Raw genomic sequence first — 56,155 nt, 5'->3', positions numbered from 1 at the left:
CCGTGCGCTTTCGCATCCACGGGGCGCTCGGCCGCCCGTCCATTTGTCATTGCCGCATGTGCCAGAAACAGTTCGGGTCGTTTTTCGGCGCGCTGGTGACAGTGCCGAGCGACGGGGTCGAATGGGTGCGCGAGGAGCCGAGTTACTTTCAGTCGTCGGTCAACATCGATCGCGGCTTCTGCGCCCGCTGCGGCACACCGCTGACCTACCGCCAGCCCGGCGCGCTGGAGATCGCCATCGGCGCCTTCGACGACCGTTCCGATCTGGCGCCGCAGATCCAGGTTAACTACGCCGCCAGGCTGCCTTGGGTCGAGACGATCTTCGACGCGCCGATCCATGACGACCCGGATTTCTACGCGCGACAGGAATCCATCATCTCCTTCCAGCATCCCGATCACGAGACGGCCAACTGGCCGCAGCAGGGCCTGAAATTATGAGCAGCGAATTCCGTACCCTCTATCCCGAGATCGAGGCTTTCGAGTCCGGCATGCTCGACGTTGGCGATGGCCATCAGGTCTATTGGGAGCGCTCCGGCACCAGAGGGGCCAAGCCGGCTGTCTTCCTGCACGGCGGGCCGGGCGGCACCATTTCGCCAAAGCACCGGCGGCTGTTCGATCCGAAGCTGTACGATGTCATCCTGTTCGACCAGCGCGGCTGCGGAAAATCGACGCCCAATGCCTCGCTTGAAGCCAACACCACCTGGCACCTGGTCGCCGACATCGAGCGCCTGCGAAAAATGTGCGGCTTCGACAAATGGCTGGTGTTCGGCGGTTCGTGGGGTTCGACGCTGGCGCTGGCCTATGCCGAGACCCACCCCGAGCGGGTCAGCGAACTGGTCGTGCGCGGCATCTACACGCTGACCCGCGCCGAACTCGAATGGTACTACCAGTTTGGCGTGTCGGAGATGTTCCCCGACAATTGGGAGCGGTTTCTGGCGCCGATCCCGGAGGCCGAGCGCGGCGACATGATGGCCGCCTACCGCAAACGGCTGGTCGGCAGCGATCCTGTGGCGCAGGTCGAGGCCGCCCGCGCCTGGAGCCTGTGGGAGGGCGAGACGATCACGCTGCTGCCGGAACCGGAAACCAGCGGTCCCTTCGGCCAGGATGATTATGCCCTGGCTTTCGCCCGCATCGAGAACCACTATTTCGTCCATGCCGGCTGGCTGGAAGAGGGACAGCTGCTGCGCGATGCATGGAAGCTTAAGGATATCCCAGGTACCATCGTTCACGGCCGCTACGACATGCCGTGCCCGGCGCGTTACGCCTGGGCGCTGCACAAGGCGTGGCCGAAAGCGGATTTCCGTCTGATCGAAGGCGCCGGCCACGCCTATTCGGAGCCGGGCATCCTCGACAGGCTGATCCGCGCAACGGACATGTTTGCGGGGAAATGACCATGGCTCGCGAGCGCCTTTATCTGTTCGACACCACGCTGCGCGATGGTCAGCAGACGCCGGGTATCGACTTCTCCCTCGAGGACAAGATCGCCATCGCCAAGCTGCTCGACGAGTTCGGCATCGACTACGTCGAGGGCGGCTACCCCGGCGCCAATCCAACCGACACCGCCTTCTTTGCCGAGCGCCGCACGGCCGATGCCAAGTTCGTTGCCTTTGGCATGACCAAACGGGCAGGAGTGTCGATCTCCAACGATCCTGGGCTTGCCGCGCTGGTCCAGTCGAAGTCGGACGCCATCTGCTTCGTCGCCAAGAGTTGGGACTACCATGTCCGCGTCGCGCTCGGCTGCACCAATGAGGAGAACCTCGAGGCGATCAAGGCCTCGGTCGAGGCGGCGCTCACTGCCGGCAAGGAGGCGATGGTCGACTGCGAGCATTTCTTCGACGGCTTCAAGGCCAATCCAGATTATGCGCTGGCCTGCGCCAGGACGGCCTACGATGCCGGCGCGCGCTGGGTGGTGCTGTGCGACACCAATGGCGGCACGCAACCCTCCGAGGTGCGCGCCATCGTCGAAAAGGTGATCGCCGCCGGCATACCGGGCGACCATCTCGGCATCCACGCCCATGACGACACCGGCCAGGCGGTGGCGAATTCGCTTGCCGCCGTGGAGGCCGGCGTGCGCCAGATCCAGGGCACGCTGAACGGAATCGGCGAGCGCTGCGGCAACGCCAACCTGATCTCGATCGTGCCGACATTGGCGTTGAAGCCCGCCTTTTCGGGCCGTTTTGCTACAGGCATTTCGGCAGAGGCGTTGACCGGTATATCGCGCCTGTCCCGCGCCTTCGACGAGTTGCTGAACCGCGCGCCCGAAGCGCAGGCGCCCTATGTCGGCGCCTCCGCTTTCGCCACCAAGGCCGGCATCCATGCCTCGGCGCTGGCCAAGGAGCCGGCGACCTACGAGCATGTGCCGCCAGAGACTGTCGGTAACCGCCGCCGCGTCATGGTTTCGGACCAGGGCGGCAAGGCCAATTTCCTGGCCGAGCTGAAACGGCGTGGCATCGACATGCCCCGGGACGACCATCGCCTCGACGCGCTGATCGCCGTGGTCAAGGAGCGCGAGGCCGAGGGCTATGCCTACGAAGGTGCCGACGCCAGCTTTGAGCTTTTGGCGCGCAAGATGCTGCACGGCCTGCCGGAATTCTTCCGCGTCACTTCGTTCCGCTGCATGGTCGAGCGCCGGTTTGACGCCAACGGCCAGCTGAAGACGGTCTCGGAGGCGATCGTGAAAGTGCTGGTGGAGGGCGAGGAGAAGATGTCGGTGGCCGAAGGCCACGGCCCGGTCAACGCGCTCGACATTGCGCTGCGCAAGGATCTCGGCAAATTCCAGAGCGAGATCGCCGATCTCGAGCTGGCCGACTTCAAGGTGCGTATCCTCAACGGCGGCACCGAGGCGATCACCCGCGTGCTGATTGAATCGCATGACGGCACCGGTGCGCGCTGGTGGACGGTCGGCGTCTCCGAAAACATCATCGATGCTTCCTTCCAGGCGCTGATGGATTCGATCGTCTATAAGCTGATGAAGAACCGCGACATGGCGGGCCTGGCGGCGGCGGAGTAAGAAATGGGCTTTTCGATAAGCTGGCTGGGCTTTCGCGGTTACGGGATAAAGGAAGCTGCGGCGTTGTTCGGGCGCCAGATTGGCGATCCATCGGAGATTTTCGAAGCGCCTGTGAACGCCTATGCCAGCGAAAAGAACTGGGCGATCATCATCCTCGATCCCTGCAGCTTTCCGAACCCGCCTCAGCAATATCTGGCCGCGATTTCGCAAGAGCGGGAAATCGTGATCGCGCACATAGAAGAGCATGTAATGTTCGCGCGCGCCGAGCTCTGGCGCGACGGAAGGAACATCTGGAAAGTCTGGCACAGCGGCGACAAAGACCGTGCGGGACTTGCATGTCACGGGTGATCTCCCCGCGTCTTTCGAAGCGCTGAAGCAACAGTGTTTTTCAAAGCAGGATGAAGAAGATAGCAAAGGTACAGACGTCGATCTTGTTTTTGATCTTCCCCTCGATCTTGCGGCGGAACTGACGGGCTTTAGGCACGATGAAGGTTCGCCCGACAACGTCTTTTTCGAACTCAAGGAGAAGCCTGCTCCGCCTTGAGACTGTGTCGTGCCGGGCCTGCAATCACTCTCGCAGACAGCGGCAATTGTTCGACGTTTAGCGGTCGTGTTGAACCATCAGCAAGACTCCATTGATCCATCAGCAATTTGCGATGGTTTTGGGCAAGCCGCTGGCGCATAGCCTTGGGCCATGGCTACCCAAGCACTTCACATCGAGGCCGACACCAAAGCTCGTCGCGGCTTCCTGCTGGCGCTCGGCGCCTACCTGCTTTGGGGGCTGCTGCCCTTCTACATGAAGGCTGTCGCGCATCTGCCGCTGGCCGAAGTTATCGCCCACCGCATCGTCTGGTCGGTGCCGATCGCGGCCGCTGTCCTGGTCTGGGCCGGTCGCACTGCCGATTTCAAAGCGGCAGTTCGTTCGCCGCGCATCATTTCGATGGCGGTGCTGACGGCGGCGCTGATCTCGGTCAACTGGGGCATCTATGTCTGGGCGATCGCGGTCGACCGCACCATCGAGACCGCGCTCGGCTATTACATCAACCCGCTGGTCAGCGTCGTTGTCGGCGCGCTGCTCCTCGGCGAGCGGCTCGACCGCCTGCAGATCGCGGCGGTGGTGCTGGCGGCAATCGCGGTCGCGGTGCTGACCATCGACGCCGGCAAACTGCCCTGGGTGTCGCTGGTGCTGGCCTTTTCCTTTGCCGCCTATGGCTTCTTCCGCAAGACGCTGCCAATCGGCCCGAGCCAGGGCTTCCTGCTTGAAGTGCTGCTGCTGTCGGTGCCGGCACTCGGCTACATCATCTTCCTGATCGCCACAGGACAGGATCATTTCGTCTCCAGCTCGCTGAACGACACCGCCTTGCTGATCGGCTGCGGTCCGGTCACCGCCGTGCCGCTGCTGTTGTTTGCGTTCGGCGCCAGGCTGCTGCGCCTCTCCACCATCGGCATCATGCAATATATCGCGCCGACGATCGTCTTTTTGATCGCGGTGCTGATTTTCGGCGAACCCTTCGGCAGTGTTCAGGCCATAGCCTTCGGGCTGATCTGGGCGGCACTGGCGATGTACTCCTGGTCGATGTTTTCTTCGGCGCGCAAGACCGTTTCCGCATCAGCTCGAGCCGCGTAACGAAGAAAGGCGGCTGGCCGGTCTTAATGCCGGCAGCCGCGTCTTTCACGAGCGCTCAGCGCTTCGGCCCGAAGCCGGGATATGGCTGCAGCGGCACGACGGCGGCAATATCCATCATGCCGGCCTTGACCAGCGGTAAAGTTGCAAGATGGTGGCGCACATCGGCATCGCTGCCGGCTTCGAACATCATGCCGCTGCCGGGAATGTCGCCTCGATTCCACACCTGACGCACGGCGCCTTCGGCATAGAGCGTGCGGCGCTGCTCGGCCTCGCCAGGCAGCAGCGGCGCGAAATCGGCGTCGGTGAACTTTTCGGTGTTGCGCGCAAGAAGGGCAAAGAACTGCATCGGAATCTCCTGATGTTGGCCGTTGGAATGGCGGAAATATTCGCTTCTGCTGGCCAGACAGTCCAAGACTGATTAGGCTAAATTTGAGACCTCACGGGACTTGAGCATCGAAGCAACAATGTTCGACCTGCGCCAGCTCCGCTATTTCATCACGGTGGCCGAAACCGGCAACGTCGGGCGTGCCGCCGAATTGCTGCACATCTCGCAGTCGCCGCTCAGCCGTCAGATCATTCAGCTGGAGGAGCAGCTGGGCGTCGCACTGTTCGAGAGGGCGAGGCAGCGTGTTCATCTCAATGCCGAGGGCCGCGCTTTTCTTGCCGAGGCGCGTGCGCTGCTGGCCCATGCAAGACGGCTGGAGGAGCTCGGCCGCAATCTCGCCAGCGGTACGGTCGGCCGTCTCGCCATCGGTTATGTGGAAGGTGCGGTCCATGCCGGGCTTGTCGCTCGGATGCTGCGCCAGTTTCACCGCGACCGGCCCGAATTTCATCTTCAACTGAAGGGTCAGCGTTCCGCCGCCCAGATCGAAGCGCTGCGCGAACGATCGCTCGATCTGGGCCTTGTCTACACGCCTCCTTCTGCCGATGATCCCGACATCGTCGCCATGCTCATCATGCGCGAGCCGCTGGTTCTGGCGATGCCGGAAGGCGATCCATTGGCAGAAATCGCGGAGATACTGCCGCAGCAACTGGACGGCCGTACCTGGATCACGGTGGTGCGCCAGCCTGACGACACCAACCGCAGCCAATTTCTCGCCGCCTGTGCGAAGGCCGGTTTCCTGCCCGACATAGCCTATGAGACGACCGATCCGTTGACGTCGTTGGGCTTGGTCAGCGCCGGGCTTGGGCTGGCGACGGTGCAGGCCAGCCTGCGGAGTGCCGCGCCGCCTCAGATCGTGTTTCGCGATCTGCCGTGGTTCGAACGCACCGTCTCGATCCATCTCGCCTGGCGGCGTCAGGACAAGCGTGCGGTCATCGGAGACTTGAGGAAGGCAGTAGGGAAGGAGTGAATAGTGAATAGACAGGCGCCGGTTTGGAAAGTCTTCTACTTCACCATTCACCATTCACCATTCACCATTCACCATTCACCATTCACCATTCACCATTCACCATTCACCATTCACCATTCACTCTACATCTTATCAATCACCGACTGCACGCCCTCCGTCGGTGCATCGACGGAGGATCCCGCCACCATGATAGCGGCGACGATTGCTTCCGGATCCTCGACCACCAGCGGCTTGACACGTTGCGCTGTGTGGATGAAGCCCTCCGTTGCCATGTGGTCGAGCAACGCCAGCATCGGATCCCAGAACCCGCCGACGTTGCCGAAGACGATCGGCTTGCGGTGATGGCCGAGCTGTGCCCAAGTCATGATCTCGACGATCTCCTCGACGGTGCCGATGCCGCCGGGCAACGCCACAAAGGCGTCGGATTTCTCAAACATCCTGTGCTTGCGCTGGTGCATGTTGTCGGTGATGACGAGCTCGTCGAGCCGGTTAAGCGCGGTTTCGGTCGCCTCCCGGTTGATCAGAAAACGTGGAATTATGCCGGTTACCTTGCCACCGGCCTTTAATGCCCCTTCAGCGACGGCACCCATGATCCCTTTAGTGCCGCCGCCATAAATCAGACGCAGGCCGGACTTGGCGATCGAGCGGCCAAGCAGGTGTCCGGCCTTGATATAGGTCTCATCTCGGCCGGGGGACGAGCCGCAATAGACGCAGACAGATCGAATCGTGTTCATGTTATGATTGGTGATAGGGACTATTGGCATGGTCAAGCCCTGGGGCGGGCTTTTTCTTGTCGGCTTTGGTAAAACAGGCTAGACCGAAATTAGGTGGCTAAGGGGCAGGGAAACATGGCAATTAATCCATTGAAGGCGTTTTTGTTCGCGGCTGGCGGCTCTGTCGCCGCGGCGGGAACCGCCTATGTATCGGGCGCGCTCGACCCGTATCTCAATTCTACCCGGCCTGCGGAGGTCGCGGCGCTGACGCCGCCGGCTTCGAAACCGGCTGCTCCGGCGACCGAGGGCCGGCTGCCGCCTGCGCCCGCCGCGTCCACCGATGCGGCAGCGCCCGCCGCGCCGGCCGCAGCAGGTGCAATCGTGCCGACCTTCGACATCGTGCGCGTCGAAAGCAACGGCTCGATCGTCATCGCCGGCAATGCGGCGCCCAACGCCAAGGTCGAGATTCTCAACGGTTCGGCTGTGCTCGGCTCGACGGTCGCCGGTCCCGACGGCGCCTTTGCCATTATTCTCGACGATCCGCTGAAGCCCGGCGACTATACGATCACGCTGCGCTCTACAGCTGGCAATGTCGTGACCGCCTCGGCGCAGACCGCCGTCGTTTCGATCCCCCAGAATTCCACCGGCCAGGTGCTGGCAATGGTCGAGGAGCCGGGCAAGCCGTCCGAACTGCTCACTGTTCCGGCCCCTCAGGCGAAATCTGACGCGTCGCCGCCTGTCGGCGAACAGGCGGCCGTTCAGCCACCCGCCACGGGCACCGAATTGCCGGCTGCCGCAGCGCCGGCGCCAGCCGCCCCGGCGGCTGATGTTCCAGCAGCGTCTGCTCCTGCCGCGCCGGCCGCTGTTGAAGCCGCGCCGGCTCCGGCAGCGCCCGCCACACCGGCAGCGCCCGCTACTTCCGCGGCGGAGCCGAAGATCGTCGTCGAAGCTGTCGAAATCGACGGCAACAAGATTTTCGTTGCCGGCGTCGCCGATCCCGGCCGCAAGGTGCGTGCGTATGCCAACGATATCCTGCTCGGTGACGCGAAGACCTCGCCCGACCGCCACTTCCTGGTCGAAGCGACACGCGACATCCCGGTCGGCACCTACACCATCCACGTTGATGCGCTCGATGCCGACGGCGTGACGGTGGTTGCCCGTGCGGCTGTGCCGTTCGAGCGCGAGCCTGGTGAGGCGGTTGCGGCCGTGGCGCCGGCCGAGCAGAAGCCTGCCGGGATAAAACCAGCCGAGCCGAATGCTCCGGCGACCGAAGGCGCACCGGCAACGGCCACCGAAACGCCCGCAACTGCCCCCACTCCTGCAACCGAGGCCCCAGCCGAAATGGCTGTCGCAACGCCTCCGGGCGAAACGCCCGAGACCGTGGCGCCAAAGCTCGAACATGCCGATGGCGCAGTCATCATCCGCCGCCATGACACGCTGTGGCGGATTTCGCGGCGGGTCTATGGCCAAGGCATGCGCTACTCGACCATCTATCTCGCCAACCAGGACCAGATCAGCAATCCGAACCGAATCTGGCCGGGGCAGGTGTTCAAGGTGCCGGAGAAATCGAAGGAAGGCGAGCCCGCCGATCTCAAGGCAATGGGCGACCAGATGACGACGGCGCCAGTCAAGTCCGAGTAGCCGTTCTGCCCATCAGGATAGCTTGCGGCAGGGCCAGTCATCGTTTATCGCCGATGGACGATGACCGAATCCCCCCTCGTAACGGACCGAAGCCGCGCGGCAGATGAACGCGCGCCGGCCAACTGCACGCCGGCCAACTGCACGCCGGATAGCCGCGCTGTCGCTGTCCGGCTCGCGGCCCTTTCGCATCCAGCGCGGATCGAAATTCTCAAACACCTTTCCGCAAGCCGTTCCTGCTGCTGTCGCGAGGTCGTCGAGCATCTCGACCTGGCGCAGTCCACCGTTTCCCAGCATTTGAAGATCCTGGTCGAGGCCGGGCTGATCCGCTTCGAGCCTGACCGCCAGCGCTCGCGCTATGAACTCGACCGCGCCGCGCTCGCCGATGTTTCGGCATCGCTGGCCGCGCTGGTCGATTCCTGCTGCTCCGGCCGCTAAAATCATAAAGGTAAACAAGAATGGCCGAGAAAACCGTTTCCGCAGATTCCGGCTCGACCTTCAGAACGTTGCGCAATCTCTGGCCCTATATGTGGCCGGCCGACCGCGCCGACCTGAGGGCGCGCGTGGTGTGGGCAACCGTACTGCTGGTTGTCGCCAAGCTGACCCTGGTGGCCGGACCCTATTTCTTCAAATGGGCGACCGACGCACTGGCCGGCGATAGCAAATCGCCGCCGCCGCTGCCGGCCCTGCTGCTGGCGCCGGTCATGCTGGTCGTCGCCTACAATGCCGTGCGGCTGGTGCAGCTCGGCTTCAACCAGTTACGCGACGCCCTGTTTGCACGGGTCGGCCAGCATGCGGTGCGCCGGCTCGCCTTCCGCACCTTCGTGCACATGCACGAACTGTCGCTGCGCTTCCACCTCGAACGGCGCACCGGCGGACTGTCGCGCGTCATCGAGCGCGGCACCAAGGGCATCGAGACGATCGTCCGCTTCACCATGCTGGCGACGGCGCCGACAATCGTCGAATTCGCGCTCACCGCCGGCATCTTCGCCGTCACCTATGGCTGGCTATACGTCTTGGTGATCGCGGTCACGGTCTGGCTCTATGTCTGGTTCACCGTCAGGGCGAGCGATTGGCGTATTTCGATCCGCCGTGAGATGAACGAAAGCGACAATGAAGCCAGCACGAAGGCGATCGACTCGCTGCTCAACTACGAAACAGTCAAATATTTCAATAACGAAGCCATGGAGGCCGAGCGGTTCGACCGGTCCACGGCGCGCTACGAGTTGGCGGCGACCAGGACCTGGACCTCGCTTGGCTGGCTGAACTTCGGCCAGGGTGTGATCTTCGGTATCGGCATGACCGTCGTCATGGTGATGTCGGCGCTCGAGGTGAAGGCGGGCACACAAAGCGTCGGCGATTTCGTCTTCGTCAACGCCATGCTCATGCAGCTTTCGGTGCCGCTGAATTTCATCGGCATGATCTACCGCGAAATTCGCCAGGGCCTGACCGACATCGAAAACATGTTCGATCTGCTCGACGTCAAGCGTGAGATCGTTGATCGGCCGGGCGCCAAGCCGCTGGTCGTCGATGCCGGCAGGGTCGAGTTCCGCGACGTACATTTTTCCTACGACCCGAACCGCAAGATCCTGAAGGGCATCAGCTTCGAGGTGCCAGCCGGCAAGACGGTGGCCATCGTCGGCCCCTCCGGAGCCGGCAAGTCGACCATTTCGCGGCTTTTGTTTCGCTTCTACGACATCCAGCGCGGCAAGATTCTGATCGACGGCCAGGACATTCGCGACGTGACGCAGGAGAGCTTGCGCGCCGCCATCGGCATGGTGCCGCAGGACACGGTGCTGTTCAACGACACCATCGCCTACAACATCCGCTACGGCCGCGTCGGCGCCAGCGAGGAGGATGTGCGCAAGGCGGCAGAACTGGCCCAGATCGGACCGTTCATCGAGCGGCTGCCCGACGGCTATCGCTCAATGGTCGGCGAGCGCGGATTAAAACTGTCCGGCGGCGAGAAGCAGCGGGTGGCGATTGCCCGCACCATTTTGAAGGCACCGCCGATCCTGATGCTCGACGAGGCGACCTCGGCACTGGACAGCCACACCGAGCAGGAGATCCAGGCGGCACTCGACCTGGTCAGCCAGGGCCGCACCACCCTCGTCATCGCCCATCGGCTGTCCACAGTGATTTCGGCCGACGAGATCATCGTCCTGCAGGATGGCCAGATCGCCGAGCGCGGCACCCATGTCGCCTTGATAGCCAAGCGCGGCCTTTATGCATCGATGTGGGACCGCCAGCGCGAGGCAAGCGAGGCCGAGGAGCGGCTGCGCATTGCCCGCGAAAGCGACGAGTTCGGCGTCGTCGTCCGCCGCCGCACCTCGGAGGTGAGCTGAAAATTCGTGCTTGACCTCAACTTAAGTTGAGATCGTAGGCCGTTTTGGATCGCAGCAAGATGCGTCGTTCAAAAACGGAGACAATCGATATGAATGGGATAAATCAGGCAGTTAGTGGCGGCAGTGTATTCCGGGTGGACAAGTTTGTCGTTCCGGCCAACGCCCGCGAGGAGATTCTTGCCAAGGTCCGGATGACGCATGATTTGCTGCGCCAGCAGCAAGGGTTCGTCCAGGATTTCCTGCTCGAGCAATTCTCGGGGCCGGGCGAGTTCAACCTCGTGACTATTGTCGAATGGGAAGGGCAGGCCGCCGTCGACAAGGTCGTGCCGATCATCAAGGCTGCGCATGAGCGCATCGGCTTCAATCCTCAGGAGACCATTTCGCGACTTGGCGTCAAGGCCGATATTGCCAACTATCAGCGGATTCCCGGGATGTAAGCTCTCTACGGCCAGCCGGCGCCCGGCGCAGTAGCGTCGACGCTGAGCACTTGGCCGGTACGGGCATCGCTGATCATATGTTCGAAGCCGCGCCATTCGGCTGCGACGATGAACAGCGTTTTTCCCTCGCTGCCGCCGAGCATGCAGGCAAAGCAGCCGCGGTCGACATCGACACTTTCGAGCATCGCGCCGCCCTCGCGCACCCGCACGCAATGCCGGTTCGGAACGTCGGCATACCAGGCCGCACCTTCGGCATCGAGGCAGATGCCATCGGGAAAACCGTTGCCGAGATCGGCCCAGACCCTGCGGTTGGAAAGGCCACCATCGGCAGCGATGTCGAAGGCGGTCAGCCGGTTGGCGTGGGACTCGGCAACGATCAGCGTCTTGTTGTCAGGCGTCACCGCCATGCCATTGGCGAAGGCGAGGTTCTCAGCCACCTGCTGAACCGAGCCGTCAGGCGCGACCAGCACGATGGCGCCGGGGCCGAAATGCTGGCCGGGACCCGGAGCAGGCCCACCACCATTGACATAGATGTTGCCGCGTCCATCGACGACGATCTCGTTCCACGGGCTCTTCGACAGGTGTCTCAGATCGGCATGGGTGACCAGCCTCCCGTCTGCCTCCTGCCTGAGGATCAGCCCTTCGCAGCCGGAGACGACAAGCAGGCGCCCGTCCGGCAGCCAGTCAATGGAATAGGGCAGGATGGCCGGCACGGTGAGCGCGATCTCGCTGTTGCCTAGGGCGTCAACGGCGATGATCTGGCCTGTGCCCCAGTTGCAGAACCACAGCCGGCCATCGTGCCAGCGCGGTGACTCGCCGAAGGCCAAGCCGTTCATCACCACTTGCACTTGCCTAGCTGCTGATTTCTGCATGGGCCGAGAACCTCCGGGTTTGCGCAAATCGTCATGGCCGAAAGGCCGATGAGAGGCGCTGTCTTGCCAAGGACGGGCGAGAGTGCTGCGTTCCGACAATCGCAATGAACATTTCCGGTTGATCGCTTCGGCAGTCCGGATGCTGCTAACGGCATCCTGAAACGGCGGCGACCGCCACCCCACGAGCGCTCTCATTGTCGCGTTGCGACCGCGGGGTGTTTCCGCTATTGAGGCCGGACTTGGAACCAAGGTTGCCCTCATCCCATGAGCCTCGTTGACACGATCAAGAATGCGTTCGTTCCGATCCATCGCGAGGGTTATCCCTTTATCGCTGCATTCGGCGCGGCGACGCTCTTTCTTGGCTACTTCTCCTCGACCCTGTTCTGGATCGGTCTCATCCTGACGGCCTGGTGCGCCTATTTCTTCCGCGATCCCGAGCGTGTCACGCCGATCGACGACCGGTTGGTTGTCAGCCCGGCCGACGGCATCGTTTCGGCGGTTGGCCCGGCCGTGCCGCCGCGCGAGCTTGGCCTCGGCGGCGGCGAAATGACCCGCATCTCGGTATTCATGAACGTCTTTTCCTGCCACGTTAACCGCTCTCCGGTGCGTGGCCGCATTTCCAGGATCGAGCATCGGCCAGGAAAATTCCTCAATGCCGAACTCGACAAGGCAAGCACCGAGAACGAGCGCAACGGGCTGGTCATCGAAAGCCCCAATGGAACGGTCGCCGCGGTGCAGATCGCCGGCCTGGTGGCGCGGCGCATCGTCTGCTGGGCCGAGCCCGGCGGCGCCATCGGCACCGGCGAGCGTTTCGGGCTGATCCGCTTCGGCTCGCGCGTCGATGTATTCCTGCCCTCGACCGCGACGCCGCGTGTCGCCGTCGGCCAGACCGCGGTTGGCGGTGAGACGGTGCTGGCGGAATTCGGCGGCGTTGCCGCAACGCCGCTCGTGCGGATCTCCTGACCGGTGGCGCCGCCGTTCAAGAAATTCGAGGCGCATGGCGGCGGTGGCCCGCGCATTCGCGAAATCCCGATGCGCATGGTGCTGCCCAATCTGGTCACGGTGCTCGCCATCTGCGCCGGACTGTCCGGTATTCGCTTCGGCTTCGAGGGCCGCTTCGAGCCAGCGGTGGTGATGGTGCTGCTCGCGGCCTTCCTCGATGGTATCGACGGCCGTCTGGCGCGAATGCTGAAGGCGACTTCCAAATTCGGCGCCCAGATGGATTCGCTGGCCGATATCGTCAATTTCGGCGTGGCACCGGCGCTCGTGCTCTATGCCTTTCTGCTCGACAGGGCAGGTTCGCCGGGCTGGATCGCCGCGCTGCTGTTCACAATCGCCTGTGGGATGAGGCTTGCCCGTTTCAACGTGCTCGACGAAGAGCTCGACCGTCCGCAGTGGCAGACCGAATATTTCGTCGGCGTGCCGGCGCCGGCGGGTGCGGTGCTTGTGATGCTGCCGCTCTATCTGTTCTTCCTCAGGCTTGGGCTTGAACCCAGCCGCCTGGCAGCCTTCATTGCCACCGGCTTTACAATATTGGTGGCGTTCCTGCTGGTCAGCAGACTGCCCGTCTATTCCGGCAAGAGCGTCAGGATACCGGGCGACAGGGTGCTGCCGATCATCCTCGCAGTCGTCCTCTACGTCCTGCTTTTGATGACCTATCCCTGGTATACACTGACGGCCTCGGTTGCCGGCTATCTGGTCTTCTTGCCGTTCAGCGTGCGGGCCTATTCGAGACGCGCCAAGCGCGAAGGCGAGAAGGTGCCGTCCTCGGATATTGGCTGACGGATTTGGTGCCAGTTCGCGTTGCGCCTGGCAGTGCACGATTCCGAAAAGCGTCGTCCGTTTAGAATCAGGACCGGCTCACACAGCGCGCGGCGCTGTGGAACGCACCTCAAAAACCCCGTTTTCGGAACTTGCTGGGCGGCTAGACCGTTTGTGTTGGTAGGTCCGCTTGAGCGGCTGCTTGTGATACGTCGTCAACGTAGCGCAAGCTGCCGCATCGGGCGCAGAACCATCGGAAAACGAGGAGAAATGGCTGTCATCCTCATCGGCGCGTTACTGACTGTCACCGGCCTCGTCTATATGGCGGTTGCGGCCATCATGCGCGGGCGGCTTAGTGAGCCGGCCGCTGTCTCCACCGCGCCGGATAGTCCGACGCCTAATCTCGCAACACCAGGTCCGACCCTGGAGCCGCGGCGGCGCGGGCTCCGTTTTCTCGGCCTGTCGCAGAACTGGCCGGGCCTGCTGATGATGGGCGTCGGCGCCATTCTGCTGTTGTCGGTGGTGGTCTTCTAATGCATTCGCGCAAAAGTGTGCAGCGGTTTTGCGATAACGGCATGCATAAAAGCAAGAATCTAAAGCGCGTCGCACAAGGCCGGTCGAACGCGACGCGCTTTAGAGTTCTCGACAGCAAACCTCAGGCGGCTGCGCTCAGTCCCAGCCTCTCGAGCGCCAGCTTTTTAGTCGAGACATAGTCGGTCTTGCCGGAGCCCAGTACAGGGATCTCCTCGACCTTGACGATGTCGTTCGGCACCATCAGTTCGGCCGCGCCGGCTTTTTTGCCGAATTCGCGCAATTCGTCGGGGTCGGCATTGTCGGCGGTGGTGACCAGAACGAGGCGCTCGCCGCGCCGCTTGTCCGGCACTGCCACCACGGCGTGATGCTCTTCCGGCCACAGCGACTGCACCAGCATCTCGACCGCACCAAGCGATACCATCTCGCCGGCTATCTTGGCGAAGCGCTTGGCGCGGCCGCGAATGGTGATGAAGCCTTCGCGATCGACCGAAACGATATCGCCGGTGTCGTGCCAGCCTTCGAGCGGCTGCAACTCGCCAGGCCGGTCGCCGGTCATGTAGCCCATCATCAGGTTCGGCCCGTCGAGCCACAGCCGGCCGGCGTCGCTGATGCCTTCGACCGGTTCGAGTTTCATGCGCATGGCCGGCAGCAGCCGCCCGACCGTTCCGTCGCGGCCGTGGATGGCGGTGTTGACGGCAACCACTGGTGCGGCCTCGGTCAAGCCAAAACCTTCGATGATCTCAGCCTGGAAGCGCTCGCGGTAAACCCGGCGCGTCTCCGGCTTCACCGCCTCGGCACCGGCCACGACGAAGCGCAGGCTGGAAAAATCGCCGTCCTTGGCGGTGCGGGCATAGTTGGCGAGGAACGTGTCGGTGCCGAACATCACCGTCGGCCGGACCTTGCGCGCCACCTCCGGAATAAGTTTGTAGTGGAGCGGTGACGGGTAGAGGAACAGCTTTACTCCGGTGACCAGCGGCAGGATGGTGCCGCCGGTCAGCCCGAACGAGTGGAACACCGGCAGCACGTTGAGCAGGATATCGGCCGGCGAGATGGTGATGCGAGCTTCCGCCTGCATCGCATTGGCAAGAAGGTTCCGGTGCGACAGCACCACGGCCTTGGGCGTGCCTTCCGAGCCGGAGGTGAACAGGATCACCGCCGGCTTGGCTGCGTCCTGGCGCTGCAACGGCCAGCGCCACAGCAAGCCGGCTGCGGCCTTGTCCAGCACGGTCACGCTTGCGCGGACATCCTCCAGCCACAGCAGTTTCGCCCCGCCCTTTTCCACCGCCTCGACGATGTCGGCGAGGTTGGCCTTTTCGACAAAGGCGCGTGAGGAGACCACGGTTCGGATCATCGCCGTGCGGATGGCGGCGGTGACGCTGGCCGGGCCGGCGGTATAGTTGATCATTGCTGCCACCCGCGCAGCCGACAAAAGTCCGACGAACGACAGCACGACGCCATTGGCGTTGGGCAGGAGCAGCCCAACCGCTTCGCCCGGCGCTGTTATTGCCTCGAACCGTCGGCCCAAAACCCTGGCGCCGATGAACACTTTCCGGTAGCTCAGGGCACCGCTAATGACGTCCTCGATTATTGGGTGCGAAGCGCCAACACGGTCGGCCGCATCGCGCATGGCGAGGAACAGCCCTCGGTCGAGATCACTGCCGAAAAGCCTGGCCTCGGCGAAGCGATCAAACAGCGCATTGGTGTTGGAGGCCTGATCTGGGTTCCGCGCCACCAGCTCGGCGATGGTCATCGGCTCCAGCGCGCTGATCGACAGCTGCGGAAACCAATGGCGCGGCGCCTTGTCCGCCGGCGTCAGCGAGGCCGGCAGGCTGCGTGCGCCGGCAACGAAGACCGGCACGATACGGGCGTCGGCCTGCATGGCGATACGGGTGATGGCGCGAAACAACCGAAACGACTTGACGTCTGGCTCGACCGCATCCGGCAGGTAAACGGCGAGCCGGCCCTTGCCCTTCAGCACCCGCACCAATCTGCGGCTGACGAAGACATGCTCGGCGTTGAAGGCGATGGTGCGGCCGAGCTCGCGCCACGGCTCCAGCCACGGCGATCTGGCCGAAGCCTGGTCGAGGATGTGCAGCGTGTCCTCCGGCAGCAGCGACAGCATCAGCGCCGGCTCGATGCGTGACTGATGCCAGATGACATAGATGACCGGGGCCACCGACCTGCGCGCAATCTTGATGCGCTCGTCGCTGATCCGGTAGGCGAGCTTGAACGGCACGTAGAGCAGCGCCTGGCTCAACCGCAGGCCGAGGCGGAACTTCTCCACCACGCCGATCAGCAGCCAGGCCGCGACAAGACCCGCAAGCAGCGCCAGTGTCAGGATCATCGCCGCATCTCCCAACGATCTCACGTCGCGGCTCTTCAGTGGCCGCTTCGGGTGAGAACCTAGCCGAAGTTGGATCAACGTCAATGCGGCTCCATTTTTCCTTCTCTCCTATGTTTGATTCGGCTCGGCTGCCTATCGCAGCTACGCCGCTTTCATCCTTCCGCTGATGAAGCGGAATTCCTGCGTCTTGCCGCCAAAGCCATAGGCGGCTGCAGGCACTTCATGCACGAGGGCGTAGCTTTCCTCATGCACCTTACCCAGCAGCCGGCCGAATGCCGCGAAAATTGCCTGCAGATACGCCTCCAGTTCGAGCTTGGTGTTGGTGCCGTCGACAACCTTGATGTCGAGCCAGGCCGTGTTCGTGCCATGCTCGGCCAGCGACTTGCCGCCGGCGAACCAGTGCTCGGGGTCGTGATAGGAAATGGCAACAGCTGTGATTGTCGCGTCCTTGCGCAGATGCGTGGCCGTCAGTTCGGTCACTTCCTTGGCAATGGCGGCGGACAAAGCGGCATCGGGCTTGCCGGTAACGCTGACATTGATGATCGGCATATTTCTTCTCCTCGGTTTCAAGCGGCGCCTCTTCGCCGTCGAGAAAATCATGCCATCGTCCTTTGATCAAAAAAATCGAATTGTTTTTGATAAACACTTTGATAGTATCGAATTATGCAGGTGTTCGATCCCGACCTCCTCAAGACTTTCCTCGCTTTCGTCGATGGCGGTTCCCTGGCGCGGGCCGCGTCAACCGTCGGTCGCTCGCCGTCCGCAGTGACCGCGCAGATGCAGCGGCTGGAGGATGTTGTCGGCGAACCGCTGCTGGTGCCGCAGGGGCGAGGGCGCGGCCTGACGCCGGCAGGCGAGGATCTGATCGTTCACGCGCGTCGCATCCTTGCCGCGCACCGCGAGGCGTGGCTGGCCCTCAAAGGCGCGCACGCCGACGGGCGCGTCGCCATCGGCACCACGCAGGATTTCGCCGACAGCGGCTTGCCGCAGCTTCTCAGGGCTTTTGCTGTCAGCCATCCGCGCGTCAGGATCGAACTGCGCGTCGGCCGTTCCGCCGAACTGGCGCAGGCTTTGCAGGCCGGCACCCTTGATCTGGCCATTGCCATGCGGCAGGTGCCGACACGGGACGAAGTCGGTGTGCTCAAGGAACCAATGATCTGGCTTTGCTCACAGAACGGGCTGGCCACCCGCCACGACGAACTGCCCTTGGCGCTGCTCGATCCCCATTGCGGGTTTCGCGAAGCGGCGACCAGTGCACTCGATGCGGCCGGCCGTCGCTACCGCATTGCTGCCGGCAGTGCCAGCCTTGCCGGCCTGCGCACGGCGGTGCACGCCGGCATCGCCTTGACGTTGAGGACGGCGCGCTTCGCTCATTCCGGCATCGTCGAGGCGCCGCGCGATCTTGATCTGCCGCCGGTGCCGGTCGCCGAATTCGCCGTCCGCTTGCGTGAGGATGCCGACCGGCCGGCGCAGGATCTGGCCGCGTTGTTCAGCGGCAACCTGGCCTTGGCCAATTGAGCCAGCAAAGAAAAAGCCGACCTTGCGGTCGGCTTCTGAGTAGGACGGGCCGAGGGGTTTGGGGGGACTTGGGGTGGCCCGTCGCAGCCATAATGCCTGAGCCCTATGATGGTTCCATGACTTTTCAAATTAATTTTCAGGACCGGATTTCTCGTGATCGGACCACCAACTCGCGCTCGGACGCGGCGAGGATTGGTCATGCATCCGCTGCGCGCTGCCTGGCCATCAGCCAGTCGCGGCCGGCGTGAGCGAACACCGCGCAAAGCACGATGGCGCCACCGACCATGCTGGCTGCCGGCGGGATCTCCGCCAGGAACAGGAAGGCAAACAGGATCGCGAATGGCACTTCAGCTGAACCCAGCAATCCGGACTCGGCCGCCGGAATAAGCCGGGTGCCCTCCGTCCACAGGATCGAAGCCAGCGCGAACGAGGCGCCGAAGGTGGCTAGAAGCACAGCGTCCCTGGTCGAGACAGCCAGCGGATCGGCGACGAACCAGCCGAGCACGAACAGAAGGAATGCCGACACCGCACCCGCCCACACCACCGGCGTGTCGCGGAAGGCGCGCACCATGATCATGTAGAGCGCGCTGCCGATCGTCATCAGCAGCGCCAGCCCGTCGCCGAACAAATGGCCGGTGCCGAAGCCGGACCAGACCATGATTGCCACACCGCATAGTGACACAGCAGCGGCGGCAAGCGTCTGCAGCCGGAACGGCTCGCGGACCAACAGGAGGGCCAGCAGCGCGGTGACGAACGGGGCCGTGGCATAGATGATCGCGACATTGGCGACAAAGGTGAACTTGAACGCCGAGATAAAGGCGATGCTCGCGAGCGCGCCCTCGATCGCCAGCAGCCAGCCTCGCCAGCCGAGCCGCAAGCTGTCGCGACCGCCGGAGCGCTGGCGGCGCCATAAGACATAGAGGCTGATCAGGATCGAGCCGACGAAGCCGCGCCAGCAGGTAATGGTCAGCGGGTCGGCATGGATCGATTTGGTCAGCACGCCGGTGAGGCCGAAGACGGCCGCCGATGCCGAGACCAGGATGATGCCGAGGGTACGCTCGCGGGCGCTTTCCACTGTGCATGGCATGTCCAGCGATCCCGTCATCTCACCAGCCTACGCTGCCCCTTCCTGACACCATAGTGTCAGCTTGAGGCGTCCTGCATCGAAAACAGCAGGTAGGCAGCCCCGGTGAACAGGATTCCGGCAAGAACCCGTTCGCGGGTTTCCACGATGGCGATATCGGCCATATGTCCGGCGGCCTTACGAATGTGTTGCGAGAGACGGTGTGAAGGCGTTGGATGCTCCCCGTATCGTCAGGCTATACGGGCGAAACCCTGCCAAGCGCTACGCCAGTGGAGACTTGCGTTTGGGCAGACGGCATCGCCGTTAGGCAGCGAAGCCAGGCAACTATGGGAGAGAAACGAAATGGACGCGATCGCATTGAAGGCCATGCAGGCGCCGCTGAAGGTGGCCTATCGCGACGACGCCTCGCGCGCGCTGATTACTCTCCGCGCCAAAGGCTCGATCGACGACCAATCGATCGCCTGCAAGGTCGAGACAGGCAGGGCGATCGCCATTGCCGGGCTGCATCCGGCGACCGGCGGCACCGGGCTCGAACTCTGCTCCGGCGACATGCTGCTGGAGGCACTGGTGGCTTGCGCCGGCGTCACGCTGAAGGCGGTAGCGACGGCGCTGGAATTCAAGCTTGGGGCCGCCACGGTGGAAGCCGAAGGCGACCTGGACTTTCGCGGCACGCTTGGCGTGGCAAAGGATGCGCCGGTTGGCTTCCGCGCCATCCGGCTGACATTTGGCCTCGACACCGACGAGCCGCAGGAGCGCATCGATGCGCTGCTCAAGCTGACCGAGCGCTACTGCGTCGTGTTCCAGACCATCAGCCAGAAGCCGGAGCTGACGGTAAGCGCGCGACGCTGACGATCTCCCCCTTGAGGGGGAGATGTCGCCGAAGGCGACAGAGAGGGTTGTCTCGCGTGAAGCGGCAACCGCTGCAGCAGGCCGAGCCCGGTCGGACCACCCCCCCTCTGGCCAGTCGGCCATCTCCCCTCAAGGGGGAGGTCACGCTGTCCTACTGCGCCGACGGCTCCTCGGCGTCGCCCTCGTCGGCGAAGGGCGAGGCGCTCGGCACGCACTGCACCGACCAGCCGGCCGGCGTCGGTTGCTTCTGGTATTCGGTTATGGCGAAGGCGCACTGTTCGCGGGTGTCGAATGTGCTGGGCAGCACGACCATGCCGCCTTGCGGGCCGGCGATCACCAGATACCAGACTAACGCTACGCTCGGTGCCGCCATGAGTATTTCCTCGCTCTGCTTGTTTTGGGAGTCGCACGATCCTAGCAACTCCGGCCCAGCGGCGAAAGCTGGGCCAAAGCGCGGCGTTAAGCCACGGCATCACAGCCACGTGATGTCGGGTCGTTTTGGTTCAGTTCACCGCAAAACAATAGAACAGGCCGTCGCCGCCGGTGCCCTTCAGCGCTTCCTGGCTGCAGCCACCGCGTGACGCATGCGAGGAATTCCACGATTTGGCGGCTGCCGAATCATCGAGGCCGGTACGATCGTGATGACCCATCATCGCCACACCTTCTGCTCCGCTCAGCGTCCAGTCGCCGCAGGTCTGGTCGGCTATTTTCGTGCCATCCGGCTTGGAGCCGGTCAACACGTCGTGCCGGTTGGGCGTGTCGCCGCGGCCGTTGACCATTTGGCCCTTTTCGTCGAGTGCCGTCTGTTTGGTGATGGCGTTGGCATCGCTATGCAGGGAAGCGACATCATCGGCGATCTTGACGCCCTTGGCGTTGAACCACGGGCCTTTGCCGATACGGTCGCGTGCATCGGTATCGCTGGTCGAGAGATAGGCGCGCCATGTCTTGCCGGTAACGCCCGCGGCTTCGGCCAGTGAACTACAATGGGCGTCGGCGCCGCCGAGACCGCCGAGATCGGCGCCTTTGCCGGAGCCGACGCTGGTGACGAAAAAGCTCATCGTTGCCTCCTGCGACGACGCGGCGCCGATCACTGCAAGCAGCGCGGTGGCAGTCAAGAGAAGCAGTCTCCGCATATGGTCCTCCGTTTCTCGAATTGTGGCACCCGAACAACGTTGGTGCCGGCGCAATTCTTCCGGCAAAATGCGATGTGTGGCTACTCCGGCTGCCGGTAGGCGACAAAGCGATTGTGCTTGGCCTGGAAGATCAGCCCGGTCTCCTTGAGCTTAGGGCTGGCCAGCGGCACGATACGCTTGGCGATCTCCGAAGGGTGCGGCAGTGTTTCAGGATCCTCGCCGGGTACGGCCTGCGCCCGCATCGCGGTGCGCGTTGCCCCGGGATCGGCGGCATTGACCCTGAGCGGCAGGTTTTCGGTCTCATGCGCCCATGAACGCGTCATGGCCTCGACCGCCGCCTTCGACGCCGCATAAGGCGCCCAGAAGGCGCGTGCGGAGTGGGCAAGGCTGGAGCTCAGCACGATAGCACGGCCGGCATCGGAAAGCCTGAGCAGCGGGTCGACCGAGCGGATCAGCCGCCATGTTGCGGTGACGTTGATGGTCATCACCTTCTCGAAGGTCTTGGCCTCGACATGGCCGATCGGGGCGATGACGCCGAGCACAGCGGCGTTGGCGACCAGTATGTCGAGCTTGCCCCAGCGCTCGTGGATGGCGCCGCCCAGCCGGTCGATCCCCGCCATGTCGGCAAGATCGAGCGGTACCAGCGTCGCCTGTCCGCCACCTGCCTTGATCTGGTCGTCGAGTTCTTCCAACCCGCCGACGGTGCGAGCAACCGCAATCACATGCGCACCGGCCGCGGCAAGCTCCCTGGCGATGAAATAGCCGATGCCGCGCGAGGCGCCGGTGACGACCGCAACGCGGCCGGAGAGATCAAGGCTCATACGATGGATTCCGACAGGCAAGGTGAAACCGCCGTGAGGGGCTAAGGGGAGGGAGACAAACGGACCGGCAAGGCCTACGACCCGCCGGCCGCTAACAGCGACAGCGTGCGCACATTGTCGGAGCCTTCGAAGTCGGCAAGCCGGGTCGGATACTGGCCGGTGAAGCAGGCGTCGCAGAATTGCGGCTGCTCGTTGTCGCGGCCGACCTCGCCGACGGCGCGGTAGAGCCCGTCGATCGACAGGAAGCCGAGCGAATCGACGCGGATGAACTCGGCCATCTCCTCCACCGACATGCGCGACGCCAGCAGCTTCGATTTTTCCGGTGTGTCGACGCCGTAAAAGCAGGAAGCGCGCGTCGGCGGCGAAGCGATGCGCATATGCACTTCCTTGGCGCCGGCATCGCGCACCATCTGGACGATCTTCTGGCTGGTGGTGCCGCGCACGATCGAATCGTCGACCAGCACCACACGCTTGCCTTCGATCATGCGGCGGTTGGCGTTGTGCTTGAGCTTGACACCCATGTGGCGGATCGAATCGCCGGGCTGGATGAAGGTGCGGCCAACATAGTGATTGCGGATGATGCCGAGCTCGAACGGAATGCCCGCGGCCTGCGAAAAGCCGATCGCCGCCGGCGTGCCCGAATCCGGCACCGGCACGACGATGTCGGCCTCGACCGGACTTTCCTGCGCCAGCTCGGCGCCGATGCGCTTGCGCACTTCATAGACGTTGCGGCCTTCGACCGACGAATCCGGCCGCGCGAAATAGACATATTCGAAGATGCAGAAGCGGGTCTTCTGCGGCTCGAACGGGAACAGGCTTTCGATACCCTTGCTGGTGACGACGACCATTTCGCCGGGCTTCAGGTCGCGCACGAAACGCGCACCGATAATATCGAGCGCGCAGGTCTCGGAGGCGAGAATCCAGGCGCCGTCGAGATCGCCGAGCACCAGCGGGCGGATGCCGAGCGGGTCGCGGCACCCGATCATCTTCTTGGACGTCATCGCCACCAGCGAGAAGGCGCCTTCGACTTGGCGCACCGCATCGATGAAGCGCGAATTCAGGTCGCGCTCCTTGCTGGTGGCAACCAGGTGCAGGAGCGTTTCGGTGTCGGAGGTGGAAGAGAAGATGGCGCCTTGCTTCTGCAGGGCGCGCTGAACGGTCATGGCGTTGGTGAGATTGCCGTTATGGGCGACGGCAAAGCCGCCATCGGCAAGTTCGGCGAAGAAAGGCTGGATATTGCGCAGACCGGCGCCGCCGGTGGTGGCATAGCGTGTGTGGCCGATGGCACGGTTGCCTTGCAGGCTGTCGATGACACGCTGCTTGGTAAAGGTGTCGCCGATCAGGCCGACATGGCGTTCGACATGGAATTGGGTGCCGTCATAGGAAACGATGCCGGCCGCTTCCTGGCCTCGATGCTGCAACGCATGCAGACCGAGCGTTACGATGGCTGCGGCGTCCTGCCGGCCGAAAATGCCGAACACGCCGCATTCGTCGTGGAAATGGTCGTCGGCTTCGGCGGAAAGCACGTCGTCTGCGTCTGCCACTGAGGCTGCCATTGGGGCTCAAGCTCCGCTAAAGTCGCCATATAAGGTCATAGCGCATCGAAAGCAACGCACGTCGTGCGGCGTTCACATGATCGACAGTCTTGAGCCTCGCAAGTCTGTCAAAATCAGTTTGCCGGCGCCGGGTTTGCAGGTGCCGGCGTCGCGGGCGCATTGTCGGCCGGCGGCGCATCGCTGTCGTCGGGTGCCGGAGCAGTGGCGTCGTCGCCGGCGGCAGGGGCTTCCGCTGCAGGCGCGTCGGGGGCCAGAGGCGTCTCGGTGGCCGGCTGATTCGGATTGAGCTTGTTGAGGATGGCGTTTTCCGGATCCTCGGGCAGCAGGCTTTCGAGCTTGGCGCCGATCGATTCGAGCAACGGCTTTGACTTGGCGTTGGCAATCCAGCCTGGAGCCTTGGCGCCGGCCAGCCAATTGAAGAAAAGCAGCGCGACAGCGACGACCAGAATGCCGCGCGCCGCGCCATAGAGGAAGCCAAGTGTACGATCGAGCGCGCCGATCCTGGAATCGATGATCCAGTCGGCGAGCTTCATGGTGATGACCGAAACGACGATCAGCGCGACAATGAAGACGATACCGGCGGCCGCCGCCATGGCGGCCTTTTCGTTGTCGACATAGGGCTGGATGTAAGGCAGCACCGGCTTGTAGAAGAAGAAGGCGGCGGCCGCGGCGGCTGCCCAGGAGATGATCGACAGGATCTCGCGCGAAAAGCCGCGAACCATAGCGAGCATCGCCGAGACCAGGGTGAAGCCGACGAGAATTCCGTCAAGCAGCGTAATCGGCATGTTTTTCGCCCCACTCCGATCTCTTTTTCACGGCCCGACGAGCCGCATCACTCTTGCTCGTCGGCGCGGCTGCGCCGAGAGCCGGCTATGCGCGCCACGAGATCGGCAAGCTCGGTGGGCTGGAAAGCGCCGGCTCCGATCCCCCCGACCCCATTGCCACCAACAAGTTCCTCGCTGCCCAAGGGCAGAACCGCGCGTCCGAAACCCAGCTTTTCGGCTTCCTTGAGGCGCTGCTGCGCATGCGCAACCGGCCTCACCGCACCCGACAGGCTGATTTCGCCGAAATAGACGCAATCGGCGGGAAGGGCAAGACCGATGAGCGAGGAAACCAGTGCCGCCGCCACTGCCAAGTCGGCCGCCGGCTCCGAAATGCGGTAGCCGCCGGCAACGTTGAGATAGACGTCGTGCGTGCCGAAGCGGACGCCGCAATGGGCTTCCAGAACCGCCAGGATCATCGACAGCCGGGCACCATCCCAGCCGACGACGGCGCGGCGCGGTGTGCCCAGCGTCGATGGCGCCACCAGCGCCTGGATCTCGACCAGCACCGGCCGTGTGCCTTCCATGCCGGCGAAAACCGCGGCACCCGGCGACTTCGCATGGCGCTCACCGAGGAAAAGCTCGGACGGATTGGCGACTTCCCGCAAGCCCTTGTCCGACATTTCGAAGACGCCGATCTCATCGGTTGGCCCGAAGCGATTCTTGACCGTGCGCAGGATGCGGTAGTGGTGGCCGCCTTCGCCCTCGAAATAGAGCACCGCGTCGACCATGTGCTCGACGACGCGCGGTCCGGCAATCTGGCCCTCCTTGGTGACGTGGCCGACCAGAACGATCGCCGCCCCTGTGGATTTTGCGTAGCGGATCATCGCCTGGGCGGCGGCACGCACCTGGGTCACCGTGCCGGGCGCCGAATCGGCCATATCGGTCCACAGCGTCTGGATCGAATCGAGAATGACCAGATCCGGCCGCTTGCCATCGGCGATGGTGGCGAGGATGTCCTCGACATTGGTTTCGGCGGCGAGCTCGACCGGGGTGTCGGCGACGCCGAGCCGCTGGGCGCGCAGCCTGATCTGCGCGACCGCCTCTTCGCCCGAGACATAGACGATGCGGTGGCCCTTTGCCGCCAGCGCGGCCGCGGCCTGGGTGAGCAGCGTCGACTTGCCGATGCCGGGATCGCCGCCGACCAGCAGCGCCGAGCCGCGCACGAAGCCGCCGCCGGTGGCCCGGTCGAGTTCGCCGATGCCGGAGACGATGCGCGGCGCGTCCTCGATGTCGCCGGAGAGGCTGGTCAGCACCACCGCGCGGCCCTTGCGTGCATTGCGCGTATTGGCCGGGCCGGAACCTATGCCGCCTGACGTGCCTTCCTCGACCAGCGTGTTCCACTCGCCGCAGGCATCGCATTTGCCGGCCCAGCGCTGATGCACCGAACCGCAATTCTGGCAGATGAACTGAATGCGGGATTTGGCCATCAGGCGCGGCCTGCGGCAATTGAAAGACAAGTCGGCGGGACAGCGCCCCCCTCTGTCCTGCCGGACATCTCCCCCTCAAGGGGGGAGATTGGCAGCTCCGATATTGCCGTACATCTAGCAGCATTGACGATTGCCGAAAGCCGAAACGACATCCGATCTCCCCCCTTGAGGGGGAGATGTCCGGCAGGACAGAGGGGGGTGCGAAGGAATGAGACCTGTATCAAGAGGTCACTCGAACCGATCCGGCAAATGATGCTCTTCCGCAAGGTCCGAGAAGCGGGTGAATTCGCCCTGGAAGGCGAGGCTGACCGATCCCGTTGGGCCGTGGCGCTGTTTGGCGACGATGACCTCGGCCTTGCCGCGCATCTCGTTCATCTCGTGTTCCCATTTGATGTATTCGTCGGTGCCCGGCTTCGGCTCGCGGTTCTTCAGATAATATTCCTCGCGGTAGACGAACAGCACCACGTCGGCGTCCTGCTCGATGGAGCCCGATTCGCGCAGATCCGAAAGCTGCGGGCGCTTGTCGTCGCGGCTCTCGACCTGGCGCGACAGCTGCGACAGCGCGATGATCGGCACCGCCAGCTCCTTGGCTAGTGCCTTGAGGCCGGTGGTGATCTCGGTGATTTCCTGGACGCGGTTTTGCGAGGATTTCGCGCTCGATCCCTGCATCAGCTGGATATAATCGATAACGATGACGTCGAGGCCGCGCTGGCGCTTCAGGCGACGCGCGCGGGCCGACAGCTGAGCGATGGAAATGCCGCCGGTCTGGTCGATGAACAGCGGGATTTTCTGCATTGTCTGCGAGCAGGCGACCAGCTTTTCGAAATCCATCTCGCTGATCTCGCCGCGCCGGATTTTCGACGACGGGATTTCCGTCTGTTCGGAAATAATGCGGGTGGCCAGCTGTTCGGATGACATTTCGAGCGAAAAGAAGCCGACGACGCCGCCATTGGCCGCCTTGAACGAGCCGTCCGCCTGCTGCGCCGGGACATAGGCCTCGGCGATGTTGAAGGCGATATTGGTGGCGAGCGAGGTCTTGCCCATGCCGGGGCGGCCGGCAATGATGATCAGGTCGGACGACTGCAGGCCGCCCATGCGGCGGTCGAGATCGCGCAAGCCGGTAGCAACGCCCGACAAATGCCCGTCGCGCATATAAGCCGCATTGGCCATGTCGACGGCGGTCTTGACGGCATCGGTGAAGCTCTCGAAGCCGCCATCGTAGCGGCCGGTTTCGGCCAATTCGAACAGGCGCCGCTCGGCATCCTCGATCTGGTCGGAAGGCGACATGTCGACCGGCGCGTCATAGGCGATGTTCACCATGTCCTCGCCGACAGTGATTAGCGCGCGCCGCGTCGCCAGATCGTAGATGGCGCGGCCATAGTCGGTGGCGTTGACGACGGTGACGGCCTCGACCGCCAACCGCACGACATATTGCGCCACCGTCATGTCGCCGACCTTCTCGTCGGCCGGCAGGAAGGTCTTCAGCGTGATCGGCGTCGCGATCTTGCCCATGCGGATGAGCTCGGCCGCGACCTCGAAGATCTTTCTATGCAGCGGCTCGTAGAAATGGCCGGGCTTCAGGAAGTCGGAGACGCGGTAGAAGGCATCGTTGTTGACCAGTATGGCGCCGAGCAGCGCCTGCTCGGCCTCGATATTGTTCGGCGCCTCGCGATAGAGCGGTGTTTCCGCCACGCCGAATTTTCGTGCTGCCTCTGCCATGATGTCCCCGGTCCTGATCCCCGTCTCTCGATATCAGAACGAGACAAGTCGGTGATGACTTATCTGCATCAGTCCCCAACCAACCAACTTTGATGCCCGCGATTCACAGCCAGGATCTTTCGGTGGAAAGAATCTCGATTGACTCGAATCAAGATGGCGAGCCTAGCCGTTCTCAGGCGAGAACAAAACAGGAAAATAGCTGCCGGTCATTCCGGCAAGGCATCACCCCAATCCAGTCGCCGCGCGGCCTTGAACGTCTCGCCGTCGCGCTTGGTGAACAGTCGCTCGGCAGCACTCCCATCCTGTTGGCAAAGCTTCAGCAAGACCTTGCCGGAGCCCGATTTCGGCGGTGCGATCACCCGCGCCCGGGACGGAGCGGCCGGATGGCGGGATGCGGCGACAAAGATGAATTTCTCGTCCTCCCACGGCACCTCGGCATCCTTGGCCAGCCGGTGCAGGCGCGAGCGGGCGACGCGACGGGCGAAATGGCACCAGTCGGGAGCGACGAGCGGGCAGGGCGCCTCATGCGGACATGGCGCGAGCACATGCGCGCGCGCCTCGATCAGCTGTCGGCGCACGGCAAGGATGCGCTGCCAGCCGGCCGGCGTGCCTGGCTCTACGACCAGCAGCGTGTCGGCGGTCAGCTGCCAGAGCCGGTCGACGAGTTTTGCCAGCGATGCCGGCGCGATCTCGTCCAGCACATAGGCTGAGGTCACCAGATCGGCCGGCTCCAGCTCGGCCAGGTCGATAGTGACATCGCCGGTCCGCCAGGCGGTCCTGGCAGTGACCGCCTCGGCGGCAAGCGCCTCGCCGACGCGCCGCACCGCGGCACCGGCCTCGAGCAGCACCGCCTGTTCGAGATCGGGCCAGAGATCGATTGTGGCCCAAAGCACCGTACCAGGGCCGGCGCCGACATCGAGCAAGGTCTTCGGAGCATAGTCGGGCCGAGACTCGCCCACCGCATCGAGGCTGGCGCGAACGGCCGCATAGGTCGCCGGTAGCCGCGTTGCCAGATAGGCCTTCACCGCCATGTCTTCGGCCATGTGCAGGCGACCGTCGCGCAACTCTGCGCGGTAGCGGTCCGACAGCGTCTTTGCCGCTTGCTTAAGCATCGGCAACGGCACCTGTTCGAGAAGGCGGTCGACGCCTTGTCTAAGCGGGACGGGCAGTTCCATCGCTTAGGCAGTCCGAGGTGCGAGCAGAATGACCGAGGCGCCAACGATGCAGATCGCGGCACCGGCAAGATCCCAGCGGTCGGGGTGCACGCCTTCCGCCAGGCACAGCCAGGCCAGCGAGGCGGCAATGTAGATGCCGCCATAGGCGGCATAGGCCCGGCCCGCCGCGCTGGTGTCGACCAGCGCCAGCAGCCACGCGAATAGCACGAGCGAGACGAGACCGGGCGCCAACCACAGCGGCGACTTGTCCAGCCGCCGCCACGCCCAGAGCGAAAAGCAGCCGGCGATCTCGGCAAGTGCGGCGGCGACGTAGAGGAGGTAGGTCATGAAAAAGGTCCCGCGTTGACGCGACCTTTTTCAGCGTGCCGGCCGGCAATGGCAAGCGGCAATGGCGTGACGCCGGCAGTCTACTCCGGATCCGCCACCTTGCGGCGGCGAGTGGGCTTGGCCACCGGAGCCTTTTCGCGACGTCCAAGATCGCGCATCTCCAGCGCCTTCTCGCAACTGGCCATGTAGTCGCGCGTCATCGGCAGCGTGTCGTTCTTCTTGGCAATCTGGATCTGGAAGATCACCAGATCCTGCCAGCGGAAGGCAGCTTCCGAGGCGGCAAGATAGAACTCCCACATGCGGCAGAAGCGCTCGTCATAAATCGCCTTGGCCTTGTCGCGGTTGGCCGCGAAGCGCTCGCCCCAATGCTTCAGTGTCTCGGCATAATGCAGCCGCAGAACCTCGATATCGGTGACGACGAGCCCCGATTTTTCGATGGCCGGCATCACTTCGGATAGCGACGGGATGTAGCCGCCCGGGAAGATGTACTTGCGGATGAAGGCGCTGGTTGCCCACGGCACGCCGGAGCGGCCGATCGTGTGCAGCAGCATGACGCCGTCCGGCTTCAGCAGCGTCGCCGACTTGTCGAAGAAGGTGCGGAAATGATTGACCCCGACATGCTCGAACATGCCGACGGAGACGATGCGGTCGAAACGCTCATTGAGCTCGCGATAGTCCTTGATGTCGAAATGCACCCGGTTTTGCAGGCCTTGCGCATGGGCGCGGTCGGTGGCGACGCCGTGCTGCTCGGTCGACAGCGTCACGCCTTGCACGTCGACGTCGAACGCCTTGGCTAGATAGAGCCCAAGCCCACCCCAGCCGGAGCCGATATCAAGAACCGTCTGGCCGGCCTTCAGCCTGAGCTTGGCGGCGATATGGCGCTTCTTGGCCGCTTGTGCCTCGTCGAGCGTCATGTCCGGCTGCTCGAAATAGGCGCAGGAATATTGCATGTCCTCATCGAGGAAGAGGCGGTAGAGGTCGCCCGACAGATCGTAATGGCGCTGCACGTTGCGGCGCGCCCGCGACGCCGTGTTGATCTGCTGCAGGCGCCGGAAGGCGTGGCGCAGACCTTCGATCGCCTTCGACCAGGTGGCATCGATACCGCCGCTGCCCATGTTCTGGAAGGCAATCCGCATCACCCCCAGCACGCCGCCCTCGAGAATGTCGAGTTCACCGTCCATGTAGGCTTCCGGCACCGCCAGCATCGGATCGAAGGTTATTGCGCGCTCGGCATGCCTTGTCTTGATGTGCATGTGCACCGGCTCGCCGCTGCCGTCACCGAAAGTCACCATCGAGCCTTGCGGCCCTGTCACCTTGAGATTGCCTATGCGGACCAGGCGGTCGAGAACGCGCTTCAGCAGAATATTCATGACCAATTGTCCCCTCTCGGCCAGACATGCTGTCCTATTCTGCATCAAGATATAGGGGTTCGAAAAGTTCCATTTGGCATAAAAATGCCCGGGTACGAGGCCCGGGCATTGGTCCAGAATAGCGATTAGCCGGCGAATGCCGACGAATGACGATCAGCCGTTGTCTTCGCCGCCTTCGAACTCCGCATTCGGATCGAAGAAGTTTTCCGGCCGCGCATTATCGTTGATGTCCTCGCCGTAGATGGCTTCGGCGGTGGTCAGTGTTTCGCCCTTGGCCTGGCGCTCGGCTTCGTCGGCCGTGCGGGCAATGTTGAGCGTGATGGTAACCTCGACTTCCGGGTGCAGCGCGATCGCCACATTGGTGACGCCGATGGTCTTGATTGGCTGGTTGAGCAGGATCTGGTTGCGGTTGACCGAAAAACCTTCCGCCGTCACCAGCTCGGCGATGTCGCGCGTCGAGACCGAACCATAAAGCTGGCCGGTCTCGCCGGCCGAGCGCACCGCGATGAAGCTCTTGCCGTCGAGCTTTTCTGCAATCTGCGCGGCTTCGGACTTGCGCTCCAGGTTGCGGGCTTCGAGCTGGGCCCGCTGTCCCTCGAACTTCTTCTTGTTAGCTTCGTTGGCGCGCAGCGCCTTGCCTTGCGGCAGCAGGAAATTGCGGGCGAACCCGTCCTTGACCTTGACGGTATCGCCCATCTGGCCGAGGCGGGAAACGCGTTCGAGAAGAATGACTTCCATGGTTTTGTTCCTTCGCTTGGGCGCTATCCTCAGGATCGGCGCCGAGTTGTCTGGAACAGGTCAGGAAGCTGGGGCGTCATCGCCTGTGTCGCTGTCCTGCCTGTCGCGGCAGTTAGGATCTCTTGTTGAAATCCAACCCGGGATTTGGTGTTCGATCCGGCTACGCCCGTCGTGGCCGGTGAAAAAGCGGGCGGCGAACCGCCCGCCTGAAGTGTTAGCGGACCACGTAGGGCAGCAGGCCGAGGAAGCGGGCGCGCTTGATCGCCTTGGCGAGTTCGCGCTGCTTCTTCTGGCTGACGGCGGTGATACGCGATGGCACGATCTTGCCGCGCTCGGAGATGTAGCGCTGCAGAAGCCGCACGTCCTTGTAGTCGATCTTCGGCGCGTTGGCGCCGGAGAACGGGCAAGTCTTGCGGCGACGGTGGAAGGGGCGCCGGGTTGGGATCTGGTTGATGTCGACCATTATTCTGCGGCTCCTTCAAAGCCTTCGCGCGGACGGCGCGGGCCACGATCGGCACCGCCATCGCCGAAGCTGCGCGGCGGACGATCACCACGGTCACCGCGATCGCGGTCGCCGAATGAGCGCGGGCCACGATCGCCACGGTCGCGGTCGCCGAAGCCGCCGCGTTCCGAGCGCTCTTCGCGCTTCTGCATCATTGCCGACGGACCTTCCTCATGCGCATCGACCTTGATGGTCAGGAAACGCAGCACGTCCTCGGACAGGCCCATCTGGCGCTCCATTTCATTGAGCGCGGCCGGCGGGCAGGTGATGTCCATGAGTGTATAGTATGCCTTCCGGTTCTTGTTGACCCGGTAGGTGAGGGACTTCAGTCCCCAGTTCTCGACCCGGCCGACGGACCCGCCATTCGCGGTGATGACGCCCTTGTACTGTTCGACAAGCGCATCGACCTGCTGCTGCGAGAGGTCCTGCCGGGCAAGAAACACATGTTCGTATAGAGCCATAGTGTTCGTGCCTTTCTTCGTTTCTCTCCCGGTTCCCGGCGGCAAAAGCCTCTGCAACTTCTCTGACCCGCAATCCTTGCGAAGGCGGGGAAGAAAGGAGCATGACGAGACGGTCGAGAGCGGAGACACGGGAGGCGGAAGCGCTTCTGGCTTCACGCGAAGGTTTCGAAAAACCTCCGGCCCTCCGTTCAGCCCCCAGCAAGGACCGGCAGATTGCGGGCGTCTATACAGGAATTTGACCGCAAAGCAAGGCCAAACGACAGGGCAAACGGCCCTACCGTCCCAGAGCGCCACGGGCCTCCACGGCAAGGCTTACGGATTTCCTGAAACCGGACCTTAACCACCATGCGAAGTTCCAGCACCGGCGGGTGTTGCGGCAACCCGTCGTTCATCATGCGGATGCAAAAGCAAACAGTCTGCGCGAGGTCGGCAGCAAGGCGGTTTTGGGGACAAAAATGCTTTTCGACAAATTCTGCCGTTCGAAGAGCGGCAACTTTGCCCTGATGCTGGCGTTCGGGCTGCCTGCGGTTCTGACCGCCGTCGCCTTTGCCGTGGACGTGTCCACCTTGATGAGGGCCAAGGTCAGCTTGCAGAACGCGCTCGATGCCGCGAACCTTGCATCTTCGCATCTCGGCGACATCGAGGCTTCGCGCAAGGACGTCTTCGACCGCTACTTCCAGACCAATGTCGCCGGCCACAGCGAGTTGAGGAACGCCGAAGCGACGCTTACCGTGGAAAGGGGCCTCAATTACATCCAGACAAAGGCTGTCGCCATGGCGGACGTCAATTTGAACTTCGCCTTCCTGTTCGGCAACGACAAGCGCATCACCGTCGATGCCGGCGCCGTCGAATCGACCAATCAGCTCGAAGTCGTGCTGGTGCTCGACAATACCGGGTCAATGGCCAGCAACGATCGCATCGGCGCATTGCGGACGGCGGCGACGGCCCTGATCGATATGCTCGAAGCGGCGAAGTCGCCGACGCGCAGCGTACGTGTCGCGGTGGTGCCGTTCGTCACCGCCGTCAACGTCAAGGGCGAGGACTACGATCCGGCCTGGATCGACATGGCCGGCAAATCGCCGAACAATGGCGCCAATTTCCCCTTGGTCGGCGGCAAGCGCGTCAACCATATGGACCTGTTCAAGCAATTGGGCGTCGAATGGAGAGGCTGAGTCGAAGCGCGGCCCGGAACCAACAATGTTTCCGACATTTCGCCCGACCAAAACAAACCGGACACCCTGTTCGTACCCTATTTCGCGCCGGACGATCCAGGTAACGCTAAAAATCCAACCAGCTCCTACGGCAATTCAGCGACCGGCTACAACAATTCCTATCTCGACGATACCGTTGTCACCGTGCTTCCCGGCCTCACCAGCGACATGGCGAAGTACAGTGTTTCGACGATGAAGCTGATCAACGACAAGAGAGGCCCACTGACTATCGGCCCAAACCGGGCCTGTCCGACGCCGATAGTGCCGCTGACCGATGATTTCGACAAATTGCGGAAGGCCGTCGGTGAGATGATCGAATGGAACGGCTCGGGGACCAATGTTTCGGAAGGCTTGTCATGGGGGATGCGGGTGCTCTCGCCGGAACCGCCTTACAGCGACGGCGCGCCGTTCAGGGCGTCAGGCACGACCAAAACGGTGCTGCTGCTCACCGACGGCGAGAATGTTGTCTATGGCGCGAAGGATACGCCACAGAAGTCGGACTATGGCTCCTACGGATTCCTGGCCTCGGGTCGGTTTGGATCCAGCGACCAGACCGCGGCCGCGCGCAATGTCGACGATTGGACAACCAATGTATGCAACACATTGAAGAAGCAGGACGTGCAGATATTCACAGTGCTGCTGCAGGCCGACACCGCAGCCAACCGCAAGCTCTACGAGGCCTGCGCATCGTCGCCGTCGGATTATTACCCGACCAACGACGTCAGTCAGCTCGAAAGCGTCTTCCTGAAAATCGGAAGCTCGATTTCGCAGTTGCACTTGACGAACTGAACGACGTCGGCCGCTCTCCCGCCGCCGCTGCTCAACTCGTGTGTGCAGCCACTTTGCCTGTGGTTTCGGGGAAGAAATCGGGCGCCGCATGGCGCTTGCCGAACATCATGTCGTATTGCAGCAGACGGAAGTCGCGGATTGCCGGATCGATCTCTTTCTGACGCGACCAATCGGGGGTGGCGTCGCCCCCCGGTGCCAAAAGCAAATTGCGGTCGATAACGCGGTAGCGCTCTCGCAACTGTCCGAGGAAGCCGGTGTAATAGGGATGGCTGATGCCGGCTGTCTTCAGGATATGGTAGGGCAGGAAGGACGGGCTGACGGCGCCCAGATCCTCGGCCGGGCCGCTGCGATTCGACCAGACGATCAGCGGCGTCTGGTGGTGCAGCAGCATCTGGTCGGCCGCCTCCTTGCGCGGCGCAACATTGTCCTTCAGGAAGCCGGTCTCGACGTAGACCGGCCCAAGCGGCGGCAGATGGTCGCCGAAGAACGCGATGACGGTCGGCCGCTCGCGTTTCTTCGCCCATTCGATCAGCCGCTCGAGGCCGCGGTCCGCGTCGGAAGAGCCTTCGGCATAGCTCAACAGCGATTCACGCGCCCATTGGCTGATCGGCGCCTGCACCTTGTGGGTCGGATTGTTATAGCGATACGGCTCATATGGCCCGTGGTTCTGCAGGCTGACGGCGAAAAAGAAGACCGGCTCGGCGCTGGTATCGGCTTCGTGGATGATCTCGTCGGTCATCGCAGCGTCCGACGCGAGCGGTCCGCGCTTCTGCATGGGCGGCAACGTCTCCTCGGACTTGAAGTCGTTGAAGCCGAAATCGGCATAGACGGCCCCCCGGTTCCAGAACCAGTTAGTGCCGGGATGGATAGCGCGCGCCCGGTAGCCTTGACTTTTCAGGAAGGTCGCCAGCGAGGGAGTCGGTGTCCGCACATATTGCTGGTAGGGAATGCTGCCCGCCGGCAGGAAGGCGTTGGAAAAGCCGGTCAGGGCCTCGAACTCGATGTTGGCCGTCATGCCGCCGAACTCGGGCGAGAACATGTAACCCGTGCGCAGTGCCCGCACATTGGGGATAGGGTCGGGCGTGATGGTGACGCCGGGTAGCTTGGTCGGATCCCAGAAGGATTCGCTCATGACGACGATGATGTCGGGCTTCTCGGCGGGTACCGAAGCCGTCACCTGCGGTTTGCCGATCGCTTCGATCGCCTTGCCGGAATAGCCGGGCGGCGCCGAGACATGCGCCATCGGGACGTTCAGCGCGAAGGCGAGCGCAAAACCGTTCGAGGCATAGTTTTCCTTCTGGTCCCACATGATCGGGATGATCTGCAGCCGGTCGCGTGTCCACGAGAAAGTGGCATAGTCCATGATGGAGACGAAGAAGGCGATCAGCGGCACCGTCAGCGTCAGCCGGGCAAGGCGGCCCTTGTGGCTGAGCGCCGGAACGCGGCGGCGCCATAGCCGCCAGCCATAGACGAGCAGCGACAGGCCGCCGACGATGCCGATCGCCAGGGCAATGGCGGTTCCCGGGCGATCGCGTACCAGAAGCGGCATCAGTGCCACGATCTGCCGGGAATAGAGGAAATCGGTCGGATAGAGCGGATCGCCGAGATACAGCGACTTCTGGTGGCCGACGAACGCCAGCGACAATGTCAGCGGCGCGACGATCATCAGGCTCTGATGACTGCGGCCGAGCACGGCGTCGAGGCCGATGAGGATCAGCGCAAAAATGATGATCGTGGTCCAGCCGGGTTTGAAAGGCTGCAGAAAGAAATCAATGGTGCCGGCAAAGTTGCCGCGCACGATCAGTTCGATGGCAAACACAAGGATGGCCGCAGCCAGCAAGCTGATAAGGCCATAGCGGATGACAGGCCATTTGCGCGCCGGCAGATAGCCGGTCGACGGATCGCCTTCAAGAAACTGGGGCGCCGCCTCGGCTGCGCTCTGCTTGGTCTTTGCCACTTCAATAGTTCCCCGGCCCGCAACAAAAGCGTCACTCGATTGTCATCGAACTGTCACGCAAAGCCTAGCGCCTGTGGCGGAAATAAGAAGAGCCAGCAAACAAATCGTGAGCGGTTTTCATCATGAGTGATCGCCAAAAAGCCTGCCGAAACAGGCACTCGGCCGATATTACGCGATCAAGGTTGGACTTGACTTGGCCGCACGCCTTGCGTCACAGGCAACGTGAACCAGCAGCTGGGAGCCGCCGATGGCCATCGCATTCACCTTTCCGGGGCAGGGCAGCCAGGCTGTCGGCATGGGCAAGGACCTCGCCGATACCTTTGTGGAATCGCGGCGGATCTTCGAGGAAGTTGACGACGCGCTCGGCGAAAACCTATCGAAGCTGATCTGGGAAGGCCCGGAAGAGACGCTGACGCTGACCGCCAACGCCCAGCCGGCGCTGATGGCGGTGTCGCTTGCCGCAATCCGGGCGCTGGAGGCGCGCGGCTTCTCCCTGAGCGGCAAGGTCACCTATGTCGCCGGCCACTCGCTTGGCGAATATTCGGCACTTGCGGCCGCAGGTTTCGTTTCGGTCGCCGACGCCGCCCGGCTGTTGCGCATCCGCGGTAATGCCATGCAGGCGGCTGTGCCGGCCGGCGAGGGCGCCATGGCGGCGATCATCGGGCTGGAACAGGCCGACGTCGAAGCCGCTTGCGCAGAGGCCGCCCAGGGCGCCGCCAAAGATCCCGCACAAGCCTTGGTTTGCCAGATCGCCAATGACAATGGCGGCGGCCAGCTGGTGATCTCCGGCGCCAGGCCAGCGGTCGAACTGGCGGCGAGGCTATGCACGGAGAAGGGCGCCAAGCGGGCGCTGATGCTGCAGGTCTCGGCGCCCTTCCATTCGGCATTGATGAAGCCTGCGGCCGAGATCATGCGGGAGGCGCTGGCCGCCGTGACGAAGAGTGCGCCGGTCGTGCCGCTGGTCTCCAATGTTACGGTGACCCCGACGAGCGATCCCGACGAGATCGCCCGCCGACTCGTCGAACAGGTGATCGGGCGCGTGCGCTGGCGCGAAACGGTGGAGTGGTTCGGCAGCAACGGCGTTGCGACGCTTTACGAAGTGGGCGCCGGCAAGGTGCTGTCGGGGCTGGCCCGCCGCATCAACCGCGACATTGCCACCAGCAGCATCGGATCAGCGGCGGAGGTCGAGACGGCAGTTGCCGCCTTGGGTGACCACGTAGCTTGAATTCATCTGTGCTTGCCGCTACATGAATACATGTATCGCAACAAGGTGCGGCATGCCCACATCGATCCGCCTTTCTCCTGAAGTCGAGCAGCGCCTGGATTTTCTCGCGGCCAAGACTGGTCGCAGCAAGGCCTACTATCTGCGCGAGCTCATTGAACGTGGTCTGGAGGACTTGGAGGATTACTACTTGGCTGCCGAAGTCGTTGAGCGGATCAGGCGTGGTGAAGAAGACGTCATGAGAGCCGAGGACTTCTGGCGTGGCCTGGACGCTTGAATACGCCCGCTCGGCGCGAAAATTTGTCGAAAAACTGGATCCGCAGACACGTCACCGTATCCGTGATTTTATTGAAAACCGCATTGCCGTTCTCGACAACCCGCGTGAACTCGGCAAACCGCTGAAGGGCCCGCTCGCAACCTTTTGGAGATATCGCGTCGGGGATTATCGCATCATTTGCGATGTGCAGGATAACCGGCTCGTCATTCTGGTGGTAACCATAGGCCACCGCGGCGACGTTTACAGATAGCCGAACTCACCGGTCCGTATGATTGGCCAGTACGATTTGGGAAGAGGATAAAACATGTTCGAATTGACCGGCCGCAAGGCGCTCGTCACCGGCGCATCGAGAGGTATCGGCGAGGCGATCGCCCGGGTGCTGCACGGCCAGGGCGCCATCGTCGGCCTGCATGGCACACGTATCGAGAAACTGGAGGCGCTGGCCGCCGAACTGGGCGACCGGGTCAAGCTTTTCCCGGCCAATCTTTCCAACCGCGACGACGTCAAGGCGCTCGGCCAGAAGGCGGAGGCCGACCTCGAAGGCGTCGACATCCTCGTCAACAATGCCGGCATCACCAAGGACGGGTTGTTCGTACGCATGGCTGACGCCGACTGGGATAGCGTGCTCGAGGTCAACCTGACCGCCGTGTTCCGGCTGACCCGCGAGCTTACCCATCCGATGATGCGGCGCCGCCATGGCCGCATCATCAACATCACTTCAGTGGTTGGCGTCACCGGCAATCCCGGCCAGACCAACTACTGCGCCTCCAAAGCCGGTATGATCGGCTTTTCCAAATCGCTGGCGCAGGAGATCGCCACCCGCAATATCACCGTCAACTGCGTCGCCCCGGGCTTCATCGAATCGGCGATGACCGCCAAGCTCAACGACAAGCAGAAAGAGGCGATCATGGCGGCGATCCCGACCCGGCGCATGGGCACGGGCGCCGAAGTCGCCTCTGCCGTCGCCTACCTAGCTTCCAACGAGGCAGCCTACGTCACCGGCCAGACCATTCATGTGAATGGCGGCATGGCAATGATCTAACACTTGGGAAAACGCTTCATTCCGTCTTGGATGCACGGGATTTTTCGTGTAATGCCGCCCGCAACCCGGCGGTTCGGGCAAAAACCGGTCCTGTTCCGCTGCGTTTCCGGCAGGACCATCTTTCAGCTTGATTAGCGGCATTCTGCCCGCTAACGAAGACAGACAACCAAAAGACGAGGATGCCCAAATGAGTGACACCGCAGAGCGCGTCAAAAAGATCGTCATCGAGCACCTTGGCGTCGATGCCGAGAAGGTGACGGAGCAGGCGAGCTTCATCGATGATCTGGGCGCGGACAGCCTCGACACGGTCGAACTTGTCATGGCGTTCGAAGAAGAGTTCGGTGTCGAAATCCCGGACGACGCCGCCGAGACCATCCTAACTGTTGGCGATGCGGTGAAATACATCGACAAGGCCTCCGCCTGACGCTATTTGCAGTCATCACCGGGGAGGACCTGCGATGAGGCGTGTCGTCGTCACGGGCCTTGGGCTGCTTTCGCCGTTCGGCATGGGCTTCGAGCACAGCTGGAAGGAGCTTCTGACCGGCCGCAGCGCAGCCAAGCGCATCACCGAATTCGAGGTGGAAGACCTTGCCTGCAAGGTCGCCCACGTCATTCCGCGCGGTGACGGCTCCAATGCCACTTTCAATCCTGAAGCCGTTCTCGAGCCGAAGGAACTGCGCAAGATCGGCGACTTCATCCTGTACGGGATCGCGGCCGCCGACGAGGCACTCAAGGATTCCGGCTGGCAGCCGAAGACGCATGAGGAACAGTGCGCCACCGGCGTGCTGATCGGTTCGGGCATCGGCGGCATCGAAGGCATCGCCGAGAATGCGATGATCCTCAAGGAACGCGGTCCGCGCCGCATCAGCCCATTCTTCATCCCTGGCCAGATCATCAACCTCGTCTCCGGTCAGGTCTCGATCCGGCATGGGCTGAAAGGCCCCAACCATGCCGTCGTCACCGCTTGCTCGACCGGTGCGCACGCCATCGGCGATGCCGCCCGGCTGATCATCTGGGGCGATGCCGACGTTATGGTCGCAGGCGGCGCCGAAGCGCCGGTGACGAGACTGTCGATCGCCGGGTTCGCCGCTTGCCGCGCGCTCTCCACCGAGCGCAACGACGCGCCACAAACGGCCTCACGCCCCTATGATCGCGATCGCGACGGCTTCGTCATGGGCGAGGGCGCCGGTGTTGTCGTGCTCGAGGAGCTCGAACACGCCAAGGCCCGCGGCGCCAAGATCTATGCCGAGGTCACCGGCTACGGTCTGACCGGTGACGCCTATCACATCACCGCGCCTGCCGAAGACGGCGACGGCGCTTTCCGTTGCATGACCGCGGCGCTGAACCGGGCGAAGCTGACGCCGGCCGATGTCGACTACATCAACGCGCACGGCACCTCGACCATGGCCGATACGATCGAACTCGGCGCCGTCGAGCGGCTGGTCGGCAACGCCGCCTCGAAGATATCGATGTCGTCGACCAAATCGTCGATTGGCCACCTGCTGGGCGCGGCTGGTGCTGCCGAGGCGATCTTTTCGATCCTCGCCATTCGCGACAACATCGCGCCGCCGACGATCAATCTTGACAATCCGGAGCGCGAAACGGCGATCGACCTGGTGCCGCACAAGCCGCGGGCCCGCCAGATCGACGTGGCGCTGTCCAACTCCTTCGGCTTCGGTGGCACCAACGCCTCGCTCGTCTTCCAGCGCTACAATGGCTGACCGCTCTGCCGGTTTCCGTCTGCCGTCAATTTTGCCATATTCGCCCCTACTCTGCCCGAGGGGATTCGTCGCAAGATCAAATGGTAGGGCGCTATGAACACAAATCCGGCCGATAACGGGGAATTCGGGCAACGGGCAACAACGCCCGGCCCGATCGTGCCGAAGACGGCCAGCGAGGCGTTGCGGCCCGAGGCCGGCACGCCGCCGCCGAAGCGCTCGCGTGCCTCGCGCAGCCAGTTCGTTGTGTTCATGAACTTCGTCATCTCTTCGGTGATGCTGATGGTGCTGGCGGCAGGCGTTGCGCTGTATTTCGGCAAGCAGGAGTTCAACGAGCCCGGCCCGTCGGCCAATGGCGACACTTTCCTGGTCAAGCCGAATAGCGGTGTCCAGGAGATCGCCGACCAGCTTGAGCGGCGAGGGCTGATCAGCGACGCCCGCATTTTCCGCCTTGGCGTGCGCGCCTTCGGCAATGATTCGGCCCTGAAGGCCGGCGAATACGAGATCAAGCCGCAGGCGTCGATGCACGATATCATGGAACTGCTGAAGAGCGGCAAGTCGGTGATGTATTCGCTGACTATCCCCGAGGGGCTGACGGTCGAGCAGGCGCTGCAACGGATCGCCGAGCAGGACGCGCTGACCGGCGATATGCCGTCGACCACTCCACCTGAGGGCAGCCTCGCCACCGACACGCTGCGTTTCACCCGCGGCGCAACACGCCAGCAGATGGTCGACAAGCTTCTGGCCGACCAGAAGAAGCTGGTCGACGAGGTCTGGCGGCGCCGAGCGCCGGATTTGCCGATCGCCAACGTTGAGGATTTTGTCACCCTGGCCTCGATCGTCGAGAAGGAGACCGGCAAGGGCGATGAACGCTCGCGTGTAGCCGCCGTCTTCCTCAACCGGCTGGCCAAGGGTATGCGGCTGCAGTCGGACCCGACCATCATCTACGGCCTGTTCGGCGGCAAGGGCAAACCCATCGACCGCCCGATCTATCAGTCGGACATCCAGAAGCCGACGCCCTACAACACCTATCTGATCAACGGCTTGCCGCCGACGCCGATCGCCAATCCCGGCCGTGCGACGCTGGAGGCCGTCGCCAATCCGTCGAAGACCAGCGATCTCTACTTCGTCGCCGACGGCAGCGGCGGGCACGTCTTTGCCTCGACGCTCGATGAGCATAACGAGAATGTCGCTCGCTACCGGGCACTGCTGAAAAAGCAGGCGCAGGACGCCGCCAAGGCCGGGGCAACCAATACCGGAGCCGACACGCCGGCGGGAGCCATCGTTGACGATGCGGGCGCCACCGCCGCCCAGTAGGGCCGGACGCCATCAGGTTGGCCCTGTGCATGTCCGGGTGGATGTGCAAGGGCTGCTATGGCATTGAAATTCACATGATCCTATCCGGAGAAAATCGCTCCGGCTTGAGGGGCATTCGGCAAAGGGACGCACGGCTACATGAACTTGCAGAGCATGACCGGTTTTGCGCGCAGTGTCGCCGAACACGACGGCACTTCGATTGCCTGGGAAGCCAAGTCCGTCAACGGCAAAAGCGTCGAGGTCAGGCTGCGGCTGCCGCAAGGTTTCGACCGGCTGGAGCCGGCCGTCCGGCAGACGGTGCAAAAGCGTTTTGCGCGCGGCAATTTCCAGATGACGTTGACCATTGGCCGCGCCGCCGGCGCTCAAGCGCAACCTGTGGTCAACGAGGCTTTCCTGAAGGATCTGGCGGGGTTGGCCAAGCGGCTGCAGGAGCGGTTCGGAGTAGCCCCTGCGGCGGCCGACGGGCTGCTTGCGCTGCGCGGCGTCCTCGACATTCCCGAAACCATCGAAACCGAAGAGGCGCGCAGTGCGCTCGATACCGCAATACTGTCGGCGCTGGAAGCAGCACTGAACGGACTGCAGCAGGCGCGCCAGGGCGAAGGTGCGGCACTTCGTTCCCTGCTGTCCGGCCATATCGATGCCATCGAGGCGCTGACGCTGCGGGCCGAGGCCGATCCATCACGCGAACCGGCCACGATCCGCGAAAGGCTCGCCGAGCAGATCCGCCTGTTGATGGACGCGTCCGCCAACTTGGACGCCAGCCGGCTGCATATGGAAGCGGCGTTCCTGGCCACCAAGGCCGACATACGCGAGGAAATCGACCGGCTGAAGACGCACGTGGTGTCGGGGCGGGCACTGCTCGCCGGCGGTGGGGCCATCGGCCGCAAGCTCGATTTCCTGGCACAGGAATTCAACCGCGAATCGAATACGCTGTGTTCCAAGTCGAATGCTGCCGCGGTCACCGCCATCGGGCTGGAACTGAAGGCGGTCGTCGACCAGTTTCGCGAACAGGTCCAGAATCTGGAATGATCCCGATGCCAAGCCACATGACTGCCAAGCCCCATGACCGCTAGGGATGTGGGTTCCCGCATTCGGCGCCGCGGGCTGATGCTGGTCTTGTCGTCGCCGTCAGGCGCCGGCAAGTCGACGATTGCGCGCAATCTGCTGGAGAGCGATTCCAGCCTGGAATTGTCGGTCTCTGTCACCACGCGGCCACGCCGCGGCAGCGAGATCGAGGGCGTCCATTACCACTTCCGTACCATGCGCGAGTTCGAGCGGCTGCGCGATTCCGATGCGCTGCTCGAATGGGCGGAGGTGCACGGCAATTGCTACGCGACGCCGCGCGAGCCGGCTGAACAGGCGCTGGCCGAAGGCCGCGACATGCTGTTCGACATCGACTGGCAAGGCGCTCAGCAGCTCAAGGAGAAGATGCGCGCCGACATCGTCTCGATATTCATCCTGCCGCCATCGATGAAGGAATTGAAGGCGCGGCTGAAGCGTCGCGCCGAGGACCAGGAAGCGGTGATCGAGACGCGGCTCAAGAACGCCCGCAACGAGATCGAGCACTGGAAGGAATATGATTTCGTCATCGTCAACGACGATCTCGACCGCGCTTTCGCCGAGGTGCGCGGCATCGTCACCGCCGAACGGCTCAGACGCGATCGCCGGCCCGGCCTGTTCGATTTCGTCTCGGGGCTGCTCGACGAAAGGACGGATTGATCAAATCGCTGTCCCCGCGACCAGGATCAGATTGCGGCTGAGCGCGGCGTCGCGCAGTTCCAATGCCGCGGCATATTCGGCCGAGCGGTACCAGCGCCGCGCCGTGTCCATGTCGGGGAATTCCACGATGATCAGCGGCCGGGGAGACCAGTCGCCTTCCAACCTTTCCACCTTGCCACCGCGTACCAGATAGCGCCCGCCATGCCGGGCGATGGAGGCAGCCGCGTGGGTGCTATAGGCTTCGATCGCCTCTGCGTCGCGGATCGTGACGTCGGAAATGACATAGGCGGCCATTGTTTGTCTCCGGGCAGGTTTGTCCGGCTATCTATGCCGTGAGAGCGGAAACTCCACGCAGACGCGTCCCGGCATCACACCGCGTTGGTCAGGCGAACGAACTCCTCGACGCTCAGCGTCTCGGCGCGCCTGGTCGGATCGATGCCGGCACGGGTGAGCAGCGCCTCGCCGCCGAGGCTTTTCACGCTCTGCCGCAGCATTTTCCGGCGCTGGCCAAACGCCGCTTCGGTGACGCGGCTGAGCCGTTTCACCTCTGCCGGCAAGGGGCTGGCGCGCGGCACCAGATGCACCACCGAGGACGTCACCTTGGGTGGCGGCGTGAACGCCTGCGGCGGCACGTCGAAGGCAATCCTCGCCTCCGTCCGCCAGCCTGCCAGCACGCCGAGCCGACCATAGGCATCGCTGCCGGGGCTGGCTGCAATGCGTTCGGCGACCTCGCGCTGGAACATCAGTGTCATCGATGTGTAGAAGGGCGGCCACTCGGTGACGGTCAGCCAGCGGATCAGCAATTCGGTGCCGATATTGTAAGGCAGGTTGGCGACGATTTTCGCCGGCCCGCCGCTTTCCCCTTTAGCAAGCGCTGCAAAATCGGTTTTCAGCGCATCGCCGGCTACGATCTCTAGCCGGCCCGGATAGTGGTTCGAGATCTCGGCCAGGGCCGCCAGGCAGCGCTCGTCGCGCTCGATGGCGACGACCCGCCGGGCGCCGTTGAGGAGCAGGGCACGAGTCAGCCCGCCCGGACCGGGACCGACCTCGATAACCGTAACGTCGCTCAGGTCGCCGGCGGTTCGCGCAATCTTGCTTGTCAGGTTAAGGTCGAGCAGAAAATTCTGGCCCAGCGCCTTTTTCGCCTGCAGCCCATGGCGCTCGATCACCTCGCGCAGTGGCGGCAGGCCGTCTATGCTCATCGGGCTGGGCTCATCAGGCGGGCTCATCGGTTAAGGCCGTCGAATTTGGCTGATTGGGCTCAGGGCCTACGGCCTTTTCCCGGTATCGGCAAGAACGCGAGCGAGTTTCAGCGCTGCAATCAGGCTGCCGGCACGGGCGATGCCCTTGCCGGCGATGTCGAAGGCGGTGCCGTGGTCGGGCGAGGTGCGGACGAAGGGCAGGCCGAGCGTGACGTTGACCGCCTCGTCAAACGCCAGCGCCTTGGCCGGGATCAGCGCCTGGTCGTGATACATACAGAGCGCCACGTCGTAGCCGGCGCGGGCGCGAGCATGAAACAGCGTGTCGGCCGGCAATGGCCCGAAGGCGTCGATCCCTTCCTGCCTCAGCAGGTCGACCGCCGGGCGCACGATCCGCTCGTCTTCGGTGCCCATGGTGCCGCCTTCGCCGGCATGCGGGTTGAGGCCGGCAATGGCGAGCCGCGGCTTGGCAATTCCGAAGCGGTTCGCAAGGTCGGCGGCGGTGATGCGGCCGGTGGCGACGATAAGGTCAGTCGTCAGCGCTTTCGGCACCTCGGCCAGCGCGATGTGGATGGTGACCGGCACGGTGCGCAGGTCCGGACCGGCAAGCAGCATCACCGGTGTCACTTCGGCGCCGGTGTGAAGCGATGCCAGATGCGCCAGATATTCGGTGTGGCCGGGAAAGCGAAAGCCGGCGTCGTAGAGCGGCTTCTTGGCAATGGGGCAGGTGACGACCGCAGCAGCGCGGCCGGCCAGGCAGTCGGCAACGGCGCGGTCGATCGCCTCGATGATGCCGGCGGCGTTGGCTGGATCCGGGCGGCCGGGACTGTCGACGAAACGGGCAGCAAGCGCCACCACCGGCAGCGCGCGCGAAAACACCCCCGGCGCTAACGCCGGCGTCGTCTCGGCAATCGCGATATCGGTGCCGAGCCTGTGCGCCCGCGCGGCAATCAGTGCCGGATCGGCAAGGAGATAAAAAGACGGAACGCCAGCGCTATCGCGGCTCTGCCAAGCAGCGATGGCGATGTCCGGCCCCACGCCGGACGGATCGCCGACGCTCAACGCCAGCGGAAGCTCTGCGTCAGGCACGGCGCTTCGACTTCAGCGCTCGATTATGCGGGCTTTCTTCCGCAACTCCTCGACATATTTCTTCGAGAGTTCGTCGGCGTTCTTGTCGCTCGAACCTTCACTCTGGAACACCATCTGCGCGGCTTTGTCGTCTGACACTTCGCGCGACGAGCAGATGCCGATGAATTCGACACCGCGGTCGGTTTCGCGCGTCGTGGTGGCGCCGCCGACCTTTGTAGCCTTTATCTGCTCGGCCCAGTCCGCCGGCAATTGCGGCGCCAACACCCGGCCGAGATCGCGAACGGTGACATCGATCAGGCCCTTGGCGAATTCGCGCGTGGTGTTGCAGCCGTTGAAGCGGGCGCGCATGGCATCGGCTTCGCGTTTGCGCTTGGCCAGCGTCGCGCTGCGCTCGGCGGCCGGCACCACGAAGATGACCTGCTGCAGCATGTACTCTGTGGCGCTCGGTTTGCTGCCGCCTTTTTCGAGCATGCGCTTGACGAGGTCCTGCTCGCTCATTGCGCCGCCACCGTCTCCGGAACGGGAACGCGCGGTCAGCGCCTGGTTCCAGGCCATCTGCGCCCGGATAAACTCCTTGAAATGCTCCTTGGTGACGCCGGATTGCGCCATCGCGCCGTCAAGCTGCTTGAGCGGCATCTTGTTGCTGGTGGCGAAACGCTGATAAGCGGCATCGACCTGCGCGTCGCTGATGCGGATGCCGAGCCGCCGGGCTTCGGCCAGGCGCAGCGTCTGGTCGATCATTTCCTGGCCGGCATCGCCCTTTCTGTGCTGCAGGCGCAGGAAAGCGGCCCGATGCTGGATGTCGCCGGTGGTTATCGGTATATTGTTGACGACGTATTTGATCTCGGTGGCGAAAACTGGCCGCGTCACCGCGGTGGTCGAGAACGCCACCAGCAGCGCGAACCCTGCCGAAAAGAGGTATTTCCTCATCGAAAGCATCCCAATTCCATCCCGATTCGGCCCAACCTATCCAGTTCAGGCCGTCAAAATTCGTGCCTGCTCTATGCGGCGAAACAATGTCGTCCGCCAGGCGCCCCGTTGCCGACCGCTGCCCGTTATTGAATGGTGTCGATGGAGCGTTGCGACGAACCGAAATCGCCGAGCGTGCGGAACGACAGGTTGAAGCCGACGTTCTGCGATACTTCCTTGGTGTTCAGGTCACGTCTTTCCGAAAACGTCATCAAATAGGTAAAGCACGAATCACTATAGGCAAAGCCGACCCCGTCCTTGACCAGAACGCTCTGCTCCAGATCATACGTGCCGGTGCCAAAGACGCGCCAATTCTCGGCAAGATGTGTCGAGGCGCCGAGCGTAACCTCATGGCGATCGGTCGAGAAGCCATAGAGCGGCTGCGCCTGGATGAAGGCGTATTTGGCGCTCAGCGATACCGGCAGGCCTGAAAAGGCGGCCTTTACCTCAGCGCGGCGGATCTCGAAGCTTTGCTCGTCGAAACGGCCGCTGACCGAGCCGGAAAACCCGCTGGGGCTGTTGAAGCCGACAAGGCCGACATAGTCGGAGGTTGCAGTTTCAAGACCCGAATAGGCGCCGACATTGACCAGGTCCGGCGTGCCGAACGAGTTCTGGCCGCCGAGCTGGTAGGATTGGCCGAACACCGCATTGGTGCCCCAGCCATTGTCATATGCGCCGGAATAGCGCAGCCCGACATTGGCGCGTGTGCCGCCTTCCATGCGGTCATAGCCCGAGAATTTGTCGCGCTCGAACAGCGTCGTGGCGTCGAAGACGAAGCTCTGGGCGTCCTCGTTGGGGACCGCCAGCCCGCCGACATATTGCTCGTTCGGACGCATGAATACCTGCGCCATCGGTTCGAAGACATGGCTGGAACTGGTCATCGAAAACAGCACCGGCCAGCGCATCTCAAGGCCGGCGGTCGCCATGTAGCGGGCAAGCGATGAACGCATATCGTCCTCGACGCCGAGATTGGTCGCCATCTGGTTGACGGCGTCGAGCGAGGCCGAGGAGGCGTTGACGTAGCCGGCGTCGCCGCGCAGCGCCAGGAGCGGTGTCAGCAGCAGCCCGCCATCGGTGGTGAAGGTGCGCTTCCATTCGGCTTCCGCGGTAAGGCGCCCGGATTGACCGTCGATGCCGCGGACGTTGTTGACGGACGAAGGGATGCCCGAATTTGCAAGAGCCGTATCGAGCCTGTCGCGGTCAATGACCCGCGCGTTGACGTCGAACGACAGCTGCCCGCCGACCACCGGCATGTCGGGGATATAAGCGTAGTCGAGCGAGGGCAGCACCCAGGGCTGCTTGGCGGCGCGTGCAGTCGGATCGCTGGCGAGCGTGTCTTCCTGAACCTCGAAGTGCATGGCGCGCACGTCGAAGTAATTGCGATCGTTGAGCCCCGTCAGGTACACCTCGGAGCGGTGCACGCTATCGTTGAAGCCATCGATGTCGTAGGTGCGCGCGAAATTCTTGTCGCTCTGCAGCAGGATGTCCCAGCCGAAGTCCCAGCGCGGGTTGATGGCGAACTGGCCCTGGGTGCCCATCATGCCGCGGAACCTGTTCGGGTCGCCTTCGGTACCCGAATTCACGTTGTGGCCATTGTCGTCGATGAAGGCGTCGGGATTCTCCTGCCGGATGCCCGCAATCTTCAGGCTGTACTGACCGTTGTTGAAGCGCTGCCTCCACTCGGCCTCACCGAGGAAACCTTGCTTGGTATAGCCGCTGCCAGTGACAGTGAGATCGTAGGTCGGCGAGAGCGCGAAATAATAGGGGACTTTAACACCGACGCCGAGATCGCTCTTGTAGGCGACGCCGGGGATCAGGAAGCCGCTCTTGCGCTTGACCGTTGGGTCGGCGATCTCGAAAGCCGGCAGATAGGCCAGCGGAAAGCCGAAGAACTCGAAATTCGAGTTCTCGAAGCGAACCGTCTTCTTCTCGCCGTTCCAGATGATCTTCCTGGCCTTGATACGCCAGGTCGGCGCTTTGTCGGGCTTGTCCTCGCACGGCTCGCAGGCGGTGTAGACGCCGTTGTGGAACGTCGTCAGCACGCCGCCCATGCGCTCCGCGCTTTCGGCGGCGAAATACGCCTTGTCTATGGTCTCGACCCGCAGCGCGTTGACGAAGCCGTCGGCGAAATCGTCAGTGATGTCGGCATGCTGCGAATAGATTTTGGTGCCGTCGCTATTGACGAGTTCGACATTGCCGCTGGCGACGAGGCGTTTGGTGTTGCGGTTGTATTCGACCCGCTGGGCGACCAGACGGTTGCCGCCATAGTCGATCTGGACGCCGCCGACGGCCGTCACTGTCTGCTTGTCGTTGTCGTAGACCAGCGTATCGGCTGCCAGCAGCATCTGCGTGCCGCTCGGAACCTTCGTTGCCAGCTCACTGACGTCCTGGGCAAAAGCCGGAGCAACCGGGGCGACGCTGGCAAGCAGGCACGCCAAGGCGCTCGCCGCAGAGAGGCGTGCCAAACCGGCGTGCCTATGGCTGCGCAAAACCGCCTCCCTCACTAGCCGTCTTCCTTGTATAGCAGGAATGTCACCCCGAAGAACATAGCCACGACAACCGGGACCCAAGCCGCTACGGCAGTGGGTACGAATCCCGCTACGCCGAATGCCTTGACCAGCACCGAAACGACATAAAGCAGAAAGCCGGCCACGATGCCACCCAGAATCATCGTTGCCGACTGCCCCATCCTCGCAAATCGCATTGATACCGTTGCCGCAATCAGCGTCATCGCGACAAGCAGGAAGGGCAGCGCAATCAGGGAATTGAACTGCATGGCGAAGGCATTTGCCTTGAGGCCGAAGGAGCGGGCCACTTCGATCTTGCCGGGCAGATCGTAGAAGGGAATGGTCTCAGGGCGCGCCAACCGCTCTTGCACGAATTCCGGCTTGAGATTGGTCGGCAGCCGATCGCTGGGTAACGACTGGATGGTACCGTCCCGGAACACCTTGACGTCCTGCAATTCCCAGTAGCCGTCCCGCAAAAAGGCGCGCGCAGCATCCTTGCGCTCGATGATGTCGCCTTGCGGGCTGAAGCTGAAGAAGACCGCGTCGGCCATCTCCAGGCCTTGATTGAGAATGGCGCGCGCGCCGATGATGGTGTCGCCGGCGTTGGTTTTCTGCCTGATCCAGGGCGCAGCATCGGCCGAGACGCTGTTCGACTTGCCCGAACGGAGCTGGGTCTCGATCTCCTCGGACCAGGAATAGGCGTGCGCGGCTACCGGATTGATGACGCCGACCGACAAGGCTCCAAACAGCAGCGCCCCAATGCAGCACGGCAGCAGGAATTGCCATGCGGAAACCCCGGCGGAACGGGCAATGACCAATTCATATTTGCGGTTGAGCGACACCAACGTCGCCATCGCCGAGAACAGGCCGACGAACGGCACCGTCTGCAGCATGATCATCGGCATCCTGAGCCCCGAAATGGCGAACGCAGTTGCGTAGGTGAAGCCCGGCACGCCGGTCGTACGGCCGGAAAGCTCGGTGAAATCGATCAGGAACACCAGCGCCAAGAGGCCGATGAAGAACCAGATGGTGATCGTCACATAGCGAAAGAAGAAGTACCGACCCAGAGTCCAGCCCATCAGCCGGCTCCCTGTCCGGATGCGCCACGCCCGGCAAAACGGAGCTTGATGGCGCTCCAGCCGTCACTGAAGCGGCCGGCAAGATTGGTTATCCAATCGGCCCAGGCAACCGGCAGTTCCATGGTCCGGTTGGACACGATGAACCAGATGGCAATCGCCGATGCCACGATCGGGACGCCGTAGACCATATAGGCATATTGCGGCACCTTGTCGGCCTTGCCGGCGGCAAAGAACCCGAGCCAGCGCACGAACAGCGCGATCGCGATTGCCGTGATCAGCGGGTGCACACGCGCCTCGCGATGCGAGCGCGCATCTCCGGCAACGGCGAGCGCGATCAGCGCGAAGACGAGCGAATAGGACCACTCGGAAAAACGCTGGTTGAGCTCGGCCAGGTACCTGTTCGGCTTTTGCTGGTACATCTTGTCGTTCGGACTGGGATTGAGCAGATACTGGGTCGTCCGGTCCTTCGGCAAAAGCAGGATGTCAGATGATGCCGACATGAAAGCGGACAAGTCGAAGGCGTAGGAGGTGAACCGGATCACCGAGAGGTCGCCGGTCATGGTTTTGCGATGGATGACGCCGTCATTCATCATCAGCACCTTCTCGTCGCCGCGTTCGATGATGCTGCCGGTCTTGGCGTAGTAGATGAGATTGACGCCTTCTTCGCGCGAATCGGCGACGAAGATGCCGCCGAGACGGTTGTCGGGAAGCCGTTCGCCAACCTGCAGGAACAGGCCGTCATCGATCTTACGGAAGGTGCCTTCCTGGATGATCAACGACAACAGATCGGCACGCGACGACGCAATCAACTCGCGGTTCTTCTGGCGTGCGTAAGGGTCGACGCCATTGTCGACGGCGAAGGAAAAAACGCTGGCTGCAAGTGCCAGAAGCATGATCGGCCTGACGATGGTCCAGCGTGAAGCGCCGGCGGCATTGATGACGGCCAGCTCCGAATCCGAATTCATCACGCTGAGGATCTGGGCGACCGCGACCACCAGGGCGAACGGCACGACGATCGGAACGATCGTCGGGATGATCAGCGCTGCGACTTCGAAGAAGGTGAGGGCCGACTGACCGCTATCGGTGACGAGGTCGATGCGGGCGAGCACCTGAGTCGTCCAGACGATCGCCAGCGTCCAGACGAGCGCCAGCGCGAATACCGCGAAAGCACGGCGCATGATGTAGCGTTCAACGACCTTCATGAAGGCTTTTCTCGGCGATTTCGAACGGCATCATGCCTTGGAACAAGGTAGTCGTCCGGCGCCGGCTGCACAACTGGCTCAGTTTGGCGGTTCGATCCGGGTTCAGTCCCGGATCGCAAAATCCGCTGGGCCGGAGTGTCGGCGGCAATGGATAAGAAAGAGCGAACATTGTTGGTTAACAACAGGTTGCGGCGGGAAGCGGGGCCGTGCCGCGACGAATCGTGGATGGTTCGATATCGCATATGGGAGCGATTTCGGCCAAAGTCTTGTCAAATGCGGCAAAACGACCAAATGTCGCGCCGGTCGCGACCGCCGCGGCGTGATAAGACGGGTCAGGATCTGTTGAGCCCCAGCATGGAAGCGGAAAAATTGCGCAGTCAAACCGGTCGGGAAACCGTCTTTGACGGCGCGATCGTGGTCGGCGCCGGCGCGGCCGGCCTTGCCGCCGCCCACGCCTTGATGAAGGCCGGCGTACCGACGCTCGTCCTGGAAAAGGAGAGCCGCCTTGCCGAACCCTGGCATCGGCGGCACCAGCGGCTGCACCTCAATACGCATCGCGATCTCTCGACGCTGCCCGGCGTCGGCTATCCCGCAGGCACCCCGGCTTTTCCGCATAAATCGGCCGTCATTCGCCATCTGAACGATTTCAGCCAGGCGCATGGTCTGCCGGTCGCATTCGGCGTGGCCGTTGAAGAGATCACGTTCGATGGCGATCACTGGACCGTGCGGACGAACGCCGGACGTCGTCTGGCGCGTCATGTCGTCGTCGCCACCGGGCGCGACCGGCAGCCGTTTATTCCCGCGTGGAAAGGCATGAAGGATTTTGCAGGCCGGATTATCCATTCGGCCGATTTTGGCGACGCAAAGGACTACGCCGGCAAAAGGGTGCTAGTCGTCGGAGCCGGCAATTCGGGGTTCGACGCACTCAACCATCTTGCGAATGCAGATGCCCAAAGCATCTGGCTGTCGGCCCGCAACGGCCCGTCGCTGCTGCCGAAACGCATCGGCAAGGTCGCCGTCCACAGGCTTTCACCGTTGATGGCGAGCTTGCCGGTGCGGCTGGCCGATGCGGTGATGGCGACAACCCAGCGCCTGGTTTTCGGCGACCTGACGAAATTTGGGCTTCCGCCGGCTCCCATAGGCGGTGCGAGCCGTCTGAGCGCCGACTACACCGCGATCGCAGCCGATGACGGCGCGGTTCGCGCCATAAAGGCAGGCACGATCGTGGTGGTGCCACCATTGCGGGAATTTACCCAAGACGGCATCGTATTGAATGACGGCAGGTTGATCACGCCCGATATCGTCATTGCGGCGACCGGCTATCGCACCGGTCTGGAACAGATGTTCGGCAAGCTTGGCGTTCTCGACGGCAAGGGCGTTCCGCTTTTCAACGGCGGCGATGCCGATCCGAAATTGCCCGGTCTGTGGTTTACCGGCATGCGGCCGAGCATTCGCGGTTGTTTCGCCAACGCCCGCATTCAGGCCAGGGCGATAGCGGCGCGGATTGTCAACCAGCGATGATGAGCCGGACTATGCCGACTGTTCCGCCCGCAATAGACACGCCTTGTTGAAAGGTGCTCGAACCGAAAGGTCAATGGTCATGACGCCAGTCAGCATTCGCTACATGGTCGATGATGTCGCCGCCTCGATCGACTTCTACTGTGGACATCTGGGCTTCGCTGTTGAACAGGACGCGCGACCGGCTTTTGCTTCCGTCACACGCGGCGCTTTACGGCTCCTTCTAAGCGGACCCGGCAGTTCGGGTGCACGGGCGATGCCGGATGGCCGGCAGCCGGTGCCGGGAGGTTGGAATCGCATCCTGTTGGTGGTGCCGGACCTGAAAGAAGAGGTTGCGCGCCTCAAGAGTGCTGGACTTGTCTTTCGCAACGATATCATAACGGGCGTCGGCGGTTCCCAGACGCTGCTCGAAGACCCATCGGGCAATGTCATCGAGCTGTTTCAACCCGCCGCTCACTGACGAACGTTTCTCGCGATAATCCAACTCACTTCCCCGAAAGCAGGACATGATGAATTCGAGACCCTCGATCGCCTTTGCCAAATTCGCCGCGCCCAAAAAAGGCAGCGTTTTCGTTCTGGTGGCCGACGAGGGCGGCCTCAGCGATGCCGCCAGGGCTTGCGATCCGGCAAAGACCCTCGAGCGGGCTTTTCCGGTCGCCGACTTCACCGGCAAATTCGCCAGCCTGGTCGAAGTGCTGGCACCGGAAGGGACATCGCTCGAGCGGCTGGTGGCGGTCGGTGCCGGCAAGGGCTCCAATCTCGATGATTACGCTTGGCTGAAGCTCGGCGGCACGATTGCCGCGTCCTTTCGCAAGGCAACCGAAGTGGCCGTCGTGCTCGATCTTCCCGGTGCGGCCGTCAGCGGCAGGCAAGCCGTTCAGCTTGCAGCGGGCATCCTGCTGCGCAGCTATTCCTTCGACAAGTACAAGACCAAAAAGAACAATGGTGACGACAAGCGCGAGCCAAAAAAGCCGGTCAAGGTGACTATTCACACCGCCGATCCGGCAGCTGCAAAGAAGGCCTTCGCCGATGAAGCGGCGGTGATCGACGGCGTCTTGCTGGCGCGCGATTTGGTCAATGAACCGGCCAATGTTTTGGGACCGGTGGAATTCGCCGCCCGCATCGCCGAACTGGAGGCGCTCGGCGTCACGGTCGAGATCCTGGCCGAGAAGGAGATGAAGAAGCTCGGCATGGGTTCGCTGCTGGGCGTAGCGCAGGGTTCGCCGCGTGGCGCCCGCATCGCGGTCATGCGGTGGGACGGCGGCAAGGCCAAGGAAAGCCCGGTCGCCTTCGTCGGCAAGGGCGTCACCTTCGACACCGGCGGCAATTCGATCAAGCCGGCGTCGGGCATGGAGGACATGAAGGGCGACATGGGCGGCGCTGCTGCCGTCACCGGGCTGATGCACGCGCTGGCCGCGCGCAAGGCGAAGGTCAATGTCGTCGGCATTGTCGGGCTGGTTGAAAACGCCGTCGACGGCCACGCTCAGCGACCGGGCGACATTGTCACCTCGATGTCGGGCCAGACTATCGAAGTGCTCAATACCGACGCCGAGGGCCGCCTGGTGCTGGCCGATGCGCTCTGGTACTGCAACGACCGCTTCCAGCCGAAATTCATGATCAATCTGGCGACGCTGACCGGCGCCATCATGGTCGCGCTCGGCCAGCATTATGCCGGCCTGTTCTCCAACAATGACGAGTTGGCGGACCGGTTGACGGCGGCCGGACAGGCGACGCAGGAGCGGGTGTGGCGCATGCCGCTCGGTGCCGAATACGACAAGCTGATCGATTCCAAGAATGCTGACATGAAGAACATCGGCGGCCGCCATGGCGGCGCCATCATTGCCGCGCAGTTCCTGCAGCGCTTCGTCAAGGACACGCCCTGGGCGCATCTCGACATCGCCGGCACCGCGATGGGCGCGCCTTCCAACGAGATCAACCAGTCATGGGCTTCCGGCTTCGGCGTCAGGCTGCTCGACCGGCTGGTGCGCGATCATTACGAGCAATGAGCGGCTGGGGCGGGACTCCGACAATGTAGACTGAACGCATGGCCGAGATTCTGTTTTATCACCTGACCGAATCGACGCTGGAGGATGCGTTGCCCGGCCTCCTGGAGCGCAGTATCGATCGCGGCTGGCGTGCCGTGGTGCAGACCGGCACCGAGGAACGGCGCGACGCGCTGGACCAGCATCTGTGGACTTTCCGGGACGATTCATTCCTGGCCCACGCAACGGATCGCGAAGCCCATCCCGCCGAGCAGCCGGTGGTTCTGACCGTCGGCCCCGACAATCCGAACCAGTCGCAGATACGCTTCCTGGTCGATGGGGCGGTGCCGCCGGAGCTTGGCGGCTACCAGCGCGCCGTGTTCCTGTTCGACGGCCACGATGCAGCCCAGCTAGAGGCGGCACGCACGCACTGGAAGACAATGAAGGAGGCCGGCCACACCGTGACCTACTGGCAGCAGACGCCCGACCGGCGCTGGGAACGCAAGGCTTAGAGAATTTGCCGGCAAGGGAATCAGGTGGCGCCGCAAGAGTGCGACGACAAAAAGATGGACCGCCGGCTATTCAGAAGACCGGAGCAAGCCCGATGCCGCCCGATGAACGAACGCCAGGCATGCCGATAGATGCCGCACTTGTTCGCCGGCTGATTGCCGCGCAGTTCCCCAAATGGGCGGACCTGCCGGTAGAGCCGGTCGAGCCTGGCGGCTGGGACAACCGCACCTTCCGGCTGGGCGACAGCATGTCGGTACGGCTGCCGAGCGCTGCCGCCTATGTCGCCCAGGTCGAGAAGGAGCACCGCTGGCTGCCTCGCCTCGCGCCTCACCTGCCTCTGCCGATACCCGTGCCGCTGGCCAAAGGCGCGCCCGGTGAAGGCTATCCATGGCCCTGGTCCGTCTATCGCTGGCTTGGCGGCAGACCGGCGGCTGGTGGACTGATTGCCGATCTTACTGAGTTCGCCCGTTCGCTGGCCGGCTTTCTGGTTGCGCTCTACCGGATCGACGCTGCCGATGGGCCACCGGCAGGGCAGCATAATTTCCACCGCGGTGGCCGGCTTTCGGTCTACGACGCCGAGACCCGAGCCGCGCTCTCGGCGCTAGCCGGGCCCCAAGACAAAGCCGCCCGCCACGCCCGGGGGGGGCGGGCTGTTTTACACCACAGTCGCTGCCCACGACATCATAACGGTAGATATCGGGGGGGGCCCGTT

General features: G+C 63.1%; 59 protein-coding genes (1 of these 59 cut by a window edge). 32 read left to right on the top strand and 27 right to left on the bottom strand.

The genetic code is table 11. From position 1 onward, the window contains the following. The 6 genes from NKJ20_RS15160 to rarD form a co-directional block, all read left to right on the top strand. Nucleotides 1-437 carry the 3' portion of a GFA family protein gene (locus NKJ20_RS15160; RefSeq protein ID WP_352744990.1) on the top strand. It extends 40 nt beyond the left edge of the window, so 437 of the gene's 477 nt are visible here — the last part of the coding sequence; its start codon lies off the left edge, out of view; its stop codon occupies nt 435-437. Further along, nucleotides 434-1,390, top strand: a complete 957-nt coding sequence (gene pip / locus NKJ20_RS15155; RefSeq protein ID WP_352744987.1) for a prolyl aminopeptidase — start codon at nt 434-436, stop codon at nt 1,388-1,390. The genes NKJ20_RS15160 and pip overlap by 4 nt, the downstream gene beginning before the upstream one ends. Further along, nucleotides 1,387-3,009 (top strand): citramalate synthase, encoded by a 1,623-nt coding sequence (gene cimA, locus NKJ20_RS15150; RefSeq protein ID WP_352744984.1) that lies wholly within the window; start codon nt 1,387-1,389, stop codon nt 3,007-3,009. The genes pip and cimA overlap by 4 nt, the downstream gene beginning before the upstream one ends. A 3-nt stretch (nt 3,010-3,012) precedes the next feature. Next, nucleotides 3,013-3,357 (top strand): hypothetical protein, encoded by a 345-nt coding sequence (locus NKJ20_RS15145; RefSeq protein ID WP_352744981.1) that lies wholly within the window; start codon nt 3,013-3,015, stop codon nt 3,355-3,357. After that, on the top strand, nt 3,332-3,553 hold the full coding sequence (locus NKJ20_RS15140) for a hypothetical protein (RefSeq protein ID WP_352744978.1): 222 nt from the start codon (nt 3,332-3,334) through the stop codon (nt 3,551-3,553). Before NKJ20_RS15145 ends, NKJ20_RS15140 begins: the two co-directional genes overlap by 26 nt. 150 nt (nt 3,554-3,703) lie before the next feature. Then, nucleotides 3,704-4,636: an EamA family transporter RarD gene (gene rarD / locus NKJ20_RS15135; RefSeq protein WP_352578948.1), complete on the top strand. Its 933-nt coding sequence runs from the start codon at nt 3,704-3,706 to the stop codon at nt 4,634-4,636. A gap of 55 nt (nt 4,637-4,691) precedes the next feature. On the opposite strand, the gene NKJ20_RS15130 is transcribed toward rarD, so the two are convergent. After that, entirely contained in the window at nt 4,692-4,982 is a 291-nt protein-coding gene (locus NKJ20_RS15130) for a muconolactone Delta-isomerase family protein (protein ID WP_352448978.1), read from the bottom strand. Between the two features lie 100 nt (nt 4,983-5,082). On the opposite strand from NKJ20_RS15130, the gene NKJ20_RS15125 reads away from it, so the two are divergent. Further along, on the top strand, nt 5,083-5,988 hold the full coding sequence (locus tag NKJ20_RS15125) for a LysR family transcriptional regulator (protein ID WP_352744974.1): 906 nt from the start codon (nt 5,083-5,085) through the stop codon (nt 5,986-5,988). Between the two features lie 122 nt (nt 5,989-6,110). On the opposite strand, the gene NKJ20_RS15120 is transcribed toward NKJ20_RS15125, so the two are convergent. Beyond that, nucleotides 6,111-6,722 (bottom strand): LOG family protein, encoded by a 612-nt coding sequence (locus NKJ20_RS15120; protein WP_023677735.1) that lies wholly within the window; start codon nt 6,720-6,722, stop codon nt 6,111-6,113. Nucleotides 6,723-6,836: 114 nt separating this feature from the next. On the opposite strand from NKJ20_RS15120, the gene NKJ20_RS15115 reads away from it, so the two are divergent. The 4 genes from NKJ20_RS15115 (at nt 6,837) to NKJ20_RS15100 (ending at nt 11,121) form a co-directional block, all read left to right on the top strand. Continuing rightward, the gene (locus NKJ20_RS15115; RefSeq protein ID WP_352744971.1) at nt 6,837-8,342 is read left to right on the top strand and encodes a LysM peptidoglycan-binding domain-containing protein; all 1,506 of its coding nucleotides are present in this window, start codon (nt 6,837-6,839) and stop codon (nt 8,340-8,342) included. Between the two features lie 60 nt (nt 8,343-8,402). Continuing rightward, a complete protein-coding gene (locus tag NKJ20_RS15110) occupies nt 8,403-8,777 on the top strand; it encodes an ArsR/SmtB family transcription factor (protein WP_023677733.1) in 375 nt (124 codons plus the stop codon). Nucleotides 8,778-8,797: 20 nt separating this feature from the next. Further along, nucleotides 8,798-10,684, top strand: coding sequence for an ABCB family ABC transporter ATP-binding protein/permease (locus tag NKJ20_RS15105; protein ID WP_023677732.1), 1,887 nt, complete (start codon nt 8,798-8,800; stop codon nt 10,682-10,684). Between the two features lie 89 nt (nt 10,685-10,773). After that, the gene (locus NKJ20_RS15100) at nt 10,774-11,121 is read left to right on the top strand and encodes an antibiotic biosynthesis monooxygenase (RefSeq protein WP_352449213.1); all 348 of its coding nucleotides are present in this window, start codon (nt 10,774-10,776) and stop codon (nt 11,119-11,121) included. A 5-nt stretch (nt 11,122-11,126) separates the two neighbouring features. Here the strand turns inward: NKJ20_RS15100 and NKJ20_RS15095 are convergent, their stop codons facing one another. Next, the gene (locus NKJ20_RS15095) at nt 11,127-11,993 is read right to left on the bottom strand and encodes an SMP-30/gluconolactonase/LRE family protein (protein WP_352448974.1); all 867 of its coding nucleotides are present in this window, start codon (nt 11,991-11,993) and stop codon (nt 11,127-11,129) included. 264 nt (nt 11,994-12,257) lie between these two features. Here NKJ20_RS15095 and NKJ20_RS15090 point away from each other — a divergent pair, with 264 nt between their 5' ends. The 3 genes from NKJ20_RS15090 to NKJ20_RS15080 all read left to right on the top strand — a co-directional run bounded on the left by NKJ20_RS15090 (nt 12,258) and on the right by NKJ20_RS15080 (nt 14,288). Beyond that, nucleotides 12,258-12,956, top strand: coding sequence for a phosphatidylserine decarboxylase (locus NKJ20_RS15090; RefSeq protein WP_023677729.1), 699 nt, complete (start codon nt 12,258-12,260; stop codon nt 12,954-12,956). A 3-nt stretch (nt 12,957-12,959) separates the two neighbouring features. After that, nucleotides 12,960-13,775, top strand: a complete 816-nt coding sequence (locus NKJ20_RS15085; protein ID WP_023677728.1) for a CDP-alcohol phosphatidyltransferase family protein — start codon at nt 12,960-12,962, stop codon at nt 13,773-13,775. A 249-nt stretch (nt 13,776-14,024) separates the two neighbouring features. After that, nucleotides 14,025-14,288, top strand: a complete 264-nt coding sequence (locus tag NKJ20_RS15080) for a hypothetical protein (protein WP_352448973.1) — start codon at nt 14,025-14,027, stop codon at nt 14,286-14,288. 121 nt (nt 14,289-14,409) lie between these two features. Here NKJ20_RS15080 and NKJ20_RS15075 read toward each other — a convergent pair whose 3' ends face one another. Together NKJ20_RS15075 and NKJ20_RS15070 are read right to left on the bottom strand one after the other, a co-directional pair. Next, nucleotides 14,410-16,632 (bottom strand): AMP-binding protein, encoded by a 2,223-nt coding sequence (locus NKJ20_RS15075; protein ID WP_352745094.1) that lies wholly within the window; start codon nt 16,630-16,632, stop codon nt 14,410-14,412. A 141-nt stretch (nt 16,633-16,773) separates the two neighbouring features. Continuing rightward, entirely contained in the window at nt 16,774-17,181 is a 408-nt protein-coding gene (locus NKJ20_RS15070; protein WP_023677725.1) for a tautomerase family protein, read from the bottom strand. Nucleotides 17,182-17,295: 114 nt separating this feature from the next. Between NKJ20_RS15070 and NKJ20_RS15065 the strand changes: the two genes are divergently transcribed. After that, on the top strand, nt 17,296-18,150 hold the full coding sequence (locus NKJ20_RS15065) for a LysR substrate-binding domain-containing protein (protein WP_352744967.1): 855 nt from the start codon (nt 17,296-17,298) through the stop codon (nt 18,148-18,150). 196 nt (nt 18,151-18,346) lie between these two features. On the opposite strand, the gene NKJ20_RS15060 is transcribed toward NKJ20_RS15065, so the two are convergent. Beyond that, nucleotides 18,347-19,255, bottom strand: coding sequence for a DMT family transporter (locus NKJ20_RS15060; protein ID WP_502894997.1), 909 nt, complete (start codon nt 19,253-19,255; stop codon nt 18,347-18,349). 321 nt (nt 19,256-19,576) lie between these two features. Between NKJ20_RS15060 and NKJ20_RS15055 the strand changes: the two genes are divergently transcribed. Beyond that, entirely contained in the window at nt 19,577-20,083 is a 507-nt protein-coding gene (locus NKJ20_RS15055; protein ID WP_352448969.1) for an OsmC family protein, read from the top strand. A gap of 151 nt (nt 20,084-20,234) precedes the next feature. Here NKJ20_RS15055 and NKJ20_RS15050 read toward each other — a convergent pair whose 3' ends face one another. The 13 genes from NKJ20_RS15050 to rpsF form a co-directional block, all read right to left on the bottom strand. Continuing rightward, entirely contained in the window at nt 20,235-20,456 is a 222-nt protein-coding gene (locus NKJ20_RS15050; protein ID WP_254820234.1) for a hypothetical protein, read from the bottom strand. 130 nt (nt 20,457-20,586) lie between these two features. Next, the gene (locus NKJ20_RS15045) at nt 20,587-21,216 is read right to left on the bottom strand and encodes a hypothetical protein (protein ID WP_352744964.1); all 630 of its coding nucleotides are present in this window, start codon (nt 21,214-21,216) and stop codon (nt 20,587-20,589) included. A gap of 80 nt (nt 21,217-21,296) precedes the next feature. Continuing rightward, on the bottom strand, nt 21,297-22,037 hold the full coding sequence (locus tag NKJ20_RS15040; protein WP_352680776.1) for an SDR family NAD(P)-dependent oxidoreductase: 741 nt from the start codon (nt 22,035-22,037) through the stop codon (nt 21,297-21,299). Between the two features lie 74 nt (nt 22,038-22,111). Next, nucleotides 22,112-23,581 (bottom strand): amidophosphoribosyltransferase, encoded by a 1,470-nt coding sequence (purF, locus tag NKJ20_RS15035; RefSeq protein WP_352680775.1) that lies wholly within the window; start codon nt 23,579-23,581, stop codon nt 22,112-22,114. Between the two features lie 125 nt (nt 23,582-23,706). Then, nucleotides 23,707-24,378: a CvpA family protein gene (locus NKJ20_RS15030; RefSeq protein ID WP_023677716.1), complete on the bottom strand. Its 672-nt coding sequence runs from the start codon at nt 24,376-24,378 to the stop codon at nt 23,707-23,709. A 47-nt stretch (nt 24,379-24,425) separates the two neighbouring features. Continuing rightward, nucleotides 24,426-25,844: a DNA repair protein RadA gene (gene radA / locus NKJ20_RS15025; protein WP_352744961.1), complete on the bottom strand. Its 1,419-nt coding sequence runs from the start codon at nt 25,842-25,844 to the stop codon at nt 24,426-24,428. A gap of 228 nt (nt 25,845-26,072) precedes the next feature. Continuing rightward, complete coding sequence (locus NKJ20_RS15020; RefSeq protein WP_023677714.1) at nt 26,073-27,563, bottom strand: replicative DNA helicase; 1,491 nt, start codon at nt 27,561-27,563, stop codon at nt 26,073-26,075. 206 nt (nt 27,564-27,769) lie between these two features. Then, nucleotides 27,770-28,738: a small ribosomal subunit Rsm22 family protein gene (locus NKJ20_RS15015; RefSeq protein ID WP_352744958.1), complete on the bottom strand. Its 969-nt coding sequence runs from the start codon at nt 28,736-28,738 to the stop codon at nt 27,770-27,772. 3 nt (nt 28,739-28,741) lie between these two features. Beyond that, nucleotides 28,742-29,065: a YnfA family protein gene (locus NKJ20_RS15010; RefSeq protein WP_352744955.1), complete on the bottom strand. Its 324-nt coding sequence runs from the start codon at nt 29,063-29,065 to the stop codon at nt 28,742-28,744. Between the two features lie 80 nt (nt 29,066-29,145). After that, nucleotides 29,146-30,435, bottom strand: a complete 1,290-nt coding sequence (locus NKJ20_RS15005) for a cyclopropane fatty acid synthase (protein WP_352569676.1) — start codon at nt 30,433-30,435, stop codon at nt 29,146-29,148. Between the two features lie 153 nt (nt 30,436-30,588). Next, a complete protein-coding gene (gene rplI / locus NKJ20_RS15000; RefSeq protein WP_254820243.1) occupies nt 30,589-31,173 on the bottom strand; it encodes a 50S ribosomal protein L9 in 585 nt (194 codons plus the stop codon). Nucleotides 31,174-31,387: 214 nt separating this feature from the next. Continuing rightward, entirely contained in the window at nt 31,388-31,636 is a 249-nt protein-coding gene (gene rpsR / locus NKJ20_RS14995; RefSeq protein ID WP_006203718.1) for a 30S ribosomal protein S18, read from the bottom strand. After that, a complete protein-coding gene (rpsF, locus tag NKJ20_RS14990; RefSeq protein WP_292663863.1) occupies nt 31,636-32,136 on the bottom strand; it encodes a 30S ribosomal protein S6 in 501 nt (166 codons plus the stop codon). The genes rpsR and rpsF overlap by 1 nt, the downstream gene beginning before the upstream one ends. A 455-nt stretch (nt 32,137-32,591) precedes the next feature. Between rpsF and NKJ20_RS14985 the strand changes: the two genes are divergently transcribed. Next, entirely contained in the window at nt 32,592-33,308 is a 717-nt protein-coding gene (locus NKJ20_RS14985) for a pilus assembly protein TadG-related protein (protein ID WP_352744952.1), read from the top strand. A 183-nt stretch (nt 33,309-33,491) separates the two neighbouring features. Beyond that, a complete protein-coding gene (locus NKJ20_RS14980; protein WP_352698631.1) occupies nt 33,492-34,136 on the top strand; it encodes a vWA domain-containing protein in 645 nt (214 codons plus the stop codon). A gap of 31 nt (nt 34,137-34,167) precedes the next feature. Here NKJ20_RS14980 and NKJ20_RS14975 read toward each other — a convergent pair whose 3' ends face one another. Then, complete coding sequence (locus tag NKJ20_RS14975) at nt 34,168-36,093, bottom strand: LTA synthase family protein (protein WP_023677707.1); 1,926 nt, start codon at nt 36,091-36,093, stop codon at nt 34,168-34,170. A 247-nt stretch (nt 36,094-36,340) separates the two neighbouring features. Between NKJ20_RS14975 and fabD the strand changes: the two genes are divergently transcribed. The 9 genes from fabD (at nt 36,341) to gmk (ending at nt 43,388) form a co-directional block, all read left to right on the top strand. After that, entirely contained in the window at nt 36,341-37,318 is a 978-nt protein-coding gene (fabD, locus tag NKJ20_RS14970; protein WP_352744949.1) for an ACP S-malonyltransferase, read from the top strand. Nucleotides 37,319-37,370: 52 nt separating this feature from the next. Then, nucleotides 37,371-37,592, top strand: coding sequence for a type II toxin-antitoxin system RelB family antitoxin (gene relB, locus NKJ20_RS14965; RefSeq protein WP_352467166.1), 222 nt, complete (start codon nt 37,371-37,373; stop codon nt 37,590-37,592). Then, complete coding sequence (locus tag NKJ20_RS14960) at nt 37,576-37,842, top strand: type II toxin-antitoxin system RelE family toxin (RefSeq protein WP_352467165.1); 267 nt, start codon at nt 37,576-37,578, stop codon at nt 37,840-37,842. Before relB ends, NKJ20_RS14960 begins: the two co-directional genes overlap by 17 nt. A 54-nt stretch (nt 37,843-37,896) precedes the next feature. Further along, nucleotides 37,897-38,634 carry a 3-oxoacyl-[acyl-carrier-protein] reductase gene (gene fabG, locus NKJ20_RS14955; protein ID WP_352744945.1) on the top strand — a complete coding sequence of 246 codons (738 nt, stop codon included), beginning with the start codon at nt 37,897-37,899 and terminating at the stop codon, nt 38,632-38,634. 187 nt (nt 38,635-38,821) lie between these two features. Beyond that, complete coding sequence (locus tag NKJ20_RS14950; RefSeq protein ID WP_127851501.1) at nt 38,822-39,058, top strand: acyl carrier protein; 237 nt, start codon at nt 38,822-38,824, stop codon at nt 39,056-39,058. Between the two features lie 34 nt (nt 39,059-39,092). Beyond that, on the top strand, nt 39,093-40,355 hold the full coding sequence (gene fabF / locus NKJ20_RS14945) for a beta-ketoacyl-ACP synthase II (protein WP_352467164.1): 1,263 nt from the start codon (nt 39,093-39,095) through the stop codon (nt 40,353-40,355). A gap of 93 nt (nt 40,356-40,448) precedes the next feature. Continuing rightward, the gene (gene mltG / locus NKJ20_RS14940) at nt 40,449-41,669 is read left to right on the top strand and encodes an endolytic transglycosylase MltG (protein ID WP_352453225.1); all 1,221 of its coding nucleotides are present in this window, start codon (nt 40,449-40,451) and stop codon (nt 41,667-41,669) included. Between the two features lie 138 nt (nt 41,670-41,807). Continuing rightward, the gene (locus tag NKJ20_RS14935) at nt 41,808-42,698 is read left to right on the top strand and encodes a YicC/YloC family endoribonuclease (RefSeq protein ID WP_352453226.1); all 891 of its coding nucleotides are present in this window, start codon (nt 41,808-41,810) and stop codon (nt 42,696-42,698) included. Between the two features lie 33 nt (nt 42,699-42,731). Further along, on the top strand, nt 42,732-43,388 hold the full coding sequence (gene gmk, locus NKJ20_RS14930; RefSeq protein WP_352453227.1) for a guanylate kinase: 657 nt from the start codon (nt 42,732-42,734) through the stop codon (nt 43,386-43,388). Here gmk and NKJ20_RS14925 read toward each other — a convergent pair whose 3' ends face one another. The 7 genes from NKJ20_RS14925 to lptF all read right to left on the bottom strand — a co-directional run bounded on the left by NKJ20_RS14925 (nt 43,389) and on the right by lptF (nt 51,433). Then, nucleotides 43,389-43,682, bottom strand: coding sequence for a DUF1330 domain-containing protein (locus NKJ20_RS14925; protein ID WP_352453228.1), 294 nt, complete (start codon nt 43,680-43,682; stop codon nt 43,389-43,391). It abuts the gene before it with no gap. 74 nt (nt 43,683-43,756) lie between these two features. Further along, entirely contained in the window at nt 43,757-44,590 is an 834-nt protein-coding gene (gene rsmA / locus NKJ20_RS14920; RefSeq protein ID WP_352453229.1) for a 16S rRNA (adenine(1518)-N(6)/adenine(1519)-N(6))-dimethyltransferase RsmA, read from the bottom strand. A 66-nt stretch (nt 44,591-44,656) separates the two neighbouring features. Further along, nucleotides 44,657-45,676, bottom strand: a complete 1,020-nt coding sequence (gene pdxA, locus NKJ20_RS14915) for a 4-hydroxythreonine-4-phosphate dehydrogenase PdxA (RefSeq protein WP_352744940.1) — start codon at nt 45,674-45,676, stop codon at nt 44,657-44,659. Nucleotides 45,677-45,688: 12 nt separating this feature from the next. Next, nucleotides 45,689-46,615: a peptidylprolyl isomerase gene (locus tag NKJ20_RS14910; protein WP_352743345.1), complete on the bottom strand. Its 927-nt coding sequence runs from the start codon at nt 46,613-46,615 to the stop codon at nt 45,689-45,691. Between the two features lie 116 nt (nt 46,616-46,731). Then, entirely contained in the window at nt 46,732-49,149 is a 2,418-nt protein-coding gene (locus NKJ20_RS14905; protein ID WP_352744937.1) for an LPS-assembly protein LptD, read from the bottom strand. Next, nucleotides 49,149-50,234: an LPS export ABC transporter permease LptG gene (gene lptG / locus NKJ20_RS14900; RefSeq protein WP_023677695.1), complete on the bottom strand. Its 1,086-nt coding sequence runs from the start codon at nt 50,232-50,234 to the stop codon at nt 49,149-49,151. Before lptG ends, NKJ20_RS14905 begins: the two co-directional genes overlap by 1 nt. After that, entirely contained in the window at nt 50,231-51,433 is a 1,203-nt protein-coding gene (gene lptF / locus NKJ20_RS14895; protein WP_352471099.1) for an LPS export ABC transporter permease LptF, read from the bottom strand. Before lptF ends, lptG begins: the two co-directional genes overlap by 4 nt. A 354-nt stretch (nt 51,434-51,787) precedes the next feature. Here lptF and NKJ20_RS14890 point away from each other — a divergent pair, with 354 nt between their 5' ends. From NKJ20_RS14890 to NKJ20_RS14870, 5 genes are all read left to right on the top strand, one after another. Continuing rightward, nucleotides 51,788-52,954, top strand: coding sequence for a flavin-containing monooxygenase (locus NKJ20_RS14890; RefSeq protein WP_352744934.1), 1,167 nt, complete (start codon nt 51,788-51,790; stop codon nt 52,952-52,954). Nucleotides 52,955-53,027: 73 nt separating this feature from the next. Next, entirely contained in the window at nt 53,028-53,411 is a 384-nt protein-coding gene (locus NKJ20_RS14885; protein WP_352471101.1) for a VOC family protein, read from the top strand. A 49-nt stretch (nt 53,412-53,460) separates the two neighbouring features. Further along, the gene (locus NKJ20_RS14880; RefSeq protein WP_352621266.1) at nt 53,461-54,957 is read left to right on the top strand and encodes a leucyl aminopeptidase; all 1,497 of its coding nucleotides are present in this window, start codon (nt 53,461-53,463) and stop codon (nt 54,955-54,957) included. A gap of 38 nt (nt 54,958-54,995) precedes the next feature. Beyond that, the gene (locus tag NKJ20_RS14875) at nt 54,996-55,445 is read left to right on the top strand and encodes a DNA polymerase III subunit chi (protein WP_352744931.1); all 450 of its coding nucleotides are present in this window, start codon (nt 54,996-54,998) and stop codon (nt 55,443-55,445) included. A gap of 92 nt (nt 55,446-55,537) precedes the next feature. Next, a partial coding sequence (locus NKJ20_RS14870; RefSeq protein ID WP_352744928.1) for a phosphotransferase occupies nt 55,538-56,155 on the top strand: 618 nt, incomplete at its 3' end.

Source organism: Mesorhizobium sp. M0185 (assembly GCF_040322175.1).
Classification (GTDB): Bacteria; Pseudomonadota; Alphaproteobacteria; order Rhizobiales; family Rhizobiaceae; genus Mesorhizobium.
The sequence above is the reverse complement of the archived record's forward strand: the minus strand, read 5'-3'. Positions and strand labels throughout refer to the sequence as shown.

Bases quoted from the DNA above. Each gene is read 5' to 3' on its own strand.
- pip (WP_352744987.1), top strand. From the start codon at position 434: ATGAGCAGCGAATTCCGTACCCTCTATCCCGAGATCGAGGCTTTCGAG.
- cimA (WP_352744984.1), top strand. From the start codon at position 1,387: ATGACCATGGCTCGCGAGCGCCTTTATCTGTTCGACACCACGCTGCGC.
- NKJ20_RS15145 (WP_352744981.1), top strand. From the start codon at position 3,013: ATGGGCTTTTCGATAAGCTGGCTGGGCTTTCGCGGTTACGGGATAAAG.
- rarD (WP_352578948.1), top strand. From the start codon at position 3,704: ATGGCTACCCAAGCACTTCACATCGAGGCCGACACCAAAGCTCGTCGC.
- NKJ20_RS15130 (WP_352448978.1), bottom strand. From the start codon at position 4,982: ATGCAGTTCTTTGCCCTTCTTGCGCGCAACACCGAAAAGTTCACCGAC.
- NKJ20_RS15120 (WP_023677735.1), bottom strand. From the start codon at position 6,722: ATGAACACGATTCGATCTGTCTGCGTCTATTGCGGCTCGTCCCCCGGC.
- NKJ20_RS15115 (WP_352744971.1), top strand. From the start codon at position 6,837: ATGGCAATTAATCCATTGAAGGCGTTTTTGTTCGCGGCTGGCGGCTCT.
- NKJ20_RS15110 (WP_023677733.1), top strand. From the start codon at position 8,403: ATGACCGAATCCCCCCTCGTAACGGACCGAAGCCGCGCGGCAGATGAA.
- NKJ20_RS15105 (WP_023677732.1), top strand. From the start codon at position 8,798: ATGGCCGAGAAAACCGTTTCCGCAGATTCCGGCTCGACCTTCAGAACG.
- NKJ20_RS15100 (WP_352449213.1), top strand. From the start codon at position 10,774: ATGAATGGGATAAATCAGGCAGTTAGTGGCGGCAGTGTATTCCGGGTG.
- NKJ20_RS15095 (WP_352448974.1), bottom strand. From the start codon at position 11,993: ATGCAGAAATCAGCAGCTAGGCAAGTGCAAGTGGTGATGAACGGCTTG.
- NKJ20_RS15090 (WP_023677729.1), top strand. From the start codon at position 12,258: ATGAGCCTCGTTGACACGATCAAGAATGCGTTCGTTCCGATCCATCGC.
- NKJ20_RS15080 (WP_352448973.1), top strand. From the start codon at position 14,025: ATGGCTGTCATCCTCATCGGCGCGTTACTGACTGTCACCGGCCTCGTC.
- NKJ20_RS15075 (WP_352745094.1), bottom strand. From the start codon at position 16,632: ATGATCCTGACACTGGCGCTGCTTGCGGGTCTTGTCGCGGCCTGGCTG.
- NKJ20_RS15070 (WP_023677725.1), bottom strand. From the start codon at position 17,181: ATGCCGATCATCAATGTCAGCGTTACCGGCAAGCCCGATGCCGCTTTG.
- NKJ20_RS15065 (WP_352744967.1), top strand. From the start codon at position 17,296: ATGCAGGTGTTCGATCCCGACCTCCTCAAGACTTTCCTCGCTTTCGTC.
- NKJ20_RS15060 (WP_502894997.1), bottom strand. From the start codon at position 19,255: ATGACGGGATCGCTGGACATGCCATGCACAGTGGAAAGCGCCCGCGAG.
- NKJ20_RS15055 (WP_352448969.1), top strand. From the start codon at position 19,577: ATGGACGCGATCGCATTGAAGGCCATGCAGGCGCCGCTGAAGGTGGCC.
- NKJ20_RS15050 (WP_254820234.1), bottom strand. From the start codon at position 20,456: ATGGCGGCACCGAGCGTAGCGTTAGTCTGGTATCTGGTGATCGCCGGC.
- NKJ20_RS15045 (WP_352744964.1), bottom strand. From the start codon at position 21,216: ATGCGGAGACTGCTTCTCTTGACTGCCACCGCGCTGCTTGCAGTGATC.
- NKJ20_RS15040 (WP_352680776.1), bottom strand. From the start codon at position 22,037: ATGAGCCTTGATCTCTCCGGCCGCGTTGCGGTCGTCACCGGCGCCTCG.
- NKJ20_RS15030 (WP_023677716.1), bottom strand. From the start codon at position 24,378: ATGCCGATTACGCTGCTTGACGGAATTCTCGTCGGCTTCACCCTGGTC.
- radA (WP_352744961.1), bottom strand. From the start codon at position 25,844: ATGGCCAAATCCCGCATTCAGTTCATCTGCCAGAATTGCGGTTCGGTG.
- NKJ20_RS15020 (WP_023677714.1), bottom strand. From the start codon at position 27,563: ATGGCAGAGGCAGCACGAAAATTCGGCGTGGCGGAAACACCGCTCTAT.
- NKJ20_RS15015 (WP_352744958.1), bottom strand. From the start codon at position 28,738: ATGGAACTGCCCGTCCCGCTTAGACAAGGCGTCGACCGCCTTCTCGAA.
- NKJ20_RS15010 (WP_352744955.1), bottom strand. From the start codon at position 29,065: ATGACCTACCTCCTCTACGTCGCCGCCGCACTTGCCGAGATCGCCGGC.
- NKJ20_RS15005 (WP_352569676.1), bottom strand. From the start codon at position 30,435: ATGAATATTCTGCTGAAGCGCGTTCTCGACCGCCTGGTCCGCATAGGC.
- rplI (WP_254820243.1), bottom strand. From the start codon at position 31,173: ATGGAAGTCATTCTTCTCGAACGCGTTTCCCGCCTCGGCCAGATGGGC.
- rpsR (WP_006203718.1), bottom strand. From the start codon at position 31,636: ATGGTCGACATCAACCAGATCCCAACCCGGCGCCCCTTCCACCGTCGC.
- rpsF (WP_292663863.1), bottom strand. From the start codon at position 32,136: ATGGCTCTATACGAACATGTGTTTCTTGCCCGGCAGGACCTCTCGCAG.
- NKJ20_RS14985 (WP_352744952.1), top strand. From the start codon at position 32,592: ATGCTTTTCGACAAATTCTGCCGTTCGAAGAGCGGCAACTTTGCCCTG.
- fabD (WP_352744949.1), top strand. From the start codon at position 36,341: ATGGCCATCGCATTCACCTTTCCGGGGCAGGGCAGCCAGGCTGTCGGC.
- relB (WP_352467166.1), top strand. From the start codon at position 37,371: ATGCCCACATCGATCCGCCTTTCTCCTGAAGTCGAGCAGCGCCTGGAT.
- fabG (WP_352744945.1), top strand. From the start codon at position 37,897: ATGTTCGAATTGACCGGCCGCAAGGCGCTCGTCACCGGCGCATCGAGA.
- NKJ20_RS14950 (WP_127851501.1), top strand. From the start codon at position 38,822: ATGAGTGACACCGCAGAGCGCGTCAAAAAGATCGTCATCGAGCACCTT.
- fabF (WP_352467164.1), top strand. From the start codon at position 39,093: ATGAGGCGTGTCGTCGTCACGGGCCTTGGGCTGCTTTCGCCGTTCGGC.
- mltG (WP_352453225.1), top strand. From the start codon at position 40,449: ATGAACACAAATCCGGCCGATAACGGGGAATTCGGGCAACGGGCAACA.
- NKJ20_RS14935 (WP_352453226.1), top strand. From the start codon at position 41,808: ATGAACTTGCAGAGCATGACCGGTTTTGCGCGCAGTGTCGCCGAACAC.
- gmk (WP_352453227.1), top strand. From the start codon at position 42,732: ATGACCGCTAGGGATGTGGGTTCCCGCATTCGGCGCCGCGGGCTGATG.
- NKJ20_RS14925 (WP_352453228.1), bottom strand. From the start codon at position 43,682: ATGGCCGCCTATGTCATTTCCGACGTCACGATCCGCGACGCAGAGGCG.
- rsmA (WP_352453229.1), bottom strand. From the start codon at position 44,590: ATGAGCATAGACGGCCTGCCGCCACTGCGCGAGGTGATCGAGCGCCAT.
- NKJ20_RS14910 (WP_352743345.1), bottom strand. From the start codon at position 46,615: ATGCTTTCGATGAGGAAATACCTCTTTTCGGCAGGGTTCGCGCTGCTG.
- lptF (WP_352471099.1), bottom strand. From the start codon at position 51,433: ATGAAGGTCGTTGAACGCTACATCATGCGCCGTGCTTTCGCGGTATTC.
- NKJ20_RS14890 (WP_352744934.1), top strand. From the start codon at position 51,788: ATGGAAGCGGAAAAATTGCGCAGTCAAACCGGTCGGGAAACCGTCTTT.
- NKJ20_RS14885 (WP_352471101.1), top strand. From the start codon at position 53,028: ATGGTCATGACGCCAGTCAGCATTCGCTACATGGTCGATGATGTCGCC.
- NKJ20_RS14880 (WP_352621266.1), top strand. From the start codon at position 53,461: ATGAATTCGAGACCCTCGATCGCCTTTGCCAAATTCGCCGCGCCCAAA.
- NKJ20_RS14875 (WP_352744931.1), top strand. From the start codon at position 54,996: ATGGCCGAGATTCTGTTTTATCACCTGACCGAATCGACGCTGGAGGAT.